A 55,763-nucleotide genomic window follows, 5' to 3' on the forward strand; every position below is an offset into this window, starting at 1 on the left:
AGAGCCGAGATCCTATGTTCGCGGTCAAGCCTGCTGGAAGCAGGTTTGACCCACCTTCAGCATGGCGGGATCGAAATCCTTGCCGCTCTTGAAGACGCCCCAGGCGATCTTGGCCAGCTTTCTGGCCAGGATGTTGAAGCTGGCGGTGCTGCTGTGTCCGCGCTCGCGGATGGCGAGGTAGAGAGGCTTGCCGCCTTTGGATCGGGTCAGGCCCATGGCGGCCATGTAGAGGATCTGGCGCAGGCTGGCATTGCCTCGTTTGGACAATCGGCGTCGGCCGATCCGTGCACCGGACTCGTTGGGTCGCGGATCCAGACCGGTGCAGGCGATCCAAGCGTCGGAGTTGGCCAGCGGCCAGCGGGTGATGTGATGGGTGACGAAGGCAGCCACCGTCGGCCCGATCCCGGGGATGGTCATGATCCGCCGGTACAGGTCGCGCTGTTGGCCGCTGCGACACAGCTGCTGAATCTGCTGGTCCAGCATGGCAATGGCCTCTTTCAGGCTACTGAAAATGCGCCCAAAGAGGGCGGACTCCGATGCCCCCGCGCCCAGAGAGAGATTCAACTTCGCCTTGCTCCGGACCAGACTGTCACGTTGCTGGAGCAGCACGTGCAGCCGCTCCTGCTCGGGCGAGCGAGCGACATGCTCGTGCAGATTGTCGGCCTCTTTGGCGATGTAGCGCGCAATGACCTGGGCATCGCCGGAGTCGGTCTTGCCGCGGCAGGCCACGCCCTTGGCGTAGTGCTTGATATCGCGAGGATTGAGCACGAAGACGGCGTGATCGGCCTTCTGGGCAGCGTGAACCACAAGCTCGTGGTAGCGGTTGGTTGCCTCAACGCCAATACGGGACTTCGCGGGCAGGCTGGACAGCCATTTGTTGATGGCCGAGGCTGAATTGGCGATTCGGATGCTGCCCTTGGTGCCGTGGCACGCCACCACCAGGGTCCTTGAATCGGTATCGATACCGACAGCGTGACGATCTGACATCTGCGCAACTCCCAGCTATTGTTGAAGGGCTGGGGTGGTACCGCACCACGTTGGCTTGCCTACATCGGCGGTCCTCAAAGGCCGCTAGATCCTTTATCGACGTTAAGGTGCGGGATGGGGATCGCTCGGCTCGTCTGTCGGCTGCTACCCGCAGATATCATGTTGACGGTCCCTCCACCCTGGCTCCTACATACCTCGTAGGAGCCGGAAGGAACATACAAGCCATGCTCGGCTTAAGCGCGCAGCGCGGGGTTTCCGCGTACAGGTCGAACAGCAGTCGAGCATGGGCTCGGCTCTACACCTCCGACGGCGCCGCGCGCAGCCCGCTGAACACCGATTCCGCAGCAAACCCCACGCCACCCAGCAGCACGCCGAAATACACCACCGTGGCCACCACGAAGCCATAACCGGCCGCCACCGCCGCGCCATCGCGCTGGATGAAGCCAATCGCAAACGACATCAGCGCCAACGCCGGCAAGGTATTGCTGAAGGGAATCGGCCCGGCCGGCGCCATCAGCAGTAGGGTCGCGAGCACCAGCATCAGGTTGTTCAGGCGCATCATCTTCTTCGAGCGCACCATCACCGCCAGCCGCATCGGCCGCGACAGCCGCTCCATGCGGTACACCCACTTCAGCGCACGGCCCAGGTTGGCCTTCAGCTTGTCGGTGGCGATCTCGCGGCGCGCCAGCTTCTGCGGCACCCACAGCGGGCGGTTGCGTACGCGGCTCAGGCCGATCAGCAGGATCGAGGCACCAAACACCGTACTCAGCCCGGGAATCGACACCGGAATGATGAAGATGGCCGAGAGCAGGATCACGATCAGCAGCAGGCCTTCATCGCCCAACGCGCTGAGCAGGGTGCCGACGCTCACCTGGTCGCCGGGTAGCTCGTCGATCATCTGCTCGATCTGCTCGGCCAGGGGCGCGCTGTCATTGGTTTCGGGGGCACGGTAGGTCATGCGTCGCAAGGTTCTCCAGGGAAGGGCGGTCAATGGGCCGTCCTGCGGTGGGGGGACGCACAGGCTCCCGCAGTATCCCGGCCAACGTGGGCAAAGAGGTGAACCGGGCATGAGGGGTTAAACTGGCGTGCCCCGCACGAGTTGAACGCAATGGACATGGGCCGCAGGCAATCGACCATCGAGCTGGTCGCCATCGACATGGATGGCACCCTGCTGGACCCCACCCACACGCTCACCGCGCGGGCCAAGCAGGCGATCGCGCAGGCGCGCGCGCTGGGCGTGCACATCGTGCTGACCAGCGGTCGTCCGGTTCCGGGCCTGTCACCGTTTCTGCACGAGCTGGGCATCACCGGCAACGATGATTACTGCATCGCCTGCAACGGTGGCCTGGTGCAGCGCATCGGCACGCGCGAGACCGTGGTCGAGTATCCGCTCAGCTTCGACGACTTCCTGTTCTGCGAGCAGGTGGCCCGCGAAGTGGGCGTGCACTTCCAGGCGCTGGACAGCCGGCGCATGTATACGCCCAACCAGGACATCAGCTACTACACCGTGGCCGACTCGCATCTCTCGCGGATGCCCCTGTCCTACCGCCGCGTGGAAGACATGGACCCGTCGATGTCCTTCATCAAACTGATGATGATCGACGCGCCGGACGTACTGGATGCCGCCATCGCGCGCCTGCCCAGCGAACTGACCGAGCGCTTCGCGGTGCTGAAGAGCGCACCGTTCTTCCTGGAAGTGTTCGACCACCGCGCCGGCAAGGGCCCGAGCCTGCAGAAGCTGGCCGAGCATCTGGGCATCGACCGTGCCAACGTGATGGCCATCGGTGACCAGGAGAACGACCTGACCATGCTGCAGTACGCCGGTACCAGCGTGGCGATGGGCAATGCCATCGACGCGGTGAAGGCGGTGGCGCGGTTCGAGACCACCAGCAATGCAGACGAAGGCGTGGCGCGCGCCATTGAGCGTTTCGTCCTGCAGTAACCGCGCGCCCCTATGCCCTGGTAGGTGCCAACCTTGGTTGGCGCACGCACACCGTATGCGCCGACCAAGGCCGGCCTCTACCATGTCCCATCCGCCCTGGTAGGTGCCAACCTTGGTTGGCACACGCAGACGGCAAGCGCCGACCAAGGTCGGCCTCTACCGGGTCCCGTCCGCCTCGGTAGGTGCCAACCTTGGTTGGCACACGCGCACCGTATGCGCCGACCCAGGCTATACCCACGTATAACCCACCCATCCCCATCGCCATCCGCGCTGTACCACCGCGCAATGGCGAATGCGGCACTGCGATGCAAGAATTTCGCACGTCGAAATCACCCCACCGAATCCCGCAGCAGATGATCGCCTTCGTCTGCTGACCGGCGCGCACCGCGCCGCCACTCCCTCAACGCAATCGCATCGCCAGCCAGGGCGCCGACACCGGTGCTGCAACGCGCTGGGCGTGCGCCTGCGCCGCTCTCTCCCTGCACCTGGATCTGCCCATGAACACCCCACCCACGACGCGCCTCGCACTGGCCATCATCACGGCCATCGCCGCACCTGCGTATGCCGCAGAAACGCACGATGCCACACATGACACCCCCACCACCTTGAACGCGCTGCAGGTCATCGCCACGCCACGCGGCGCGGCCGTTGCGCCTACCCAGGTGGTTGGCCCCAACCGCTACATCATCAAGGCTGAAGACCTCGACGCGATGGTCACCGGCAACAATGGCCTGGCCATGCTCAAGCAGGTGCCGGGCGCCAGCTACACCGCCACCGATGGGCTGGGCCTGGATATCTCGGCCACGAGCCTGTTCGTGCGCGGCTTCCGCATGAACGAAATGGGCATCACCTTCGAAGGCGTGCCGCTGAACGACAACGGCTTCCTCTCGCTCACCGGCACCAGCGTGGTGAACGTGGGCGTGTCCGATGGCATCGGCGCGATCACGGTCAGCCCCGGTGGCGCACCGGTCAGCGTGTTCTCCAGCAGCGTCAACGGCGGCAGCCTGGAATACCGCCTGCGCGAGCTGCAGGACACGCCCAGCCTGCGCGTGAAACAGGGCGTGGGCAGCAACAACACGTTGGTCACCACCGTGTCCGGGCAGAGCGGCCAACTCGGTGAGCACGGCCCGAAGGTGCTGGTCGACCTGCAGCGCGTGTCCGCCGACAAGTACCAGGGCGAGGGCACCCAGAACTTCCTGCGCGGCGACCTGAAGCTGCAGCAGGACGTTGCCTGGGGCGACTTCACCGTGTTCCTGTCCGACAGCAAGGCCAAGGTCTGGGGTTACAACAACATTTCGTTCGACATGATCCGCAAGCTGGGCTGGAAGGCCGACATCTTCTATCCCGATTATGCCTGGGCGTGGTACGTGGCCTCGCCGGAGAATGCGGACAAGTCCTGCGGCGCCTATACCTGCGGTGAGCTGTCCGAACTGATCCCGTACGACACCGGCCAGATCACCCGCGACCGCGTGTCCTCGATCAACCATCGCTTCCAGATTACCCCGGCCCTGAGTGGCAACGTGCAGCTGTACAACGCCAACAGCCACACCCAGGCCACGCTGACCGATCCGACCGTGCCGTCGCCCAACGGCGCACCGTTCTCCGAACAGGTGCAGACGCCGCGTGTGAATCGCCTGGGCGGCATGCTCAACCTGCAGTTCGAGACCGGCGCGCACACCTTCACCGCTGGCTTCTGGCAGGAGAAGAGCAAGGCCGCGGCCAAGACCGAGTGGTACCAGCAGCCGCTGCTGGACGAGGGCCCGCCGCTGAAGGCCACCGGCCCGTTCGATGTGTATGGCCCCGCGTTCAAGACCGACAACGCATCGAGCTGGGTGACCCGCTCGCGCCAGTTCTACCTGCAGGACGACATCGTGTTGAACGACACGCTGAAGCTGGGCGTTGGCTTCAAGGCCGTGGACTTCCGCACCAGCGGTGGCGGCCTGGGTGATGCCAAGGACCGGCCGGTGAACGGCACGCTGCGCGCGAAGAGCAACTTCCTGCCGCATGTCTCGCTGTTCTGGAGCCCGACCGAATCCACCGATGCCTTCATCGACCTGGCCAACACCATGAACGGCTACCGCGTGGCCCAGCGCGGCAACATCGGCTACACCGCCTCGGCGTGGACCATCACCGACCAGGAAGAGTTCGACCGCGTGGCCGGCACGCTGCGCCCGGAGAAGAACTGGAACCTGACCGTCGGCGCGTCGCATCGTTTCGACCGGCTGACGATCACCGGCGACGTGTTCTACAACGACATCCGCAACCGCCTGCTGTCGGCCGCCATCGGCACCCAGTTCGCGCAGATCAACACCGTGCGGCTGATGCCGAAGATGCACGTGATCGGCGCCGACCTCGGCATCACCGCCGACCTGACCGACCACCTGCAGTTCTACCAGGGCGTGGCCGTGGCCCGTTCGTACTACGACAGCGATTTCGTGGTGGGCGACACGGTGTACCCGATCAAGGGCAACGCCCAACCGGGCTACCCGCAGATCTCGCTGGTGAGTGATCTTTCCGCGCACTTCGGTGACTGGCGCTTTGGTGCCACCAGCACCTCGTACCTGCGCCAGCCCTTCACCTACGAGAATGACATCCGCGTGCCGACCTTCTGGCAGGTCAACACCTATGCCGCCTACCGCTTCGGTGCGGACAGCGCGGTGCCGGGGCTCGAGCTGCGGCTGGACGTGAGTAATCTGTTCAACCGCCACAACATCGGCACCGCCACCATCGCCGGCTCGTCGTTCTCGGGGGATTACCAGACCCTGCAGCGCAGCGCGCCTCGGCAGCTGATGTTCAGTACCTCGATGGCGTTCTAAGTAGATCCACGCCATGCGTGGATGCACTTGGCGGCCCCCAGGCAGGTGCCCAGATCCGTCCACAAACCCGCCTTGCGCAATCAACAGGGATTTTCTGGCGGCGACGCAAGGTTCCCACAATGTTGCTGGGTCATGCTGTCGGCATGGCTCAGTACAACCCGCGATCACCGTTGTTCGACATCCGGAGCCCGGGACGGCCCCGGCAGGCGCTGTCCGTGGCGCCTGAAATCGACCTGCGGGCCGAGTACCAGTTCTGGCAGGTCTACGAACGCGTGGTCCGCCCGCTGCCCGGCGGAGGGCTGCGTCAGGCCTGGCTGGTCTGCCAGAAGGTGTACCGGGACCGTTGGCAGCATCCGGACGACAGCGACGAGGCGGCGTTGTCGCGGGTGTTGTTCGGCGGGAACATGACGGCTGACCGGGCGTCGGAGCTGGCGGAGCTGCACGCGCTGGTCAGCCGTCGGGTGGCGTTGCTGGCGAAGCGTGGGCGGGTGGATTCCGCCGCCTGATGCGCGGGGGCTGCTCTCGGCGTGCCGAGCTGCCATGACCCGCCCTTGGTGGGGTCGACTGTCAGTCGACCGCTCTTCGTGCCCGGCCGCAGTAAGACACGCGCACTCAGCGCCTATTTGCCTCGGGTGAACATACCAAGGCAATTCCGTCTTTCGGGTACGCCTGCGGGAAGCGGTTGTTCTCACGGCACCAATCCGCGGCCGGAGGCGACAGCCACTCGGTCAGTTCCAGAATCTCATCATGGTGCCTGCGCAAGTTCCAGCCCAGAATCGGCTCGTGGTGAGCAATGCGGTTGCGAAGCACGCGAATGCGAGTCAGTGGTCCAGAGAAGCTCTTCCTCTTCAGTCCTTTTGGTGCACTGGGGTCCGCAATCCGGTGAAGGATCTGCTGCCAAAGGGCCTCGTAGTCCTTGTTGAACATTGTTGTCCAGAAACTGAAGGTGAGACTGGCGACCAAACCGCCTGCTGTTACCGTCTTTCCCGCTCTGACCAATTCGTTGACGGCTTTGGCGACCTGCTCGAGTTGATGAGCAACCTTCAGGGCGCCAGCGCCTCGGCCGTACCACGCCTCGCCCTTGGCCTGGGTCAGAACGGTGTGGATGCGGTTTCGCAGTGCCACTTCCAACGTTTGCAGCGGTGCGTAGAGACTTTCAGACAGGTGCGTATTGCATCCATACAGGGCGATGGCTCGGTCACGATCGCCCCCAGCCCAATCCAGGTAGCGGCCAAAGCGTTCCAGCGAAAGGGCTTCCTCGAATCTGTCATGGCTCATTGCTGCCTGGACGCCTCAACTGATGCCGATTGCAGTGCGCTGCCGTGTGGGGTACGGTGGTGAAGTACACCCCGGTACCGTCTCTGTCCTTCTGGGCATGCGGCCGGGGTATTTTTTTGATTGTTGCTGCTCCCGTGCAGACGAGGGCTCCCGGCAATCAGGCTCATGCATTTCCCCTGTCCAACTGCCGATAGCCAATCGCCTCAGCCAGATGCGCGGTCTGGATCACCTCGCAACCCGCCAGATCAGCAATCGTGCGCGCCACCCGCAGAATCCGGTGCATCGCCCGTGCGGAAAGCTGCAGCCGCTCGATGGCCTGCTCCAACAGATCCTGATCGGCCTCGCTCAGTTTTGTGCAGGCCCGCAGCGCCGCCGGTGGCAGATGGGCATTCAGCCCGCCACGCGCCTGCTGCCGGGCGTGCGCGGCTTCCACCCGCGCACGTACCGCAGCACTGGGCTCACCCAGCGGCGTGCTCTCCCGCAGCTCCACCGCATCCATGCGCGTCACGCTGATATGCAGGTCGATGCGGTCCAGCAACGGACCGGATACCCGCGCACGATAGCGGTTGATCCGTTCATCACTGCACAGGCAGCGATTGCTACGGTCACCGGCCCAGCCACACGGGCAGGGATTCATCGCGGCCACAAGCTGGAAGCGCGCGGGATACTGCACGCTGCGTGCTGCGCGAGCGATGCGGATATGGCCGGATTCCAGTGGTTCGCGCAGCGTCTCCAACGCACTTCGGTTCCACTCTGGAAGCTCATCGAGGAAGAGGACACCGTGATGCGCCAGCGAGATTTCGCCGGGGCACGGCGGATTGCCGCCGCCCACCAGCGCCGCCGCACTCGCGCTGTGATGCGGCGCCCGAAAGGGTCGCTGCCGCCATCGTCTTGGGTCCAACCCTTCGCCACTCACTGACGCAATCGCGGCCAGTTGCAGCGCCTCAGTCTCTTCGGTATCCGGCAACAAGCTGGGTAGGCGCGAGGCCAACAGCGTCTTGCCGCAGCCAGGGCTGCCGATCAACAACAGATGGTGCCCACCGGCGGCAGCCACTTCCAATGCGCGCCGAGCATGCGCCTGCCCGCGCACGTCGGCCAGATCCGGCAGCGGCAAGGGCGTCGTGTCCACGCGCTCCACGGGCGGCAGCAGGCGCGGATTGCCCAGCCCGGCGCAGCACTCCAGCAGCGTGCGCGCCACACGCACATCAGCGTGCTCGGCCAGCGCCGCCTCGGCGGCATTCCCTGGCGGCACCACCAGAATGCGCCCGGCTTCTGCCGCCGCAATCGCCGCCGGCAGCGCTCCGGCTACCGGCCGCAGTTCACCGGTCAGGCCAAGCTCGCCCAGGAATTCGTACTGCAGCAGCGACTGCGGATCGACCTGGCCGCTGGCCGCCAGAATGCCCAAGGCAATCGCCAGGTCGTAGCGACCACCCTCCTTGGGCAAGTCGGCAGGCGCGAGATTCAACGTGATGCGTCGCTGCGGAAAGTCGAAGCGTGCGCAGAGCAGGGCGGCACGGACGCGCTCGCGCGACTCGCGTACGCTGGTCTCGGCCAAGCCCACGATCTGGGTAACGGGCAGGCCACCGGAGAGATGCACTTCCACCCGCACCAACGGGGCATCAACCCCGGCGCGGGCACGGCTGTGGACCAGCGCCAGGCTCATGTTTGGGTTCCTGCAGAGAGACGCTTGATGGTGCGGCAGGCGCGCTGCGCAGGGATATCGGGGATTGCTGGCGACGCAGCTAGGAGGATTCCGACAGGTGCCTGGAGCGAGCTTTCTCCCTTCGGGGCACCCAGTCTCTGCAACGTGAGCGCCGGAACTCGCCCGGTATCAAGTGGATCGACGTTGATCAGCCAGAACCGCTGCCATCAGCCCATCCGCGGCCCCTGCCGGCTCTCTTCATGCTGCCGCTCCTGCGCTTGCGCCAGCTGCTGCGACTGCTCCCGGTCCTGAGCGCCGAGGCTCCGGTTGGCCGCTGCATACTGCTGCTCCGGTGCGATTGCCAAGGCGTCCTGTGTTGGCATCTGCACCCGGTTGGCGGCGGGGTCCGAGGACGCGCCCGGCCCGGAGCGCGTCACGAACAGCGTGGTACCCGCAGCACGGGTTTCGGTGGCTTCACTCAATGCCATGTCTACTGTGTCGCCGGGCTTGAACCCGGCGTCTGCCGCAAGCCGGTAGGCGCTGGCCAGCAGGCGGTCGCTGCTCTGGTCCCACGGCTTGTTGTTCCTTTCATCCAGCATGGCTACCGACGAGCGCAACTGCTCCAGCAGCCCGCTGCCATCCGGGCGCAGGACTGAGCTGTGGTCTCGGTGTACGTCAGCGTCGTGCTGCGTGGCAGGCCTGGAGGTGTGTGGCGAAGGTGCGTTCGGTGCGACACCCGCAGGTTGTTGCTCCTGCTCTGAGGTCGTGCGCTGCACGTGTGCCTGTGCAATCTCCTCTGGCGTGGTGACGGAAACGATCTGCATGCGCTCGTCATCTTTCCCAGCCAGTGTGGCCAGCGAGCCATCCTTCTGCACCTGCAGCGTGAACGTGCCGAAGCTGGGCACGGCGCGCGCGTGATCCTGGGCAACGGCGGCTACAGCGTCATCAATCTCTTCGGCACTACGCACAATGCCAGCGCTACGGTAGGCATCCACCACCTGGTTGCGCAGGCCGTACTCGGTTGGCGTGGGATTGGCCCGGGCGATGTCGGCCATGGATGTCAGCTCCTGCACGCCGACCTGCTGGCTCTGGCGCGTACGATTGAGCTCCTCGATGATCCTGCCCTCGGCCGGGTTGGTGCCATACACCCAACCCGGCGTTTGCCACTGCCCGTTGGCGTCCTGTGTGTACTTCTCGCCGTTGGAGGCGCGCAGGGGCTGCGTCTGGGTCAGCGCGTTGGTGATCACCTCCGGTACCGGCTCAATGGTGGCGAACTCGTGCCAGTTGTACTGGTTGAACGCCACCTGGTAACGGGCGGCGAGCGCCTCCGGCGTGTTCAAGGCGTTCTGGGCAATGATGCGCTGCGATTCTCGTTCCAGTTGGCCGGACTTTTCCGGGCCGACGGGCACGCTGTAGTCAAAGGGGACGCGACCATCAATCATTGAGTGGATGGAGAGGTTCCATTCGCCGTTGTGCGGATTGCGCACGTAGTGGCGGTTGGTTTCAAACGGCTCGCGCGGCGGCGTGCTCTCGCCGCCTGCATCGAGCTTGAAGGGGTTCTGCGGCCTGGGCAGGTTGGCCATGCCCAGTGAATATGAGTCGTTGGCGGCTTTGTAGTTCAGCTCGTCCACCAGCCGGCCACCGGCGACCATCGTGATCTCGCGGTAGCTTCCGTCGGGCTGCGGTGTGCGCACGCTGCGGCTCCAGGTGCCCTCTGAATCCTCCGGGTCGCGGCTCCATTCGTTGCCACTGCGGTCCACCTGGGTGTAAACGGCTTTCTTGTCCTGGTACTGGGCCCAGTACTCACCGGCGAAGCCGCCGGCCACGCCGCCCAGCAGTCCGGTAGCCAGCGCACCTGGCCCGGTCCACGAGCCGGTAACGACTCCGTACCCTGCGCCCAACAGGAAGCCGCCGCCAAAGCCGCCCGCGGTGCGCCCCACGAAGTGGGTGGCCGCAGATTTTGCGCCGGCGTCGTTGCCCTCGCTGCGCAACTCGGCCACGCGGTGGCCGGTGATGGCGAAGTCCACCGCCAGTGCGGCAACACCCGCGGCCCCGAGTACGCGCGCGCCGGTGATCTGTCCGCGCGCGGCGGCAGCTTCGGCGGCGCCTTCCGCAGCGCCAGCGCGCCCAGCAGAGCCGGCCAGTTCCGGAGCCGTGGTTGTCGGGCCAGGGCGCACGATGGTCAGTGGCATCTCCGGGTTGAACGCCGTACGCACGCGGGCCGCGGTGTGCTCGCTCAGCGGCAGGCGGCCGCCCTGGTTGGCCTCCTGGATTGCGGTGCCCAACGATGCGCGGCCCCCCCAGCGCTCGCTCAGGGTGGAGTTGCCGGATTGGTCGATGGCATCCAGCGCCGCCGTCACGTTGGCTTCGGAGTGGATGACGCCGCGCCAGCGCAACTCGGACGGGTTGAGGGTCTTCAGTTCCGCAATCTGCGCGGCGTGGGTGCGCTGGTAGCCGTCCAGATCGGCGAAGAAGGTGCGGATCCTGGCGTTGGCTTCGGCCGGGGTCATGTTCTCCGGCGTGTTGGTGACCAGGTCGCCGTTGAGGATGCCGGCGCGAAGCGTGAACTCCAGGTTCTGGATGCGGGCACCCATACGCTCGGCGGCGGCAGCGCGCACATCCGGCGCAGAATCCTTCGCCAACAGCGCTCGGCCATCGTAGGTTTCTGCGAGGTCGTCGAGAACGAACTTCAGTTGATCCGAGTACGCACTCAACGGGCCGCCCGAGTGCGGCGATATACCCAACCGGGTTGCCAGCGCGGGGTTCGCGGGCAGGTTGAGGATGTTGTCGGAACCGTGGAGCGTGAAATGACCACTCCTGGCAAGCGACTTCAGCAGCTGGCTTTGTTCGAACGCATTCTGTTCGATCAGATGGTGTCCCTGGAAAACCGGTGTGTCGGCCATGCGCACCACCTCATTCAAGAATCCGTTTGAAGGAGCTCGTCCTAGAGATCGGCTACATCGCGCAGCCGTACGCCGGAGAAGTTGGCGGCATTCAATGCATCAAACATCGCGCGGTCGCAGATGGGCGGTGCGCCCATGCGATCCTGGCGGAAGATATGGGCATCGCCCACAACGTCCTTTTTGAACACCAGGCTGGCGCCGCCGACAAGGCTGTAAAGCTTCTCGTCCTTGCCGGTCTGATAATTGTGGTCGAGCTTGATTCTCACGCGGGACGAGGCTTCATCCAGAGCGTCGAGCCTGCGCAGCACATTGCCCAGGTAGTACTGAGGCCCGGGGCTGCCGTCGGCAAGGCTGAAGTCGCAGGCCACAAAGGCAAACGCCTGGGGGTCCATCTGCTCAAATAGCTGCTTCAACGGCTCCGACACAATCCAGATGCCAGCGAGCTCTTCCAGATCGCGTGGCATTGCGCCCTTCTCGGGCACATGAACCAGGTGGGGGCGCTCCGGATACTGGCCTGGCGTTCCATCAGGACGCGAGATGACATTCATCCCCGGATCGATCAGCTTGTCTTCGTTGGCGATCTCTATACCGGGAACCCCGCCGTTGCTCAGCAAGCCTGCGTCGATCAGGAAGAATTCGCCCTTGTGAGATGCGGCTTCGGCTGAAACTTCAGTGGCGGTCAATTCGGTCACGGGGGCTTCCATCATGGATGCGGGGGCAGAACGGGAAAAACCGTTGAGCCGATGCTAGCGGGGCTTCTGCGCAGCCACAAGTTGTGCCGAAGCGGTGCCGGGGGCACGTGATTCACACGGCTCTTTTGGGATTTCGGAACAATGCCGAGGATGATGCTGCCATTCCTTCCACTGCCTGCAATGGTCTGCTGGATAGGCGGAATGACGAGGGAGATTCCAACCGAGGGTGGCCTGGGTCGCTGAACACGCAGCGCTGGTCATCAGGCACCGACCTGTCAAGGCGCCCAAGCCGTGCCTCAACCCACGAAGGCCCCGCACTTTCCACCAGCAACCGCCCCTGGCTCTGGTGCAGAATCCAGCCAACGCTCGAAGCTGGTGCGCAGACGCTCGATGTCCGGCGCCCGCCACCGTGCATCGGCAGGCATGCGGATCAGCACGCGCGAGGGCGCGTTCTCCACGTCCATCACCAGCACACCCTTGCACCGGATCTCGAAGGACGTCGCCCCGGCGTGGCGCGCGTGCAGTTCAAAGCCCTCGTGGGCCTTCGCGGTCACAAAGCCGAGCGCATCACTGTGCAGCAGGCGGTAATCGGCCGGCCGCAGCTTCTGGTAGGCCCACACCTGATCGCCCGCAGGCTCGGGCCACCCCATCCACACCGCCGCCATGATCGAGGCGCACACCGCCGCAGCGGCAAGGCCGTGGTTCTTCATTTGTCACCCCAGACACAGGCAGAAACGTGCGCGCCACAAGCGCGCTCAGTCCTTGGGCCGTACCCGTTCGTGGATGAACGCGGTAAGCGCCAGATCGGCCATCACCAGCCCCTCCATCACCCGGTCGCCGACGTACTGTTCGGGCTCACCGTTCTGGCGCGTGCGCTCGGCCGCCAGCAGGATCTCCTGCACGATGCGCTGGCCGGTGAGCGCGCAGTCGGCGTCGGACAACGCCATCTGCCGGCTGCGCAGGTGATGCCGCTCGGGCCAGGGCTGGCCGTCGGCAGCAGCGCCCGCGCCGATGGCGTGCAGGATGGCGATGAGGCTGTTGGGGTCCAGGGCCGGAGCGGCTGAGGGCGCTTCCTTTATGGGGCGAGGGGGAGGGGAGTGCGGTGTGGTCATGGCGGGCTCCGTGCATGCAGGCGGAAGCCGCCACCGATAAAGGTGGCGGGCAGAGCGTGGCTCGAAAACCGGTGTGTGATGATCGCCGGTGGGCACGAGGCCCCCACGCCCCGCCCGCCATAGCCGGCAGACGGATTGCCAGCCGGCACCACGCAAGGTGATGCCGGCTGGCAAGCGCAAACTTCATCACAACAACGGGTTTTCGAGTCCCGACCACCGATGCACGGTGGCGCAGTAACGATTACCTGCTGTTGTTCGGAATGCCAACGGGTTGGGGTCAATGCCGCCAAAACCCGAGACGCTTTTGGCATTGTCGCATAGCACCGGAAGCGGCGAGAGCCTTGGCGTGCTAGGCGGAACGGAACTTCTGGAACGGAGTCGTCAGATCCTTCCGTCAGAGATGCAGGGCAGGGCAAATGCGACAACATTGGTCCTACGGCCACTGATGGGTGCCGCGTACTTCGCCTCCAGGCGTGAGTGACTTTCTGCCTATTGACCCGACAAGGCGTCACGCAGAATCTGACTACTGCTGTAGTCACTCGGAACTGTCCTGCCCGTAGCAGGAAGGCTCTGCGGCGTTTGAACGGATTCCACCCACTGGCGCAGGCCAAAACAAGGATCACTGCACGTGTTACGCCGCAATCGACTTCTTCTGTCTGCGGGTCTGGTCCCGCTTCCGTGGTTCCTGTTCTGGACCAGCGTTGCCGCCGTGTTCGCGCCGGGCTACAACCCGCTTGCACAGCACGCCAGCGAGCTGCTGCAGGCACCAACGCTTGCAAGCATCTGCGCCAGGATTGCCCCCATCGGCTGCGGCGTGGGCTTCGTGGCGTTTGCCATCGGGGTATGGCGGGAGTCCGGTCGCCGGATTGCCGTAGGCGCGATCTGCTGGATGATCTTTGGCATCTCCATGCTGACCAACGGGCTCTGGCCCATGGGCCATCCGATGCACGGCTTCTACACCATCGGTATCGCAAACATCATTGCACCGGCGATGTCGCACATCGAGATGAGCGCGTGGTCTGCCAACCGAAGGGCGTATGCCGTGACCGCTTTGGTGAGCATCGCGGGCATCGTCTATCTCTGGTTGAACGTGGTGGGCGCGGATCCGGAGGGGTTCAGGGGGCTGACACAGCGCGTGTTTTCATCGATCAACTCGCTGTGGCCGTTCCTGGTTGCGCTATGTCTGCTGCGCAGGGGTTCAAGCATCCTGAAGGCGCAGCCTGAGCACTGATCGGCGGGCATGCAGGAACATGGATGGCCGTTGAGGTTGGGGAGCTTAGAAGGGAAGAGCATCTTTCGCCGCTAGCTGATCCACGTTCAAGTGTACTAGGACCAATCGCCGAGAGAATATCCGATTTCCTGTGTCCGGGCGCTGGCGCCTCTCGAGCACTTCAATCGGTGAAGAGTAATAATTGCCGCAGCATCTGTCGATTCCGAAATTCCATGCCCTCATCTCACAGTTTCAGTTATTCCCGTTCGCCGTGTTCTCCCTGTAATCGCTTCTATGTCTTGAACGCATTGCCGGAAGATGAATCTTTCACCAGTAACCAGACCTTGGAGAACATCCTCGATGAGGTGCTTGCACAAGGTCATGAAAGCTACTGCCAGGCCAGCGATCTAGCACAACAGTTGGCGTGTCCAGACCGCGCTTCGTTCGATGCATCGATCCAGCGGATCAGCGTCGATGTTCGTGATGGTGGGATGCCGATGGTGTTCATTCACGGGCACGGCAACAAGACTGACGGATTGCGGCTAGCGTCGGGAACATATGTACCCTGGTCAGCCTACTTAGATTCCCTAATGTGCATCACGACAGCCACTGGAGGTGAGCTCACAGTGATCGCAGCGTTCTGCCATTCAATGGAGATCGTCCCACTGCTGCCGAACACCGGAAGATTGCCGTTCTCTTTCTACTATGGATACGACGGGACAATCACCGCTGGAGAAGTGCATGACGAGACGGAAATGCTCTATCGCGGGTTCTTCAGGGATGGTGGTAGAGCCGGGACAGATCCGACCGCCCGTCTAAAGCACTACAGCGAGTTCGATCACGTCGAGGAGGTTTTGCGCCAATTCTTAGCACTCTATGGCGCGCACGACGAGAAAAGGGCTGCTTATCCAATGCTGTCGAAGCGAAAAATTCTTAAGAGCACAGAGCAGCATTTCCTAGCCCAAGGAGAACCGCTAGGAGGCGTTCGCAAGAATGTGATTGATGCGATCGGTGGCGCCGCACTAGTGAATGAGGTGCTTGGAAAGTTCATGTATGAAACCGACCGTCGCTCGCGGCTCATTCGCGAAGTCATTCAGTGGCATGGGCAGATTAAGGATGCTTTGAACAAACCTCCAAGCGGCGCCGGCCGCTAGCCGACAACTTGCGTCGTCAGCTGAAGGCGCACGGCGCGTTGGCGAAGATACTTGAAGTGGTGAACGCGAACCTAGCCAATAAATGCGAGAACCCGCACGCGAGCAAGGCCGTGGATGCCACGATCATCCCACGTGCCCAGCCCTACTAAGAACGCCGCCAAGGCGCGTCATCCTGAGGTGCAGCAAGCCCTCAAAGGCAACCAGTGGTGCTTCGGCGAGAGGACGCGTGCAAGTTTACATAGAAAAATTGTCTAGTTCCCCTGCATCACTTGGGTTCGTGACATCACAACAATTACGCCTGCAATGTGGTGCCTTTTACTGAGGTCAATTTCGTCATAGTCGATCCCAGGAACTACCTCGCCGTACTGCTCAAGACTGACCCTTACCACGGATACGTCCGAGCTAATACCTGTCATTCCGGTCACCTCTTCGAGGAAGCTCTCATACTTGCGCTTAAGCGCAGTTTCACGATTCTGAACTTGAGTAAGATTCGTCCGCTTGTACAAATGGAATGCGGCGAACGCCGTAAATTCAAGGACACTGGCGCCTGTTTCTCCCGTTGCATTCAAGAAGCACAGGTTGCGCCTCAGGTCTTCAAGTACCAACTCCTTGGCAGGATTGAAGCCCTTGACTTCGATGGCGCACAACGGCTGATGGCCCCAGCAGCCACTATTGATCTTCTCGGTGTAGACGGTGACGTCGATTCGCCCTTTTCTATCTACATTTGGCTGGCTTCGCCGCAGAATCATCTTTCCGCCAAACCTACCTTGTCCGTTGCGGGCGATAGGCTTTAGGCAGTCCTTGGCAAAGGTCTCGGCGTCTCGTTCAACTCTGATGACATACGGATCGGCGGCCGGGGCGTTAAGCTCCGCAATTGCTTTGGCCACTTCTACGGTAAAAAGATACTCCGCGGCGATTGGCTCAGAAATGGCGTCGGTGAATAGCTCGGTCTGCCTACACGCCGACTTCATTGCCTGCTCGATCTTGTTAAGAATTTTCGTGCGGTGTTCCATTCTTTTCCTGAGTATCACGCTTGGGGGCTACTTGAAGGTCATTCTACGAGTGTTGAACTTGCTACCCAATCGCATGCCGGACGCTGCATTCCCTCCGGCCTAGAGATGCGCGCTCTGGGCAGTGGTCGAGGTTTATCTTGGTTTTAGAGCCTCCGTCAAGATTGACGCCCGGGTACCTTGTCGACCATGAGCAGGGTGTCCAATGGAAACGGGTAGAACGGCTCAATGACGACGATTAGCTTGACGCTGCGGAGAGAGGACTTGGATCTCTGCAGAGGACGGTTGGCGAGACGAATGCTCACAGATCCCTCGATCAATTGATGATCTCCCCACTCCCCGAAGCAACAAACGCCTTCAACTGCCGAACGAACTCCGCGTCGTAGGCTTCCCACTCCGTAACCTCCCCAACCACCCGCAACGGCTGCGCACTTCGATACGACCGCGTTGGGTTCCCGGGAAACTTCTTGTTGGTCACATTCGGGTCGTCTTCAAACGGCCCGGTCGGCTCCACCACATACACGCGCGGACGCCCCCGGCCCTGGGCCATCTCCGCAGCCAACCCGGCGCCCTTGGCAATCGTGGTGAAGTAGATGTGGTTCATCACCACGCTGTCGCGATAGTTGGAGCGGAAGCCTGCGCTCAGCAGCTCGCCCACCGCCAGATCACCGCGGGTGCCGTGATAGAACGGCCCGGCGACCTGGTCGCAGGTGTCATGCGAAACGGGTGTCCATTCGGTGTCCTGTGCCATCGGCACTGCCCCTGCGTGTCCTGCCGGATCGACAGGCCGGCGAGTCTAGGGCGTCCGGTGGGCCTTGCTGCAAGGCCCCATCCGGGAAATACTCTGTAGTGGGAGGCGCGGTGCGCCTCCTCTTTCATTCTGCGGCGCCGCGCCCTTCCAGCTCGCGCACGGCGGTTTCCAGCGCATCCAGCTTTTGGCGGGTCTTCAGCAGCACGGCGCGCTGCACTTCGAACTCCTCGCGGGTGACCAGGTCCAGCTTGGCCAGGCCGGCCTGCAGCGCGCTCTTGAAGGTGGCCTGCAGTTCCTCGCGCGATTCGCGCAGGCCCGGGGGCACCAGGTCGCTGAGGCGACGGGCGAGGTCATCGATTTGATTCAGGTCGATCATGGGGTACTCCGTGGGGGTGGGCCCGTGCATCCGGCGCGGGCAGGCCGATCGGGCACAAGGATACTGCTGGCACCCACTGCCCGGACAGGCCGCAGCGGCTTCGCACGGGCCGCGTTCAGGCGCTATCCTCCACGCCGGAAGACAGGAGATAGACGATGAAGATGGTCATGGCGGTGATCAAGCCGTTCAAGCTCGACGACGTGCGCGAAGCGCTGGCCGAGCGTGGGGTCACCGGGATCACGGTGACGGAAGTGAAGGGCTTTGGTCGCCAGAAGGGCCATACCGAGCTGTACCGTGGCGCGGAGTATGTGGTCGACTTCCTGCCGAAGGTGAAGCTGGAAGTGGCGGTGACCGATGACCAGGTGGAGGCCGTGGTTGAGGCCATCGTGAAAGCGGCCGGCACCGGGAAGATTGGTGACGGCAAGGTGTTTGTGTACGACCTGGGCAGTGTGGTGCGTATTCGTACCGGTGAGCTTGACGCGGACGCGCTGTAGCCCGTTCGGCGGGATGTTGTAGAGCCGAGCCGATGCTCGGCTGCATTTCGCGCGATGCAGGAACAGCAGCCGAGCGTGGGCTCGGCTCTACAATGAGCGTAAAGCGGTCGAGCAAGCTCGACTCTACGACCGGGATCGGGCGGCGCGAACACCCGTGTGCGGCGAAGAGCCCTCCCGGTGTGATCAGCCCGACGGAATGAGGGGGGACGACCGCCACTCCGGCAGACCGAGCGCACGGCGGGTGCGCGTCACGGTGGCGGCGATCTCTGCCTCGAAGCCGCCATCAGGTTGCAGCAGCGGCATGAGTTCGGCACAGCGTTGCTTCAGCACATCGACCCATGGCGCTGGGTGGGTTTCCGTAGCGGCCAGTGCCAAGTGCCTGCGACCCTCGTCGTAAGCGCCCGCCAGCCCGGCAGTGATGCCCGCATGTATGTGTTCGCGGATACCCGGTTTGGGGTGATGACTCATCAATGTACGCACGTGCCCCGGGGTGGGAAAGCGGTCACGCAGGGCCAGTACCTCGGCGGCGGCCTGCTCAGCCAGTGCCTGTGCGGCCGAGGCAAACTCGGCGGTTTCGGTGAAGCGTTCGAATCCGGCAACGCGGCCGCCCACGTCGAAGGACAGGTAGTCCTTTTCTTCCCAGAGCCAGCAGGCGCCGACATTGAGGTAGCTGCCCCTGTCCCATGCCGAAGGCTGGAACTCGACCACTCCGACCCACCAGCCCTGGTCGTCAAGCCAGGTGCGCGAACGGCCCTTTTGCACGCAGCCCAAGGGGCGCAGTATGGATCTTGCGGCTGCAGTCAGCAGGCGGGTGTGTTCAGGTGTCGGCATCCCCAGCGTCCTTGCGAGTGGCGTGCCGACGAGTATCGCAGAGCACATCGGGCGTGTGACCCCGGGCAAATGCAGGGGCAAACGGCAGTCGCGCAAGCAATGCAGGGGCGAACAGCGCTTAACGACGCTTCGCCCACTTATAGAACCGTTTCCAGCCCTGCCGCACAGCCGCTACCCAGCCCGGGTCGGCCACCAGTGCGGCCTGCGCGGCACTCGGCGCCTGGCCGGTCACGCGCTGGCGGATCTTCAGCAGGTTCTTCATGTCGCTGCGGCGCATCTGCCGGCTCAGCGGCCCGCGGCGCAGCCAGCGGGGTACGCGCCAGGCGGAGGTGAAGTCCAGCAGCACCGGCACGCCGGCGCTCACCACCACGTTGGTGCCATGCAGGTCGTTGTGGGTGATGCCGGCGGCATGCAGGCGGCTGAGCGCGTGCTGCAGCTGCTCGAACACGTCATTGCCCACGGCCTGCGCGGTGCTCAGGGTCTGGCCGGGGATGAATTCCATGCCCAGTGCCAGGCCACCGAGGGTGCCGAGCAGAGCGGGGGCATGCTTCCAACCGCCCAGGCGCTGCAGCATGCGGGCTTCACGGCGCACCATCAGTCGGGCGATCAGTGAGACGGGAGTGCCGCGGTAGCGGGAATAGTCCTTGATGACTGCCTCGCGCCCGTCCAGGCAGGTGCGGTAGACGTCGGGGGCCAGGAAGCGTTCGCCGCGCTTGAGCAGCAGCGGGGTGGCGGCGTCTTCGCCGCAGGAGGAGGGGGGCAGGGCAGGAAGATACATGTCGGGGTCTCGGACGACCCGGTGGGTGGCGCAAAGCGTCAAGCGAACCGGTGTTACAGGGAGTTACTAAGTTTTCGTTAATTTTAGTACTCGCCAGTTCGCTATTCCACGATTTGTCGGAGAAATGTCGGGGCCGTGGCTGGAACAGTTCGTCGCGCTCAATCGGACAATTCCGTCTCACTTGTTGGAATGGGCCTTTCAGATCAGGCAGTTGAGCCTTCCTGCCGTCCATTCATTCGCGGCCCGCTGAACGTCACGTACGTCCGGCTTGACCCCGACGCACGGCCTGCCGACCATAAGCTGTTAATTCGCGACATCGGCGGCCGCCCCTTCCTGGCACGTCCCCGTCCCCTGCCGCGGTCCCCACCGGTGCTGGCCGTCCGGCCGTGCATCGCCCTGTTTCCCGTTCCGGCTGCGGCTGGAGGAAAGTGTTTTGATCATCAAAATCGTCATCGCAGCGCTGTTCGTCGCCTGCGTGCTGTACATCCACTTCCGTGGCAAGGTCCGCGCGCGCTGGTCGCGCCAGCTGCTGGACCACTCCAGTTTCATGGCCCCGATCAACGTGGTCATGTACATGTTCTCGAAGGTGCCGACCACGCCGTTCCTGGACCCGGCCAAGGAGTTCCCGCAGCTGGAGCCGCTGCGCCAGAACTGGCAGATGATCCGCGACGAGGCGCTGGCGCTGCGCGATGCACAGAAGATCGCCGCCTCCAGCACGTTCAACGATGCCGGCTTCAATTCGTTCTTCCGCCGTGGCTGGAAGCGCTTCTACCTGAAGTGGTATGGCCCGTCGCACCCGTCGGCGAAGGCGATGTGCCCGAAGACCACCGCGCTGCTGGAGTCGCTGCCGGATGTGCGCGCGGCGATGTTCGCGCAGCTGCCGTCGGGCAGTGAACTGCGCCCGCACCGCGACCCGTTCGCCGGTTCGCTGCGCCTGCACCTGGGCCTGGCCACGCCCAACAATGACGGCTGCTACATCGAAGTGGACGGCATCAAGAAGAGCTGGCGCGACGGCGAGTGGATGATGTTCGATGAGACCTACATCCACCACGCGCACAACGAGACGCCGGATGACCGCGTGATCCTGTTCTGCGACATCGCCCGCCCGCTGCGCTTCGGCCTGCCGGGGCTGTTCAACCGCGCGGTGGCGGCCACGCTGCTGGCCGGTGGTGCCTCGCCGAACCTGCCGGGTGACCCGACCGGTGGCGTCAACAAGGCCTTTGGCAGCGTCTACAAGGTGCGCCTGAAGGCCAAGGCACTGCGCGAGCGCAGCGTGGTGGCCTACCAGCTGATCAAGTGGGGCCTGGTGGTGGCGGTGATCGCCGGTATCTGGGCGCTTTGAGCGTTACATGAGGTTGCCGGCCAGCGGCCGGCACTACCGGAACATGAAAAAACCCGCGCTGTCGCCAGCGCGGGTTTTCTTTTGGGTGGGTGCCGACCGTTGGTCGGCACGCCTTACTTCAGCGCCGCCTGCACGAACGGCGGGGTCACCAGTACGCCGGTGTGCAGCGCGGCGGTGTAGTACAGGGTGTTGAAGGTCTTGGCGGCCGAGTCGGCCTGGCGGAAGTCGAAGCTGCTGTCGCCCTTGCGCGCCATGGTCACGCTCCACCAGCCGGTGGGGTAGCACGGCTGCGGGAACGGCAGGGTCTTGAACGAACCGAAGCCGGCCTTGCCCATCTCGGTGCGCATTTCGTTGATCAGGTCCAACTGCATCAGCGGCGATTCGGACTGCTGCACCAGGATGCCGTCGTCCTTCAGGGCCTTGAAGCAGCTCTCGTAGAAGGCCTTGTTGAACAGGCCCTCACCCGGGCCGACCGGGTCGGTCGAATCGACGATCACCACGTCCACGCTACCGGCCGGGCAGTTGGCCATGTAGGCCACGCCGTCGTCGAACAGCAGCTCGGCGCGGGCGTCGTCGTTGGAGTCGCACAGTTCCGGGAAGTGCTTGCGCGCCATCACGGTGACCTGCTCGTCGATATCGCACTGGGTCACGCTCTCCACGCCGGTGTGCTTGAGCACTTCGCGCAGGGTGCCGCAGTCGCCGCCACCGATGATCACCACGCGCTTGGGCGCGGCGTGGGTGAACAGCACCGGGTGGCTGATCATCTCGTGGTAGAAGAAGTTGTCCATGCTGGTCAGCATGATGGCCCCGTCGATGGTCATCAGGTTGCCCCAGTCGGTGGTCTGGAAGATCTCGATCTTCTGGAACGGCGACTGCACCTCGTCCAGCTTGCCGGTGATGCGGTAGCCGATGGCCGAGCCGGTGCGCTCGAAGTGTTCGATGTACCAGTTGTTGCTGTCAGTCATTGAAAACAGTCCTGTTCGGAGGGGTGAAGCCGGGCTGGCGGGCGGGGCCGCGTGGCACAGATGCCACATCCGGACGGATCGGCCCGTTCAGGTTGAAACCTGTCACGGGCGCGGGCGCGCATGATAACGAACCTGTGGGCATATAGGCGTTATCATGCCCCCCCTTTTATTGCCAACAAGGCCGACTGAAATGACCGATTGGTCCCTCGACCAAGCCCGCAAGACCTACTCGATCCCGCATTGGGCGGACGGTTACTTCGACGTGGATCAGGCCGGGCACATGGTGGTGAGACCGACCGGGGCGGACGGCCCGGTGGTGTCGCTGCCCAAGGTGGTGGACGCGGCCCGTGCGGCCGGCGCCAAGCTGCCGCTGCTGGTGCGCTTCCCGGACATCCTCGGCCAGCGCCTGGGCAAGCTGCAGGCGGCCTTCGGCCAGGCCCAGCAGGACTGGGAGTACAGCGGCGGCTACACCGCCGTGTACCCGATCAAGGTCAACCAGACCCGCGGCGTGGCCGGCACCCTGGCCAGCCACCACGGCGAAGGCTTCGGCCTGGAAGCGGGCAGCAAGCCCGAGCTGATGGCGGTGCTGGCGCTGTCGCGCCCGGGTGGCCTGATCGTCTGCAACGGTTACAAGGACCGCGAGTACATCCGCCTGGCCCTGATCGGCCGCAAGCTGGGCCTGCAGACCTTCATCGTCATCGAGAAGCCGTCCGAGCTGAAGCTGGTGCTGGAAGAGTCCAAGGCGCTGGACGTGAAGCCGGGCCTGGGCGTGCGCATGCGCTTGGCCTCGCTGGGCGCCGGCAAGTGGCAGAACAGCGGTGGCGACAAGGCCAAGTTCGGTCTGTCGCCGCGCCAGCTGCTGGACCTGTGGAAGTCGCTGCGTGACACCGAGTACGCCGACTGCCTGAACCTGCTGCACTTCCACATGGGTTCGCAGATCTCCAACGTGCGCGACATCGCCAACGGCATGCGCGAAGCCACCCGCTACTTCGTGGAGCTGTCGCGCCTGGGCGCGAAGATCACCCACGTCGATGTGGGCGGCGGCCTGGGCGTGGACTATGAAGGCACGCGCTCGCGCAGCTTCTGCTCGATCAACTACGGCCTGCATTCCTATGCCAGCAACATCGTGCAGCCGCTGGCCAATGCCTGCGAAGAATTCGGCCTGACCCCGCCGCGCATCGTTACCGAGTGCGGCCGCGCGATGACCGCGCACCACGCGGTGCTGATCGCCAATGTGTCGGAAGTGGAAGAGGCGCAGGAAGGCCGCGTGCCGGACCAGCACGACGACGAGCCGGCGGCGATCCGCCACCTGCGTGAGATCCACGACGAGCTGGACGTGCGCCCGGCGGTGGAGCTGTTCCAGGAAGCGCAGCATTTCCATGCCGAAGGCCTGGCCAGCTACGCGCTGGGCCAGATCGACCTGCCGCAGCGTGCGCGCATCGACGATCTGTTCTACGCCATCGCCCACGGCGTGCGTGCGCGCCTGAGCTATGACGAGAAGAGCCACCGCCCGGTGCTGGACGAACTGAACGAGCGCCTGGTCGACAAGTACTTCGTCAACTTCAGCGTGTTCGAATCGATCCCGGACGTGTGGGCGATCGACCAGGTGTTCCCGATCGTGCCGATCGAGCGCCTGGACGAAACCCCGGACCGCCGCGGCATCATCGCCGACATGACCTGCGACTCGGACGGCATGGTGGAAACCTATGTCGAGAACGAGAGCCTGGACAGCTCGCTGCCGCTGCACAAGATGAAGCCGGGCGAGAGCTATCGCATCGGTTTCTTCATGGTCGGCGCCTACCAGGAAATCCTGGGCGACATCCACAACCTGTTCGGCGATACCGACGCGGTGGAAGTGCTGGCCGATGCCGATGGCTACGCCATCACCCAGCAGCGCCGTGGTGACACCACCGACGTGATGCTGGATTACGTGGGTTACCGCCTGGACGAACTGCGTGCGACCTATGCGCAGCGCGTGGCCGAGGCCCAGCTGTCGCCGGAACGCGCGCAGGAGTTGTCGGAGGCGCTGGAAGCCGGCCTGACCGGTTACACCTACCTGTCCGACGAACCGCTGGTCTGATGGACGGCGTCGGGTCTGCCTGGCGCCACCGTTACCGATGAGCGCGCGCGCGATCTTCCATCTGTTCCTGCATGCCGCCGTGCCAGCTTTGCTGGCATGGCTGTTCTGGCGCAAGCGCTTCGCCTCGGCGTGGCTGCTGATGCTGCTGGGCTGGATCATCGATCTGGACCACCTGCTGGCCGATCCGATCTACGCGCCCAACCGCTGCAGCATCGGTTTTCATCCGTTGCATACCGCACCGGCGATTGCCGTCTACGCGGGGCTGTGTGTGCCGAAGAAGACGCGGCTGGTGGGCATCGGGTTGATGATCCACATCGCACTGGACGCGATTGATTGCTGGTGGATGCATCACCGTTGATGCTGGGTGCGTGTCGACCAAGGTCGACACCTACCGGGTGCACGATGGCGGACAGAACTGACGGACTGCTTTGGTGGATGCCGACCTTGGTCGGCGCTTTTGATGCGTGTCGACCAAGGTCGACAGCTACCTGGTGCACGGCGACCGGTCGGATTGGCGCTTGGTAGAGCCGGCCGCTGGCCGGCTTCTGCAGGGCGTTTCCGGTGACCACGTGGTTGCCGCTTGGTAGAGCCGGCCGCTGGCCGGCTTCCGCAGGGTGTTCCTGATGACCGCGTGGTTGCCGGCCAGCGGCCGGCACTACCCACCGTCAGGTTGGCCACTTCACCCCACCGGCAACCACAACGTTGCACACAGGCCGGGCTGCGCGTTCTCCAGCGCCACGCGCCCGCCATAGCTGGCGGCGATATCTCCCACGATCGCCAGCCCCAATCCACTGCTGCCCTCGCGCTCATCCAGCCGCACGCCACGCTGTGTGACCTGTGACAGCGCATCCGCCGCCAAGCCCGGGCCGTCGTCACGCACATCGATGCGTAGCTGTCCGTCGCTGGCTTCCGCTTCGACAATCACCTGCTGTTGCGCCCAGCGCCCGGCGTTGTCCAGCAGGTTGCCCAGCATCTCTTCCAGATCCGCACTGGCACCAGCGAACTGCAGCACCGGATCGATGCCTGCCGCCGTGAACGTGATGCCACGTTCGCCATGCACGCGTGCCATCAGCCGGCACATCGCCTGCGCCACTGTAGCCACGTCGGTGCGCTGGCGATGGTCGGCGGCCAGCCCTGCGGCCAGGTAACGGTCGACGCTGGCCTGCATGCGGCCACTCTGCTCGCGTACGGTGGCACGCCAATGCGTGCCGTCGCCGTCAGCTTCGGTGGCCAATACGCTCAGCGGGGTCTTCAATGCATGCGCCAGATCCTGTGCACTGGTGCGCGCACGCGCAACCATGCGTTGCTGGTGCTCCAGCAGCGCGTTGAGTTCTTCGCCCAGTGGCGCGACCTCCGCGCCCAGTCCCTGCGTGTCGATGCGCTGCGCGTCGCCGCGCCGCACCCGTTCCAGCTGTGTACCGAGGCGATGCAATGGGCGCAGGCCGAAGTGCACCTGGCTGGCCAGCACCGCCAGCCACGCCGCAACCAGTACGCCCAGGGCGATGGCGGTGCGTTTGCGGAACGCGGCAACATCCGCATCCAGTGCGCTGCGATCGGTGGCGACCACCGCCACGAACGGTTCGCTGGCGCGTGGCAGGCGCACCTGCTGCACGCGTGCACGCAGGGATTGCTGCAGCGGTCCGGACAGATTGCGCGTGGCCGGCCCGGTAGCCGGCGCCGGCAGGGTTTCATCCCACAGCGAACGCGACTGCAGCAGCACACGGCCATCGGCACCTGCGATCTGCCAGTACGCACCGGAAAACACCCGCTGGAAGCGCGCGTCATTCGGTTCCTGGCGCAGGCGCAGCTGCCCCCCCGGGTCCACTTCGGCCTGTGCCAGCAGGGTCAGCATGTCCTGCTGCAGTTCGTGGTCGAGGCGGTCGCGCGCGCTGCGCTTGAACAGCTCGCCCAGCAGTGCGCTGGCCAGCAGCGAGACCAGCAGCAGACCAACGCCGCCGGCCAGCAGCAGGCGCCGCCGCAGCGACGGTTGCCGGTTCATGACGCGGCCAGCCGCCAGCCCTGGCCGCGTACGGTCTGGATCAGGTCGATGCCGAGCTTGCGGCGCACGCGCCCAAGCAGCACGTCCAGTGCGTTGGAGTCCGGGTCATGGCCGCCGTCGAATACCTGTTCGCCCAGCCGGTCGCGGCCGATCACCTGACCGCTGTGGTGGATGAAGTAGCTGAGCAGGCGGAACTCCTGCGGGCTCAGCGCCAGCGCCTGCCCATCCAGTTCGAAGCGGCCTGCATTGACATCCAGCTGCAGCGGGCCGCAGTGCAGGCGCGGGCTGGCATGGCCATGGCTGCGGCGGATCAGGGCGCGCAGCCGCAGCACCAGTTCGTCGGCCTGGAACGGTTTGGTCAGATAGTCATCGGCGCCGGCATCGAAGCCGGCCAGCTTGTCGTGCCAGCGCCCGCGTGCGGTCAGCACCAGCACCGGAAAGCTGCGGCCGTTGCCGCGCCAGCGCTCGATCACGCTCAATCCGTCCAGCCCGGGCAGGCCCAGGTCGACGATGGCGGCCTGCAGGTCCTCGATCTGACCGATCTCCTCGGCCTGGCGGCCGTCGGCGACCACGTGCATCACGTAGCCGGCCTGTTCCAGCAGGGGTACCAGGCGCTGTGCCAGTGCGGCATCGTCTTCGGCCAACAGGATGCGCATCAGTCGTCCAGCTCCGTCTTCAGCAGCTTTCCGCTGCGCGCATCATAGTCCAGCTCCACCACCACGCCGTCTCCGCGCAGGATCTCCACCTCGTAGACGCCGTCGTCCAGCTCCACTTCCAGCAGCTGGCCCGGGTAGCGCTTGAGGGCATCGCGCACCACGCTTTCCAATGGCACGTAACGGCCCTGCTGCACGGCGCGGCGCGCAACCTGCTGCGCCGGGTCCTGTGCGGGCGCGGCGGAGGTCGGGGCGCTGGCCAGGGCCAGCAGCAGGGGCAGGGTGGAGAGCATCGGGGCGCAGGGCGGGCGGTAGGAACAGGCGTGAGTGTGGCGGGGGTGACTAACAGCTGGCTAACAGTGCCGGCTAAGGCATTGTTAACCACGAGGGGCATTGTGGCGTTGCCGGGATGGTCCGGTCACGAACACGAACAGGAGAACCCCCATGTTGAAGTCGCTCACCCTCGCCACTGTTGCTCTGCTGGCCATCGCACCGGCCGTACAGGCCGCGCCGTTGGGCATGGCCCAGGTCGAACAGACCCTGCGCAAGGCCGGCTACACCCAGATCCACGAGATCGAACGCGATGATGGCCTGTGGGAGGCGGATGTCAGCCGCGCCGATGGCCGCTTCAGCGAGGTCTACGTTGACCCCAAGACCGGCGAGATCTTCGACGAGCACAGCAAGCGCGCGCTGTTGACCACCGAGCAGGTGCTGGCACGGGCACAGGCGCATGGCCTGCGCGAGATCCATTCGCTGGAACGCGATGGTGCGACCTGGTCGCTGGAAGCGCGCAATGCCCGCAACCAGAAGGTGGACGTGCGCCTGAGCGGTTATGACGGCCGCATCCTGCACAGCGAGCGCGATGGCTGGCTGGATTGACCTGCTGGTAGTGCCGGCCGCTGGCCGGCAACCCATGATCGTTTCCAACCCCGCGAGTCGCCGGCCAGCGGCCGGCGCTACCGCGCGACTACCAGCCGAGCATGGGCTCGGCTCTACAGGAGCTGGCTTACCAGCCAAACGGCGGCGGGTAATCCCAATAACCCGGGCCGCGACCGTAGTAGCCGCCATACGGGCCGAAGAAGCCCGGGCCCTTGCCTTCGCTCACGTGGATGTTGACGTTGACCCCGTGGGTCTTGCCCTCATCGGTGGTGTAGTTCTTGCTCAGGTTCAGCGTGGCGGCGTTGTAGTGGCTGTTGCCACCGTTCTTGGAATAACCGATGCCGGTAGTGAAGCTGCCGGACACCTTGACCTTGTCGTCGGTCACGTCGGCGATCTTGGCGTCGTCGTGCACGCGCGGGCCGCTCTTGTCGCCGTAGTAGGTGCCCGGCGGGTCCTGCTGCAGGGTCGGGTCATTCAGATAGCGCATCGGTGCCTGCGGCACCGACAGATCCAGCCCGGTCGCCTGCGGCGCGGTCGCGCCGGCAGCGGACTGGGCCAGCACGGTTCCCGGCAGGGCCAGGCACAGCAGCAGGGTCAGGGGGCGGATCATGACAGCGCTCCAGCGGACAGGTGGCCACGCAACACGCGGCGGTACAGGCCGACGCTAGCAGGGGCTGCTTGAATGATGCCTGTCGGCGCCGGATTGGGGTAGAGCCAGGCCATGCCTGGCTGCAGGTCACAACCGCCCGAACCCGAACAGCCCTTCCAGAGCATGCCTGCGGCGCTCGATCCGGGCCCGCAGCAGCTGGGCGCCGATCATCGAGTAGGTGATGCCGTTGCCGCCGTAGGCCATGGCGAAGTGCACCCGTGGCCCCCATTGATCGTGCGGGCCGAAGAACGGCAGGCCGTCCGCCGTTTCGGCGAAGGTGCCGGCCCAGGAGAACGCCGGCACCGGGTCCAGCCGCGGGAACCAATGCAGCAGCTGCTTCATCAGCTTGTCCGCCTTGCGCTCTACGCGCCGGTCGCGGCGGGCGGGGATGTCGATGGCGTCGTCCAGCCCGCCCACCAGCAGGCGGCGATCGCCGGTGGCGCGCAGGTAGAGGTACGGGCGCGCGCTCTCCCATACCATCGTGTTGCGCAGGCGGCCCAGCACGTCCGCATCGATCGGGTCGGTAATGAAGGCATAGCTGCTGCGGTTACGTGCGACGCGCTGATCGAGCCAGTGCTGGTTGGCATAGCCCATGGCGAGCACGACATGGCGTGCGCGGACCGTGGTACCGGCTTCGGTGCGGGCGGTCACTCTGCGTGCAGTGGCGTCGAGGCTGTGCAGCACGGTGCGGTCATGCACCTGGCCGCCGCGCCGGCGCACGCGCTGCAGCAACCCATAGGTCAGGCGATAGGGGTCGACCCGCGCCGCCTGGCGCGTGAGCAGGGCACCACCGGCGTCCACGTCGAAACGTTCCTGCAGTGTCTCCGGGCCCAGCCAGCGGGCATCCAGGCCGATGCTGCGCCGCGCCTCACCCTCGGCCATCAGGCGTGGCACGTCGCGGTGGCGGCTGGCCAGATACAGGCTGTCCATGCGCTGGAAATCGACGTCCTTCAACCCGCGCGCCACGTCGCCCAGTGCCGGGATTGCCTCCGCGCAGGCCCGGTACGCCAGTGCAGCGGCGTCCTGCCCGTAGCGCTCGGCCAGTTCCAGCAGATGGGTATCGATCTCGTACTGCAGCAGCGCGGTGCTGGCAGCGGTGCTGCCCCAGCCGATGTCGCGCTGCTCGATCACCGCCACGTCGTGGCCATGCCGGGACAGTTCGTCGGCAATCAGCGCGCCGGTGATGCCGCCGCCGACCACCAGCACGTCGCAGTGCAGGTCCTGCTGCAGCGGAGGAAAAGCGTGGATCAGGCCGTTGCGTACCGCCCACCACGGGTAACCACTCTTCAGGTCCATGGCCGTGCGCTGCTCAAGCGGTGGGGCGGCCGGTGTGCGGCGTCTGGATCAGTTCGGACAGATCGAAGCCCTGCAGGCGGGCAGTCGCCAGATAATGGTCCTGCACGGTCGCGTCCAGGCGCGGCTCGCGCGCCAGCAGCCACAGGTACTTGCGGTCCGGGCTGCCGACCAGCGACACGCTGTAGTCCGGAGCGACCTGGATCACCCAGTAGTCGCCCTTGGCGAATGGCAACCAGCGCAGGCCCTTGGGCAGGAAGCTCACCTCCAGGCGCGCACTGTCGTTGTCGACGGCGCAGGCCTCGCCGGTGGCTTCCTCAACCTCGCCGTCCATACGGCAGCGGTTGGTGACGCCGACGTTGCCGTTGTCGAGCAGGGTGTAGTGCGCCGACACGTCGGTGCAGCCTTCCGGTTCATGGCGCATCGGCAGGCGTGCGATCTCGTACCAGGTGCCCAGGTAGCGGGGCAGCTTGAGGTCGGCAACGGTTTTCAGCGGCGGGTGCTCGGTCATCGGTAGTCGTGGCAGGGGTGGGCCTCCACGATGCCGATGGCCTTGCCATGGGCGGGTGAAGCCGGGGCGATGGCCGTGTCCAGAACGTTCCGTCGCCCCGGCGGAGCGCCCGTTGTCACCGGCGTGGCGGTATCCTGCCGCCAGCGCCGTGTTTTCCTGATCCAACCGAGGTGGAGGTGCCGATGTACCAGGTGATCCTGTTGAAGAGTGAATCCGCGTTCGCACGCGAACAGTGGCCGCAGGTCGACGACCTGGTCGACTACGAAGGCGTGGCCTACAGCCTGCGTGCCGGCCCGCGCCAGCCGCTGCCGACCGACCACGACTGGCACCCGGTGGCGGTGTATGCGCCCGATGAGATCACCGAGGAAGAGTTCCAGGACTGGTACGCGCTGCAGCAGCCGGCCGTGGAAGAGCTGCGCCTGAAGTACTGATGCTCGACGCTGCCAGGACCGCACATCCGTCCTTGACCGCCTCTGCCGTATAGTCGCGCGCAGGCGCGGTGGTCCGCGCGAACCGGTGTGGCTGGCGTGTCTTCTTTCCTGCGATCGATCCGTGCACGGGGCCCCTGGCTGGCCCTGCTGCTGTGCAGCGTCTTCCTGCTGTCCGCGCCGGTGCTGGCGCAGGACGAGGACCCCACGCCGAAACAGCAGCTGGCGGATATCGACTCCAGCCTGAAGGAGATCGACCGCAAGCGTAGCGATGCGGAAGCCATCGAGACGCTGGCGATGCTGTCCGAGAATGCCTCGCAGGCACGGCGCGATGCCGAGGCGCTGGAGAAGTCGCTGCAGCCGCAGCTGGACCGCCTCAACGAACAGCTGGCGCAGCTGGGCACGCCTGCCGAGGGCGCCACCGAACCGCCCGAACTGGCGGCGCAACGGCGCACCCTCAACAAGCAGCGCGACGGCTTGGCCGCATCGGTGGCCCAGGCCAAGGCCAGTGCCGTGCGCGCCCAGCAGCTGGCGACCGACATCGACCAGCAACGCGCCGCACAACGCACCGAGGAGCTGGGGAAGAAGGTCGCCTCGCCGCTGTCGCCTGCGCTGTGGAGCAAGGTGGCCGAGCGCCTGCCGGTCGATATCGCACGGGTTGCGCCGTTGGCCGAGCAGGGACGCGATGCGTTCGTCGCCGGTATCCGCGCCAATGGTTGGGGCACGCCGTTGCTGGGCCTGGTGGCCGCGCTGGTGATGATGTTCCCGCTGCGGTTGTGGCTACGCCGCCTGGGGCGGCAGTTTGCCGCGTCCGACCGTGCGCCCGATGGCCGCCTGCGCCGTTCCGGTCTGGCCATGTGGCTGTTGCTGGTGGGCACGCTGCTGCCCGGCTATGCGGTGGTGGTGTTCATCGCCTCGCTCAACGCCATCGGTGCGATTGCGCCGCGCCTGCAGAACGTGGCCGACGGCGTGCAGCAGGCCACCTTCGCCGCCGCGTTCATCGCTGCGCTCAGTGCCTGCCTGCTGGTGCCGTCGCGGCCCTCGTGGCGGTTGCTGAACCTGGATGACACCGCCGCGCTGAAGCTGCGCAAGTACGCCTGGGGCGCGGCAGCGCTGGCCTGGCTGAGCACGGTGCTGGTGGCCATCGACCAGGCCACGCGCACCAGCGATGTCACCACGGTGGCGCTGGACGGTGTGATCGCGCTGACCTACCTGGGCCTGATCATGGCCATGCTGGTGACGCTGGCACGCCTGCATCGGCGGCAGACCGCCGAGGCCGAAGCCAAACTGGAAGCGCAGGCCGAAGGTGTGGGCGCGAGCACGCCGGTGCGGCGCAGCAGCTGGCTGGTGCTGGCACGCGTGGCAGGCAACATCGCGGTGGTGGCGGCCATCATCGCCACGTTGCTGGGCTACCTGAATTTCGCCAAGTTCGTGAACCAGCAGCTGATCGGCGGCAGCATCGTGGTGCTGGCGGCGACGCTGCTGTTCAAGTTCGTCGATGACCTGAGCACGTGGATGCTCAACGCCGACAGCAAGGTGGGCCAGACCATCCTGCTCAGCACGGGCCTGAGCGTGTCGCGGCTGGAGCAGGCCGGCGTGCTGCTCTCTGCAGCCCTGCGCACCATCGTCGTGCTGATCACATTGCTGGCGCTGGTGGCACCGTTTGGCAACATCGGCGCGGTGGTGGAACGCTTCTCTTCGCTGCTCACCACGGGCATTCCGTTGGGTGGAACCACCCTGAAGCCGATGCAGATCGTGCTGGCGGTTGTGGTGCTGCTGGCCGGCCTGGCGATCACCCAGCTGGTGCAGCGCTGGCTGACCGATACCTACCTGCCCAAGACCGAACTGGACCTGGGGGCGCGCAACTCGGTCAGTACCGTCGCCCGCTACGTCGGCATCATCCTCGCGGTGATCTGGGCGTTGACGGCGATGGGGCTGGAGCTGACCAAGCTGGCGCTGCTCGTCAGTGCGTTGTCAGTGGGTATCGGTTTCGGCCTGCAGGTCATCACGCAGAACTTCGTCTCCGGCCTGATCCTGCTGGCCGAGCGCCCGGTGAAGATCGGTGACTGGGTGAAGCTGGGCGACCAGGAGGGCGACATCCGCCGCATCAGCCTGCGTTCGACCGAGATCCAGGTGGGCGACAAGTCGACGTTGATCGTGCCCAACTCCGAGCTGGTCACCAAGACCGTGCGCAACATGACGATGGGCAACAACCAGGGCCGCATCCAGATCCAGTTCGCGGTGCCGCCCAGCACCGATGTCGGCAATCTGCGGCAGGCGCTGCTGGATGCGTACACTGCGCATACCAACGTGCTGAAGCAGCCGGCGCCGACGGTCTACATCGACAGCATTGCCGGTGGCCAGATCACCATCAACAGTTTCGCCTATGTGGCGAGCCCGCGGCAGGTGTATGCCACCCGCAGCGATCTGTACTTCAGCCTGCTGCAGATCCTGGCGGAGCGGAACATTCCGCTGTCGACCCCGACCGACATCCACATCACCCGCGATCCGCAGGAGTAGGGGTTTCTTTGCAGGGCTGCGCCCTGCACCCGCCGAATCAACGTCAACCGCAAGAGCATCAGCAAAAGCAAAAGCATGCATTCCGTGGGATGGCGGGGTGGGTCCGGTTGCGGGGGGCGCTGCAAGTACGTCCATGTAAGCTCGGTCGCCGCATCCATGCGGCTCACGCCCCCGCAACCGGACCCACCCCGCCGTCGACAGTTTCCCGCTGCTGTTGGTGCCAGCTGCTGTTGGTGATCCGTTTTCCTCCGGAAAACGGATCTGAACCAAGATTGATTTCGATATCTGACAGAAGTGTCGACCAAGGTCGACACCTACCGACAGCCACAGGAATCTGTCAAAGGTGGGGCGGTGGCGGAGTGCGGGGTGTCAGCCGCATGGATGCGGCTGCCAAGCCTACAGGGACGTACTTGCGGCGTCCCCGCACTCCGCCACCGCCCCGCCAAACCACGGAATGCACGCTGTTGCTGTTGCTTCGGCTTTTGCTTCGGCAGGTGCAGGGCGCAGCCCTGCAAAGAACCCTATCCTCGCGGTCGGCTGCGCGACGGCACCAGTGCGAACGTGTCCACCGCCAGCTTCTCGGCGTGGTTCAACCACGCGCGGATCTCCAGATCATCCACTTCGTGGTCCAGCCCGAACGACACGTTGATCTTGCCGTTGGCATCGGGCTGCACCCACTGCTGGGCCAGCACCACCTTGCGCTGCGAGGATACCGCCTCGATCCAGAATCCACGATCCGGGCGCGTGCTCGCCACCAGCTGCAGCATGTACTGGCCGGCACGGGTGCGGCGGCCCTTCTGGGTGATCATGTGCGCCTGGCGCACGCTCGGACGCGGGCCCTGGAACGCATCCAGCGGCGCATCCACCGCGATGCCGCCGCGCAGGTCGTTGTCGCGGTACAGCTTGATGCCGTTGTCGCGGTTGACGAGCAGGGCGCACCAGTCGCCGTCGGCCGAGCCATCCTCGAATGCGGTGCAGCGGTCGACGTAGGCCAGGGTGTTGTCCGGATTGGCATCATCGAACTGGCGCGAGGTGTTCTCCAGGTACACCGACTTCAATCCCCAGTCCTTGTCGTACTCCAGCAGTACCGGTGGCTGCACGTGCTGCAGGCCGACCACCACCTGGTCATCGCCGTCGATCTTCAGTTCGCGGGTCGGTTCGCCCAGCCACAGTGAACGGGCGAAGGCGAGGTACTGCGGGTAATCGCGGCCGCCGTCGCGCTGGGTGGCCACGCTGGCGCTGGGCGCGCGCTGGGTATCGATCAGCGAACGGCCAAAGCCCATCGTCTTCAGGTTCGGGTCCAGCAGGCTGAGCAGGGTCGCACCCGAATCCAGGGTGGTGCCGGCGTCGGCGCTGAGCTGCTGCGGGGCAATGCCATCGCCCAGGAACAGCAGCAGGTTCTCGCGCTTCTGCCGGGTCAGAATGTGGGTCAGATCGTTGGGCATCGCCAGGTGGTCGGAGGCGATCACGATCAGCGTGTCCTTGCCGTACGGGCTGGCCTGGATGCGCTGCACCAGCTGCGAGATCAGGCGGTCGCTGCACTTGAGCGCGTTGAGCATGTTGATGTTGCCGTACTGGCTCTGGTAGCGCTCGCCCTTGCACGACACCGGCAGATGACCCGCCGGGTGGTGGGTGTCCATGGTGAGCGTGGTGAGCATGAACGGTGAGCCGGCGCGCGAGAGCTGTTCGAAGCGCTGGTAGGCGGTATCCAGCAGCACGTCATCGTGCACGCCCCAGGCCGAGTAGTGGATGCGGCCGATCTTCTTCTGCTGCTTGAACCACGCCAGGTCATGCACTTCGTCGAAGCCGTGGCTGGCCAGGAACTGGCCCTTGCCGGCGAACTGACCGTTGGCGCCGCCCAGGTAATGGTTGGTATAGCCCTGCTGCTTCAGGTAGTCACCCAGGCAGACCGCCTTGGGCAGGAAGCTGCCCATCCGGTCCATGCTGTTCTCATCGCCCTGCGAGGTGGTCAGCGGCACACCGCACATCGACGAGACCAGGCCGGCGATGGTCCAGCCGCTGCCCTCGGCCGAGGCCAGGTTGCGCACGTCCAGCGACTCGGACGCCAGGCGGTTGAGGTTGGGCATCAGGCCGGGAAACACGGCCTCGTCCAGATAGGTGCGTTCCAGGCTCTCGCCGTAGATCCAGACGATGTTGCGCGGGCGCTGCAGCGGCTGCGTTGGCACCTGGTACTCGGGGGCGATGCGGGCGAAGTCGACCGGACGCAGCTGCTGGTAGAGGCGCTGGCCGTCGCGGGCCAGCGGGCTGATCATGATCGTGGCCACCCACACGGCCGCGAAACCGGCGAACAACGCGCCACCGTGGCCGGGCCGGCGCCAGCGTTTGACCCGCGTGGCGAACAGCGGCAGCAGCGAGACCAGCGCCAGCACGATGAAGCCGGCGATGTAGCCCTTGAAGTCGGAGACACCGGCGCCTTCCATGTCGGCGCCCAGGTGGTACAGGGTGGCGGCATTGAGCCCATCACCGGACAACTTGTCGATCAGCCACCACGCGCTGAGCATCAGCAGCAGCAGCGAGAATGCGCCAGCCTTCCACCACACCCACTTGTCGGACGCGAGGAACAACCAGCACAGCAGCAACAACGACAGCAGCAGTATCCAGAGCATAGGCAGCTTCGGCAGTGACGGGGTGGTGGTGATGGACGTCGTACCGACGCGTGTCCATCCGACCGACGCTGCCACAAGCACATACACATGACAGGCCGATGACCCGATAGTGCATGCACGAACCTGACTGAAATGTTTGTTGAAAGAACACGCGCGCAAACGCGTTCAGAAGGTAAAGCGAGCGTGAATAGCTTCGTTGTATTGCATTAAAAACCGCATGAATACGGCGGTTTTTCCGATGCGCTAGCGATGTCCCCGCTCTTCGCGTGCCCGTGCACGACGGTCGAATAGCAATGCACTGGTCACGATGCCAAGGCCGAGCCCCACGCCGATGAACAACAGAATCAGGGCGATGAGCGGGTAGCCAAACAGATGCCAGCCGGTGTCGATCTTCATCATCATTGCCGCAGCCATGATCAAGGCCGCGCTGATGATGCCGGCCGCCACGCGGTTGGCGATCTTCTGCAGGTTCTCCATCAACCGCGATTCTTCCAGGCCGGTCACTTTCATCTGCAGGCGGTTCTCTGCCAGCAGCGCCATGATGTCCGACAGCTTGCGCGGCCCATCGCGCAGCAGCTGCTGCAGCTCCATCGCCTCGCTGGCGAGGTTGGCGGCAGACAGCGATTTCTTCAGGCGTGCGCGCATCACGTGCTGCAGCTGGCGCTCGACGATGCGGCGGGTATCCAGCTCCGGCGCCAACAACCGGCACACGGTTTCCAGATTGAGCAGCGCCTTGCCGAGCAGGCTCAGCTCCGGCGGCGTGCGCAGGCCGCAGGCGGTGGCGATGCGCACCATGTCCAGCACCACGCGGCCTTCGGAAAAACTGCCACTGGCCGCATAGCGTGCGATCAGCTGGCCGGTCTCGCGCAGGTAGCGTTCTTCGTCAAACGCCTCCAGCCGCGTGCTGATGCTGATCAGGTCATCGGCCACTTCCTCGCCACGGCCATCGACCGCGGCGAACAGGATCTTCAGCAAGCGCTCGCGCAGGCGCGGCGGCATGTGCGCGACCATGCCCAGGTCGAAGATCGCCAGCCGTCCATCGGGCATCACCCGCAGGTTGCCCGGGTGCGGGTCGGCATGGATCTCGCCATGCACGAAGATCTGGTCCAGGTAGCCGCGGATCAGCGCCGCCGCCAGCGGGTCCATCGACTGCTCGGTGCGGCGCACATCGGGAATCGCATCCACGCGCACGCCGGTGGCCAGTTCCATGGTCAGCACGCGCTGGCTGCTGTAATCCCACAGCGGCTGCGGTATCCACAGGCGGCGGAACGGCTTCAGGTGTCGGCCGAAACGGGCCAGGTTCTCGGCCTCGGCGTGGTAGTCCAGCTCCTGCATCAGGGTCTTGGCGAACTCGTTGAGCCAATCGCGCAGGCGCACCCGACGGCCGACCTGGGTCAGATGGTCCGCGGCCAGCGCGAAGCTGCGCAGTGCCTCCAGGTCCGAGCGCAGCTGTGCGGCCACCTCGGGCTTCTGCACCTTCACCGCCACCTGGCGCCCATCGTGCAGCACCGCGCGATGCACCTGCGCGATCGACGCACAGCCCAGTGGCTCGGGATCGAACGCAGCGAACAGCTTGTTCACCGGCGCGCCCAGCTCCTGCTCGACGATGGCATGGATGCGCTCGACCGGGATTTCGGCCACCTTTTCCTGCATGCGCTCCAGCGCCGTGGCGAACTCCACCGGCACCATGTCCGGGCGGGTGGACAGCATCTGGCCCAGCTTGACGAAGGTCGGTCCCAGCGCTTCCAGGTCGCTGACGAACTGTTCCGGGTTGCCATCGGCGGGCACGTCGGCCTGGTTGCTGGCCGCGTCCAGGTTCATGCCCGAGAACACGCCCGAATGGCGATAGCGCATCAGCAGGCGCAGGATCTGGCTGCGCCGGTTCATGCCTTTGACCAGCGGAGGGTTGCCATTGACGGTGGGCGGATTGCTCAAGCGACACTCCCATGCGACGAATACAGGTAGTGCCGGCCGCTGGCCGGCAATGTCCGGATTCCGCAGTGTCGCCGGGGGGCGGTAGGCACGCGGTGAATCCGACCGCTTCCGCAGCTGCCCCGGTATCGGTCAGAATCCGCTCATTCCCTCTCTTGGACGCCCCATGGCCGGTGCCAGCCTGTTCGCCCTGCTCGACGATATCGCCTCCCTGCTGGACGACGTCTCGGTCCTGACCAAGGTCGCGGCGAAGAAGACCGCCGGCGTGCTGGGCGACGATCTGGCGCTGAACGCGCAGCAGGTGACCGGGGTCAACGCCAACCGCGAACTGCCGGTGGTGTGGGCGGTGGCCAAGGGGTCGCTGGTCAACAAGGTGATCCTGGTGCCGGCTGCACTGGCAATCAGTGCGCTGGAGGCGTGGCTGCACAGCCGCGGCTGGAACGTGCCGCTGATCGTGCCGTTGATGATGATCGGTGGCGCATTCCTGTGCTTCGAGGGCGTGGAGAAGCTGGCGCACCGCTTCCTGCATTCGGCTGACGACGATGCCGAGCGCCAGGCCGAGCGCCGGAAGGCGCTGGCCGACGGGCAGGTGGACATGGTCGCGTGGGAGAAGGACAAGGTGAAGGGCGCGATCCGCACCGACTTCATCCTCTCGGCCGAGATCATCGTGCTGACCCTGGGCGTGGTCGCGACCGCGCCGTTCACCAACCAGGTGATCACCCTGGCGGTGGTGGCGCTGGCGATGACGGTCTTCGTTTACGGACTGGTGGCGGGCATCGTCAAGCTGGACGACGTCGGCCTGTACCTGTCGCGCAAGGGCGGTGCCATCGCTGCCTTCGGTCGCGGCCTGGTCGCCTCGGCGCCGTGGCTGATGAAGTTCCTGTCGGTGGCCGGCACCATCGCCATGTTCCTGGTCGGCGGCGGCATCCTGGTGCACAACGTGCCGGCGCTGCACCACGCGGTGCAGGCGCTGGGCGGCGAGGGGCAGTGGGGTTGGCTGATCAGCGCCGTGGCCAACATGGTGGTGGGCATCATCGCCGGTGCCATCGTGCTGGCGGCGGTGACCGGATTCCAGAAGCTGCGCGGGAAGTAGGCGGCGTTTCTGTAGAGCCGAGCCCATGCTCGGCTGCTCTACGGCGCTGCGCGCCGCCGCCCGAGCGCGGGCTCGGGCGCTACAGAGCCAGCACTTCGGACGATCACCCCGCCTGCACCCGGTTCTTGCCCTGCCGCTTGGCCGCATACAACGCGTCATCGGCGCGGCGCAGCAGGGTTTCGGTATCATCGCCGGGCTGCCATTGCGCCAGCCCGGCGCTGAAATGCACCGGCACGCGCTGGTCCTGCACGGTCAGCACGCGGTGCGCCAGTGAACGCTGCAGGCGTTGCACGGTGGCCATGCTGTCGGCACCCTGGGTCTCCGGCAGCACCAGCACGAACTCGTCGCCACCCAGCCGCGCGATGCCATCGGTGGCGCGCAGCAGCAGCTTGCACACGGACACCAGGTGCTGCAGCAGCGCATCGCCACCGGCATGGCCATGTGCATCGTTGGTCTGGTGGAAATCATCCAGGTCGATCACCGCCACGCCCAGCGGCGAGTTGTTGCGCGCGGCGCGGGCCAGTTCACGTTGCAGCAGTTCGTCCAGGCCGCGGCGGTTCAGCGCCTGGGTCAGCGGATCGATACGCGCCAGGTCACCAGCGGCACGCAGTTCCTGCTCCAGCTCGGCAATGCGTTGCTCGGCGCGTTCCACTTCCTGCCGTGCGTTGGCCAGGTGATCGCGCGCCTGCGCGGCCTGCTGCTGCACCTTGCCGGTATCGCGCATCACGTCCTGCAGCAGCTGGTTGAGGTCGGCGATGCTGCGTGCCTCGCGCAGCTGCAGCGCGTAGCTGCCGATGCGGTCGTGGTATTCGCCGGTGCTGGTGGCCATGCCGTCCATGCGCTCGATGAACTCGCCCATCAACCCGCGCATCGCCGCCTTCGAATCGTCGATGCCCTGGCGCAGCAGCCCCTGCTTGTAGATCACTTCGCGCAGTTCGGCGCGGGTGCGCTCGACTGCCTCAGCTTCCAACGGCCCGTCCAGCAGCTGGCGTACTGCGGCGATCTGGCCCTGCAGCCAGCTGCGGTCATCCAGCAGCTCGCTCACGTTCTCCAGCAGCAGCGCGAACAGCTCAAGCAGCAGCGCCTGCTGCTCCTGCCAGCTCTCGGCACGCACGCCGACCTGGTGGCCGAGTTCGCGCACGCCCTGTTCGATCGGCTCCAGTGCGGTACCCGGCTGCCACTGGCGCAGGCGCGTGGCCAGCGCTTGTGCCTGCTCACGCAGATCCGGGTCGTGCTGCAGCAGGGCCACCACCGCGCCACCCAGCAGCAGTCGCAGCTGCTCGGACAGGCGCAGGCTTTCCGGCTGCCCGTCCGGTGAATGCTGCTCGATGGTGCGGATGTACTTGTCGATCAGCTGCCGCATCGCGCGCCCGTAGCGCGGCCAATCGGCACTGGCCTGCGCCGACTGCAGGCGGTCGCCCATGTCGCCCAGTTCGCCGGGCAGGGTGGCCATGCCATTGGCGAACGCGGCCAGTAGCGGCTCCGGTGCGTCGGCCCCGGCGAACAGCTGCTGCAGGGCCACGCCACCGCCACCCTGCAGCACCACGCGATCGCCCAGCCCATCATCCACCACCGCGCGCACGCGTGCCGGCGGCCCAAGGGCGGTACCGGGGGCAGGGCGGTGGTCGGGCTGGTCCGTCATGGAGCGAATCCTGGGGCTGGCAGGGACTGGTTCCAGCATATCGGCGCGGCTGCCGACGGCTTGAACGGCTAGGATGGGCGACAGGATGCCGCAGTGGAGGTGGTGATGCGCGTGATGTTGCTGGGGGCGACCGGGCTGGTCGGCGGGCTGGCCCTGCCGATGCTGCTGGACGACCCGCGCTGCAGCGCCGTGATCGCGCCGACCCGCCGCCCGTTGGCTGTGGCCCACGCCAAGCTGGAGAATCCGGTGCTGGCCTTCGATGCGTTGCCCGCCGCAGCCGAGTGGGCGCGTGTGGACGCAGTCATCTGCGCGCTCGGCAGCACCATTGCCCAGGCCGGCAGCCGCGAGGCCTTCCATCGCATCGATCATGACTACCCGCTGGCGTTCGCCCGGCTGGCGCAGGCGCAGGGTGCGCAGACCTATGTGCTGAATTCCGCAGCCGGTGCCAACCCGCAATCGTCGATCTTCTACAGCCGGGTGAAGGGAGAATTGGAGCGTGATCTGCGCGCGCTGGGCTTCAACTCGTTGACCCTGGTCCGCCCCGGGCTGATCGGGGGCGAGCGCACCGAGGTGCGACGTGGCGAGCGCTTGGCTCTGACGGTGTTGGGGGCATTGGGGCCGCTGCTGCCACGGGCGTGGCGGATCAATCCGGCCAGCGAGATCGCCAAAGCACTGGTCGAGGCCGCGCTGGCCCCGCAACCAGGCGAGCACGTGGTGACTTCCAGCGCGCTGGTCGGCTGATGTCGCGTGCGCTGCGCCTGGCCCAGCTGCTGCAGCTGCTGCGCCGCCATCGACGGCCGGTGGCCGGGCAGGTGCTGGCCGAAGCGCTCGGCATCAGCCTGCGCACGCTGTATCGCGATATCGAGACCCTGCGCGAGCAAGGCGCCGACCTGCGTGGTGAGGCTGGCGTCGGCTACCAGCTGGCGCCGAGCGATACCCTGCCGCCGATGACCCTGCCACCCGCCGAGATCGATGCACTGGTGCTGGGCCTACGTTGGGTTGCGGCACGCACCGAGCCTGCGCTGGCCGAGGCCGCGCGTGATGCTTTGGCGCGCATCGCGCATGTATTGCCTGCCGCGCGACGCGAAGCGCTGCGTGACAGTGGCCTGCGCGTGGGTCCCTCGCGTGCGGCAGCCAAGGTACCCGCTGCGCGACTGCAGGCTGTGCGTGAAGCGGTGAGCGCGCAACAACGACTGCAGTTCGGCTACCAGGATGCGCAGGGCCAACGTACCGAGCGCATTGTCTGGCCGTTCGCACTGGGCTACTTCGATGAGGTGCCGATGCTGGCGGCGTGGTGTGAGAGCCGCGAGGATTTCCGTCATTTCCGGCTGGACCGCATCCGCCAGGTGCGCGTGATGGAGGATCGCTACCTCGTGCCGCGCGCCACCCTGCTGCGGCGCTGGCAGAAGGCGCAGGGCATCGCACCAGACTGGCTCGACCGTTCGTAGCGCCGAGCGTGCTCGACGGCTTCTGCGCTTTGTTCTTCGCTTCTGGTAGAGGTCGAGCTTGCTCGACCGCCTTTGATCTTCGCGAACAGCCGTCGAGCAAGCTCGACATCTACCAGAGCAACGGCAACAGCAGTCGAGTACGCTCGACGCTACTGACAGAATCTGTCAGCAGGCCGGTACCACCATGAAGCCTCCCAACAACGGAGCTTCCCCATGTTCACGCCCAGCACCCTGCTGCAGTACGTGCGCGACGTCGCCACCAGCGCCACCTTCTACAGCGGCATCCTCGGCAAGCCGCCGGTCGAGCAGTCGCCCGGCTTTGCCCTGTTCCTGCTCGGCGATGGCGCAGCACTCGGCCTGTGGCAGCGCGATAACGTGCAGCCACCGGTGTCCGCGCAGGCCGGCGCCGCCGAACTGGCGATGGTTGTTGCCAATCCCGACGCCGTGCAGCAGATGCACGATGCATGGCGCGCGCTCGGTGTGCAGATCCTGCAGGCGCCGGTGACATTGGAATTCGGCCACACCTTCGTCGGTGCCGACCCTGATGGTCACCGCCTGCGTGTCTACAGTCGCGCCGAGGGTCTGGTCGCGCGCGATTGATCGCCCGAATTCTGTAGAGCCGAGCCCATGCTCGGCCGCTTTTCAGTAGATCCACGCCATGCGTGGATGAAAGCATGAAGCAAGCCGAGCATGGGCTCGGCTCTACAGTGGAGCGGGCACAAAAAAAAGCCGGGCAGTGCCCGGCGTTTCTCCAATTCATGTGCCAACCCAAGGTTGGCATCCACCGATAAGGTGGTTGATCAGCTGGCCAGCGCCAGGTCGTCCATCATCGCGCGCAGGAAGCGGGCCGCTTCACCACCGGTGGCCGCGCGGTGGTCGAAGGTGACCGACAGCGGGATCACCTTGTGCGCTTCCACGCCGCCCATCACCGGGGTCATCTGGTGGCGGGCACGGCCGGCACCGACGATGGCCACGCACGGCGGCACCACGACCGGGGTCGCGTAGCGGCCGGCGAACATGCCGAAGTTGGACAGCGAGATGGTGTAGCCGCTCAGTTCCGAGGCGGCGATCGAACGCGATTCCACCTGCTCGCGCAGGCGGTTGACGCCTTCGCGGATGCCGCGTGCATCGAGCATGTCGGCATTGCGCAGGGCCGGCACGAACAGGCCGTCGTCGGTGTCCACGGCGATGCCGATGTCCACCTGCGCGTGCAGGGTGCGGGTCAGCGCTTCACCGTCAAACCAGGCGTTCATCGCCGGCACCTTCTGCGCGGCGACCACGATCGAACGCACCAGGCGCGCGGTGACGTCGTTGCCCGGCAGCCAGGCGTGGATGTCGGCATCGTCGTTCAGCGTGGTCGGCACGACCTTGCTGTGCGCATCGGCCATCACGCGCGCCATGTTGCGGCGCACGCCCTTCAGCGGTTCCGGCTGGCCCTTGGCGACCACGCCCGGCGGCTGGGTGCGCATCGGCTTGCCGGCAGCAGACAGCGGGGTGCGCGCTTCGCTCTGCACCGGGGCAGACACCTGCGCCGGGGCCGGCGCGGCATACGCAGCCGCGGCAACCGGTGCCGGAGCAGCGCCGAGCTTGGCGGTGCCGTTGGCGGCGGCCTGCTTGACGTCGGCCATGGTCACCGCGCCATCGGTGCCGGTAGCGGCCACGCGGCTCAGGTCCACGCCCAGCTTGCGCGCCATCGCACGCACGGCCGGCACGGCCTTGACGCCACCGACGGCCAGCGCCTGTTCGGCGTGCACGGCATTGGAGCTCTGCATCGCGCCGACCACGGTACCGGCGTCATCACGCTCGGCGGCGGCGGGCTTGGCTTCTTCTGCGGCCACCGGTGCGGCAGCAGCGGGAAGCGGCGGCGGCGTCGGTGCAGCGGCAGGCGCTGCGTGACCATGGCTGTGGCCGGTGTCCTGGCCATCGGCGCGCTGCGGCAGATTCGGGTCCAGCTCGAAGCTGGCCAGCACCGAGCCGGTCGGGATGATGTCGCCTGCGGCGCCGGACAGCTTCAGCACCTTGCCGGAGAACGGCGAGGGCACTTCGACGACGGCCTTGGCGGTCTCCATCGAGACCAGCGGCTCGTCCAGCTTGATCACATCGCCTTCCTTGACGAACCACTCGACGATGGTCGCGTCCGGCAGGCCTTCGCCCAGGTCGGGCAGGTTGAAGTTCTTGGTCTGGCTCATTTGCAGTTCTCTTCCAGCAGTTCCAGTTCGCGGGCCGGCAGCCAACCCGTCGCGCCATTGGCGCGCTCGGACCACCACCACCCGCCGTGTTCGTGATGAAGCTTCACCATCTCGCCGCTTTCCACATCCAGCTCGCGGGCGTCGTAGTCGCACAGGGCTTCGGCGCGACCCTCGTCCAGCAGCTGCAACCAGGCGATGGGCGCCCATCCAGCGCGCCCATCGTTGGTGCGTACCCAGGCAAACGCCGGCCATTCCTCGTCACGGACACCTACTTCGACGATCTGGCCGGTGTGGAACCGGAGCGGGTTGGGATACTGGCTGCGGTAAGCCCCCAGAAGGCGGGCCCGCATGTCAGCCGGCCGCCACCGCGCGCTTGGCCGCAGCCACGATCCGCTCAACGCTCGGCAGGTACTTCATTTCCAGGCGGAACAGCGGAATGTGGGTGTCGTAGCCAGTGACGCGCTCGACCGGGGCCAGCAGGTCGTAGATCGACTCCTCGGCCAGGCGCGCAGCGATTTCGGCGCCGAAGCCCGCAGTCTTCGGGGCCTCCTGCACGATCACGCAGCGGCCGGTCTTGGCCACCGATTCGGCGATGGTGGCGAAGTCCAGCGGACGCAGCGTGGCCACGTCGATGACTTCGGCACTGATGCCTTCGCCGGCCAGCTTGTCGGCCGCTTCCAGCGCTTCCTTCACCTGCGCGCCCCAGGTCACCAGGGTCACGTCGGTGCCGTCGCGCAGCACGAAGCAGACGTCCAGCGGCAAGGCCTCGCCGTCGTTGACGACCACTTCCTTGTACTGGCGGTAGATGCGCTTGGGCTCCATGTAGATCACCGGATCCGGCTCGCGGATCGCGGCCAGCAGCAGGCCGTAGGCGCGCTGCGGCGACGACGGCAACACCACGCGCAGGCCCGGCACGTTGGTGAAGATCGCCTCATTGGCTTCGCTGTGGTGTTCCGGCGCGCGGATGCCACCACCCCACGGCACGCGCAGCACCATTGGGCAGTGCAGGCGGCCACGCGTGCGGTAACGCAGGCGGGCGGCGTGGCAGACGATATGGTCGACCATCGGGTACATGAAACCGTCGAACTGGGCCTCGGCCACCGGCTTCATGCCCTGTGCCGCCAGACCGATGGTCAGGCCGGCGATGGTGGTTTCGTCCAGCGGGGTGTCGAGGATGCGTTCGGAGCCGAAGCGCTGCTGCAGGCCGGCGGTGGCGCGGAACACGCCACCGTTGACGCCCACGTCCTCGCCCAGCACCAGCACCGACGGGTCGTGCTCCAGCTCCCAGGCCAGTGCCTGGGTGATGGCTTCGATCAGGGTGATGGGGGTGGTGGTCATGCTCTCTTCTCCGCGCGCGACGGCGGCGCTGTCGGCGGCGTTGGTGTGCGCGCCGGGCGCGCCGTTCTTGATCTCATCCATGGCGCTTCTCCAGGGCGATCGCCTGGGCACGCTGGGCCAGCAGGTCCGGCGGCGGATCGGCATAGAGGAAATCGAACATAGCTTCGACCGGCTGCACCGGCGTATTGAGGTACAGGTTCACTTCCTCGTCCACGCGCGTGCCGCACTCGGCGACCCAAGCAGTTTCTTCTTCCTCGCTCCAGACACCGGCGTTGATCAGGTACTTGCGCAGGCGCAGCATCGGCTCGCGCTGCCAGGCATCCTTCACTTCGGCGTCGTCGCGGTAGCGGCGCGCGTCATCGGCGGTGGTGTGGTCGGACAGGCGGTAGGTCATCAGTTCCAGCACAGTGCCACCGTCGCCGGCCAGCGCACGTTCGCGCGCCTGCTCCATGGCGGCCAGCACTGCGATCAGGTCGTTGCCGTCCACCTGCAGGCAGTGCAGGCCGCCGGCCAGGCCCTTCTGTGCCAGCGTTTCGGCACCGGTCTGGGCCGAACGCGGAACCGAGATGGCCCAGCCGTTGTTGACGATGCACAGGATCAGCGGCAGCTTGTAGGCGCCGGCCGAATTCAGGGCCGCGTAGAAGTCGGTCTTGGAGCTGCCACCGTCGCCACACACGGCCACCGCGATCTGCGGTTCCTTGTTGAGCTTGAACTTCAGCGCGGCGCCTGCGGCGTGCAGGCACTGGGTGGAGATCGGCACGCAGAACGGGAAGTCCTTGGCCGCGTTGCCGCCGTAATCGTTGCCGCGTTCGTCGCCGCCCCAGTACATCAGCACGTCGTGCGGGCGCACGCCACGCATGAACATCGCGCCATACTCGCGGTACGAAGGCGCGAACACGTCGTCCTTCTGCATCGCCGCGCCGATGCCCACGTGCGCGGCTTCATGGCCCAGGCAGGCGGCATAGGTGCCGAGCTTGCCGGTGCGCTGCAGCGCGATGGATTTGCTGTCGAACGTACGTACGAACAGCATCTGCTTGAACAGCGGTACCAGGACCTTGGGGTCGCGCAGCGACGCGGGCAGGTCATCGCGGACGAGCTTGCCGTCCGCGTCCAGGTACTGCAGGTATTCGATCTTGAATTCAGCGGCAACCGTCATTGCGTACTGCACCTTCGACAGAGAAGTTACAAATGATATGAATCGCCATGTTAAGGAACGCGTACGGAATAGCCTTCCTGCGCCGCAACACGGCGATTCCCCGTTTTACCCCTGCCGGCGGGTGGGGGGCCAATAACAACAACGTATTCAGTCGTTGCTGCAAAGCATCAGAATACGCCTCTGGCTGACCGCCAGTACAACGGCCTGGACGGTTCCACGCGCAGGCCCGGCACCGGCCGATGCTCCACGGCCAACCGCACGCCCCGGTATGGACCCGGCGGCTGCCAGCGCGGCGGCAACGCGCTACCCTTGCCGCCCCCGATCTGGTCCCGCCCATGTCCGTCGACAACAACCAACGCGATCTCGAAGCCGGCATCCACACCGACCTGCAGGGACGCCTGACCTATGGCGGCTACCTGCGGCTGGACCAGCTGCTCAGCGCGCAGCAGCCGCTGTCCAACCCGCCGCACCACGACGAGATGCTCTTCATCATCCAGCACCAGACCTCGGAGCTGTGGCTGAAGCTGCTGGGCCACGAACTGCGTGCCGCGATCGGCTTCCTGCAGCGCGATGAAGTCTGGCAATGCCGCAAGGTGCTGGCGCGCAGCAAGCAGGTGCTGCGCCAGCTCACCGAGCAGTGGTCGGTGCTGGAAACGCTGACCCCGTCCGAGTACATGGGCTTCCGTGACGTGCTGGGCCCGTCGTCCGGCTTCCAGTCGCTGCAGTACCGCTACATCGAGTTCCTGCTGGGCAACAAGAACGCGCAGATGCTGCAGGTGTTCGAGCACGATGCGGCCGGGCAGGCGCAGCTGCGCACCGTGCTGGAGGCGCCCAGCCTGTACGAGGAGTTCCTGAAGTACCTGGCCCGCTTCGGCCATGCCGTGCCGGCGGTGTACGAATCCCACGACTGGACCCAGCCACATGTGGCCGACGACGCACTGCAGCCGGTCTTCGAGCGCATCTACCAGGACACCGACCGCTACTGGCGCGAGTATTCGCTGTGCGAGGACCTGGTGGACCTGGAGACCGCCTTCCAGCTGTGGCGATTCCGACACATGCGCACCGTGATGCGGGTGATCGGCTTCAAGCGCGGCACCGGCGGCTCGTCCGGCGTGGGCTTCCTGGCCAAGGCGCTGGAACTGACCTTCTTCCCCGAACTGTTCCAGGTGCGCACCAGCCTGCAGGCCGCGCCCCCGGTAGAACAGGGCTGATCCGCATTCAGCTTGGATCCCGGCCGGTGGCTGGATCGTTTCAGATGCAAGTTCAGGGAGCAGGCTGCCACCTGCCTCAAACGGCGTGTATTTGACGTGAACGCCAGAAGTCGGTGATCCTCGCGCGTTGCTCCAACTGCACACCGGACGTGCTCGTCATCCACCGAACCAGGAAATCCGCATGAGCCTAAACGCCACTGCGAACACCCCAGAGCCGGCGCTGCCGGACTTCAAGACCACGATGGGCCACCCGCGCCCGTTGTGGATGCTGTTCATGACCGAGTTCTGGGAGCGCTTTGCGTTCTATGGCATCCGCTGGGCCTTGGTGCTGTACATCGTTGCCCAGTTCTACAACGGCAGCGCTGCCGGTGAAGGCGACGCCAGCCGTATCTACGGCGCCTATCTGGCCCTGGTGTACGCCGCGGCGATCTTCGGTGGCTACGTGGCCGACCGGGTGCTGGGCTATCAGCGATCGATCCTGACCGGCGCGATCATCATGGCCGCCGGCCTGTTCATGATCTCGCTGCCGCAGGAGCACATCTTCAAGCTCGGCCTGGCCACGATCATCGTCGGCAACGGCCTGTTCAAGCCGAACATCTCGACCATGGTCGGCAAGCTGTACGGCCTGAAGGACGAGCGCCGCGACTCGGGCTTCACCATCTTCTACATGGGCATCAACATCGGCGCGATGATCGCCCCGGTGCTGACCGAGTACCTGGCCCGCAAGGTCTTCGGTACCGACGCGATGCCGTCCTACAAGGTCGTGTTCATCGCTTCGGGCGTGGGCATGCTGATCTCGCTGGTGTGGTTCTACATCGGTCGCGCCGGCCTGAAGGGCATCGGTGCACCGCCGGCCGGCGCTGAAGGTTTCGGCCGCATCATCATGGTGCTGGTCGGTGCCGTGGTCGCCATCCCCGTTGCGTACTTCCTGCTGGCCACCGGCGCCACCGCGCTGGCCTGGATCCTGGGTGCGATGTTCACCGCGCTGGCCATCCTGCTGCTGGTCGAGGGCATCCGCGAGGGCAAGGTGCAGCGCGACCGCGTGATCGCGATGCTGATCATCTTCGCCTTCAACGTGATGTTCTGGATGTTCTTCGAACAGGCCGGCAGCTCGTTCACCTTCCTGGCCGAGAACATCGTCAACCGTCAGATGGGTGACTGGACGTTCCCGACCGCGTGGTTCCAGTCGGTCAACTCGGTGGCGATCATCACCCTGGCCCCGATCATCGCCTGGATCTGGGTGGCCCTGGGCCGCGCCAATCCGTCCATTCCGCGCAAGTTCGGCCTGGGCCTGCTGTTCAACGGCGCCGCCTTCGCCCTGCTGATGTTCGCCCTGTCGCAGATGGTCGTGGACGGCAAGATCCCGTTCTGGACCCTGTTCATGGTCTACGTCATCCAGTCGGTGGGTGAGCTGTGCCTGTCGCCGATCGGCCTGTCGATGGTCACCAAGCTGGCCCCGGTGCGTCTGGTCGGCTTCGGCATGGGTGGCTGGTTCCTGTCCACCGGCATCGGCAACAACCTGTCGGGCATCTTCGCTGGCGTGGTCAGTGGTGAAGGTGGCATGACGGTCGAGTCGGCCCTGAAGGGGTATACCTTCGGGTTCTGGGCCCTGATCGGCTCCGGCGTGGTGCTGTTCCTGGTTGCCCCGCTGATCAACAAGCTGATGCACGGCGTCAAGTAATGATGAGAGGGTAGAAGGCATGCGTAGCAAGCTCGGTACTGCGGTAGTGGTGGTCTGTGCGGCGCTGATCGGCGCCTGTTCCCAACCGCAACCGCCTGCCGCCGCCGAGCCTACGCAGCCCTTGGATACCCGACCCACCGAGCCACCGGTCGCTGACCCCAGCGAACCGGTGGCCTCGGGCAACACCCCGGTGGCGGCGGATATCGCCGCCATCGCCGGGCTCGGCGCGCAGTTCGACCCGGCCCGCGACCCCGCCGACGATCTGGCCACCGCCAAGGTGGAAGCCCAGCGCGGCAAGAAGCGCATCCTGCTCGAGGTCGGCAACGCCGCCTGCGATCGCTGCCGGGCGCTGGACGAAGTGGTGGAAGGCAACGGCGACCTGCGCCGCTTCCGCGACGCCCACTACGTGTGGGTGAAGGTCAACGCCAGCGACGAACAACCCAACACCGCCTTCTTCGCCCAGTTCCCGATGATGGAGCGCGACTACCCGTACCTGCTGGTGCTCGATGCCGACGGCGGACTGCTGGTATCGCAGGCCACCGGAGAGCTGCGCAAGGGCGAAGCCTTCCAGCCCACGCGCGTGACCGCGTTCCTCAAGCAGTGGGCGCCTGACCGGTAGTGCCGGCCGCTGGCCGGCAACTTCGATGGGTGCCGCCTGCTGGTCAGCATGCTCTGGTGGGTGCCGACCGCTGGCCGGCAACCTCGGTGGGTGCCGACCGTTGGTCGGTACTGATGTCGGGTCGCATCCACGCATGGCGTGGATCTACTGTGGTTGCGGTCACATTCCCGGAATCGGCATCTCAATATCGCAACGCGCTCGCCGTTACCGGCAAGGACCTCAGTCGACATCCCGTCGATGCAACCTTCCGGAACGCCCATGCACAGCGACCACGCCGAACGACTGCCCGAACCTGCCAGCGACCTGGCCGAGGCTGGGGCAGGCGAGGGCGTGACCCTGCCGCCGCAGGAGGCGCTGCTGGATGATGCCGGTACCGGCGAGGACACCGTTGAACTGGCGCCGCCGCGCCACCGCCTGCCGCAGATCGCGCTGCCCGACAACGTGGTGTTGAAGGGTGCGGTGCAGAAACTGGTCGAGCAGAAATCGCGGCTCGATGCACTGGCCGCCGACGGCCAGCTGGCCGGGTTGCTGCCGCCGGAATGGCAGGGCCATGGCGTGCGCGCGATCGAACTGTCCACCTTCATCCAGGGCGTGCTGCCGTTCCTGCAGCCAGGCGAGCGCGGTGAGACCGCACCGGCGCGGCTGCCAGTGCGCCACGTGCTCGGTGACGACAGCCGCTGGGGCCTGGACGATGTGGCCGAACCGAAATCGCTGGCCTGGTACCTGGCCAGCGACGAACGCGCCACCGCCGGCAGCAAGGACGTGGCCGAGGCCTATCTGGTGGGTGCACTGGGGCTGGCGTGGATGCAGGAAGGGCGCAGCCGCCCTGGTTTCCTGCGCGCGATGGGCCAGGACAGTCTGGCGGCGCGAGTGACCATGCTCGGCTATCCGCCGGCCAACGAACTGGCGCTGTACAGCGTCACTGCGCACGGCCAGCCGCAGATCTGGTGCGTGCATGGTCGCCGCCGCATGCGCCCGCTGGTGGCTCCGTGGCTGAGCGTGCCGGTGCTGACCGCCTACGGCGTGCCGGCTCCCGTCGCGTGGCCGTCCAGTTTCCCGCCGGTGGAGGCCGTGGCCGAGCTGCTGGCGACCGCACGGCAGGGGCGCGCGGTGCCGGAAGTAGATCTGGGCAAGGCCGTGGCGAAGATCGCCGAAGATGCCGCATCCGAAGCCTGGCAGCCGGTCAGCCTGCTGCAGCTCAACACCTGGTCGCCGCGTTGGCACTTCTTCCTGGGCACCTTCGTCGGCCTGCCGTCGCTGCTGCTCGTAGCTGCCGCACTGGCGTTGCCGGGTGCTGTCGAAGCGGCCACGGTTGCCGCCTCGCTCGGCTTCGCCGGCGGTGCCATCGCCGCGCTGGCCGTGCCGTGGATCCATGCGCGCCGCAAGCATCTGAGCTGAGGCCTGGGCGCCATCCACGCAGGACGTGAATCTACAGGGGGCTGGGTGCCGCGGTCTGCTGTTGTTGCCGGGCCCGCTCCATGGCGGTCTGCAATCTCTGCTTGAGGACCTCACGAGAGGGCAGGGTGGTCAGGTATTCCGCAACATGGATGCCTGAGCGGTCCAGCTCCAGCAATTCGATCTGGCCCGCCTTCTTCCCTGTGCAGAGGATGATGCCCAACGGCGCCTGCTCGCCGTCCTCACGTTCGTAGCGGTCCAGCCATCGCAGATAGAGTTCCATCTGTCCTTTATAGGCGGGCTTGAACTCGCCGATCTTCAGCTCGATGGCGATCAGCCTGCGCAGGCGCCGGTTGTAGAACAGCAGGTCCAGGTGGAAGTCATCACCGTCGATCTGGATGCGCTTCTGGCGAGCGACGAAACTGAAGCCCGTGCCAAGTTCGAGCAGGAAGCCCTGCATCTCGCGAAGGATCGCGCCTTCCAGGTCCTGCTCGTCCCAGCTGTCCTTCAGGCCAAGAAAATCCAACACATACGGATCACGCAGTACCAGTTCCGGAGACAGTGGTTGGTTGCCGCGGAGTGCCGCCAACTCATCGGCGATGGTCTGCTCGGGCTGACTGGAAAGCGCGGTGCGCTCATACAGCATCGAATCGATGCGCTGGCGTAGCGTGCGCACGCTCCAGCCCTCGGTGCCGGCCATCTGTGCATAGAAATCGCGCCTGAGCGGATCCGCAAGCGGGATCAGCGCGATGAAGTGGGTCCAGCTCAATTGTCGTATCAGCGATACGACAATCCGCTCGTCCGCAAATGCGATGGAGAACTGCACCATCCGGCGCAGGCTCTTCTCACCGAAGGACGTGCCGAACTCGGCAGACAGTGCCTTTGCAATCCGGGTGAAGAGAAGCTCTCCGTAGCGGGCCCGTTGCCCAGCCATCTGATCCACATGGATGCGGCGGCCTATTCGCCAGTACAGCAGGGTCAGCTCGGCGTTGATGGTCCTGTGCATCCTGTTGCGCGCCGTGCAGATCAGCTCCCTGAGATCGGCCAGCAATTCCTGGCCATGCGGCAGCGTTGAGGGCGTGTCATCCATGAGGGAGTCCGTCCGATGTGGATCCATGGCCGGGCTGATACCCGTTGAACGCTTACCGTCAGGCCGCTCACACGGACAGTCCAATAGGAGAACTCACTGGATCAGCCCGTTTCGATACACCAGCCTCGCGGAAACGGGCGGAATCGGGCCAATGCGGAAATGTCGGCGGGCGAGGGCGACACCTGAGGACGGGATCTGCGGGAAGTGAATGCGTTCGATGGCCTCGCTTGCGTCCCGCCCACGGCCCGCCAAAGAGCGGGTCGCGTCAGAACAAAGGGGGCGGACGACAATCGCCCAGCCACTGTTCCGCTACCGACCAGGGTCGACATCCGCGACCTGGGGCTCAAAACGACTTAATCCCCTCCGTCCCCTTTTTCTTTCAGACCCCTTCGCCCATCCGCTCCAGGCCTTCGCCGGCCAGGCGCAGGATCAGCTTTTCCAGTACCTGCTCTTCCTCGTCGCTCAGCACCGACATCAGCTTGCGGGTGATCTCGATCACCATCGGCGCGATGGTCTCGTACACCTCGAAACCGGCTGCCGACAGCGCCAGCACCGAGCGGCGGCGGTCGTCGCCGTGGGTCTCGCGCTTGATGAAACCGCGTTCCAGCAGGCGGGCCACGGCGCGGCTGACCGCCACCTTGTCCATCGCCGTGCGGTCGGAGACCTCGCTGGCCGAGGAGCCCGGGTACAGCGCCAGGATGGTGATCACCCGCCACTCGGGGATCGCCAGACCGTAACGATCGCCGTATAGCTTGGCGATGTTGCCGCTGACCCGGTTGGACAGCACGCTCAGCCGGTACGGCAGGAACTGTTCCAGGTCGAGCAGGACGTGCGAGGCACGCAGGCGGGTCGAAACGGGATCGGCGGGGCTCATGTTGCGGTGCACCTTGCTGGTGGTTTCAAGTGTAACTATAAGGGGTAGGTCCAGACCCTGCATTCTCGCCGGGTCCACCCTAGCCCGCACCTGGTTTGTACCGATGCGGTACCGATTCGGAGCCACGCCATGAATACCGCAGTCCCGACCGCCTCGCATCCCAACCCCGGCATGCAGGTCACCACCTTCGAGAACCCGATGGGCATCGACGGCTTCGAGTTCGTCGAATTCGCGGCCCCGGCCGGCCGTGGCCAGGAGCTGCACGAGTACTTCCGGAAGATGGGCTTCAGCGCGGTGCTCAAGCACAAGCAGCGTCCGATTACCGTCTATCGCCAGGGCGACGTCAACTTCCTGGTCAATGAAGACCCGGATTCGTTCGCCTCGGACTTCGCCGAAAAGCACGGCCCGTGCGCCTGCGGCTTCGCCATCCGCTTCAAGAAGCCGGGCCAGGAGGTCTACCAGACCGCGTTGGGCAACGGCGCCGAAGCCATCGCCTTCAAGCCGGACAGCAAGGCGGTCAGCGCGCCGGTCATCAAGGGCATCGGCGACTGCATGCTGTACCTGGTCGATCGCTATGGCAGCGCCGGCAGCATCTTCGATGGCGATTACGAGCCGATCACCGGTGCCGACCTGCACCCGGTGGGCTTCGGCCTGACCTTCATCGACCACCTGACCCACAACCTGTACTTCGGCAACATGCAGCAGTGGTCGGACTACTACGAGCGTCTGTTCAACTTCCGCGAGATCCGCTACTTCGACATCAAGGGCCTGAAGACCGGCCTGGTGTCCAAGGCGATGACCGCACCGGACGGCATCGTGCGCATCCCGCTGAACGAATCGTCCGACCCGAAGAGCCAGATCAACGAGTACCTGGACGCGTACAAGGGCGAGGGCATCCAGCACATCGCCTGCTTCACCGAGAACATCTACGAGACCGTCGAAGCGATGCGCGCGCAGGGCGTGGACTTCCTCGACACGCCGGAGACCTACTTCGACGTGATCGACCAGCGCGTGCCGAACCACGGTGAAGACGTGGCGCGCCTGGCCAAGAACAAGATCCTGATCGACGCCGATCCGGAAACCCACCAGCGCAAGCTGCTGCAGATCTTCACCCAGAACTGCATCGGCCCGATCTTCTTCGAGATCATCCAGCGCAAGGGCAACGAAGGCTTCGGCGAAGGCAACTTCACCGCGCTGTTCGAGAGCATCGAGCGCGACCAGATCCGCCGCGGCGTGCTGTAACGTTCAACGGTAGCGCCGGGCCAGGTCCCGGCGCTTGCTCATCTGTAGAGCCGAGCCATGCTCGGCTGCTTTCCGTTCCGGTCTCGCCGTACCCAGGAGCCCCCATGTCCACCGCCATCACCGCCCGCGGCTACCAGTCCGGCTTCGGCAACGAATTCGCCACCGAGGCCGTTGCCGGCGCGCTGCCGGTCGGGCAGAACTCACCGCAGAAGGTGGCCCACGGCCTATACGCCGAACAATTGACCGGCACCGCCTTCACCGCGCCGCGTGGCAGCAATCGCCGCAGCTGGCTGTACCGGATCCGCCCGGCGGTGACCCATGGCGAGTTCACCCCGTTCGCGCAGTCGCAGCTGCAGTGTGATTTCGGCGCACAGCCGGCCTCGCCGAACCAGCTGCGCTGGAGCCCGCTGCCGCTGCCGGAGCTGCCTACCGACTTTGTCGAAGGCCTGTACACGATGGGCGGCAACGGCTCGCCCGACGCGCACGCCGGCGTGGGCATCCACCTTTACGCTGCCAACCGCGACATGGTCGGCCGCTACTTCTACGACGCCGACGGTGAACTGCTGATCGTGCCGCAGCTGGGCGCGCTGCGCCTGCTGACCGAGCTGGGCGTGATCGAGATCGAGCCGCAGCAGATCGCGGTGATCCCGCGTGGCGTGCGCTTCCGCGTCGAACTGCCCGATGGCCCGAGCCGCGGCTACATCTGCGAAAACTACGGTGCGCTGTTGAAGCTGCCCGATCTCGGCCCGATCGGTTCCAACGGCCTGGCCAACCCGCGCGACTTCGAGACCCCGCATGCGGCGTTCGAGGATGTCGACGGTGATTTCGAACTGATCGCCAAGTTCGAGGGCCGCCTGTGGCGTGCGCCGATCGACCATTCGCCGCTGGACGTGGTGGCCTGGCACGGCAATTACGCGCCGTACCGCTACGA

Annotated in this window: 51 protein-coding genes (1 of these 51 running past the window's edge); 22 read left to right on the plus strand and 29 right to left on the minus strand. The window is 65.5% G+C overall.

Annotated features, from left to right (window positions below; genetic code table 11):
• Positions 1 to 24: 24 nt before the first annotated feature.
• Both ACJ7C5_RS07575 and ACJ7C5_RS07580 read right to left on the minus strand, forming a co-directional pair.
• Positions 25 to 987: an IS110 family transposase gene (locus ACJ7C5_RS07575; protein WP_088026673.1), complete on the minus strand. Its 963-nt coding sequence runs from the start codon at positions 985 to 987 to the stop codon at positions 25 to 27.
• A gap of 295 nt (positions 988 to 1,282) precedes the next feature.
• Entirely contained in the window at positions 1,283 to 1,945 is a 663-nt protein-coding gene (locus ACJ7C5_RS07580) for an exopolysaccharide biosynthesis protein (protein WP_412703543.1), read from the minus strand.
• 156 nt (positions 1,946 to 2,101) lie between these two features.
• On the opposite strand from ACJ7C5_RS07580, the gene yidA reads away from it, so the two are divergent.
• The 3 genes from yidA (at position 2,102) to ACJ7C5_RS07595 (ending at position 6,251) form a co-directional block, all read left to right on the plus strand.
• Complete coding sequence (gene yidA / locus ACJ7C5_RS07585; RefSeq protein WP_412703544.1) at positions 2,102 to 2,929, plus strand: sugar-phosphatase; 828 nt, start codon at positions 2,102 to 2,104, stop codon at positions 2,927 to 2,929.
• A 497-nt stretch (positions 2,930 to 3,426) separates the two neighbouring features.
• Entirely contained in the window at positions 3,427 to 5,745 is a 2,319-nt protein-coding gene (locus tag ACJ7C5_RS07590; protein WP_412703545.1) for a TonB-dependent receptor, read from the plus strand.
• 119 nt (positions 5,746 to 5,864) lie between these two features.
• Positions 5,865 to 6,251 carry a hypothetical protein gene (locus ACJ7C5_RS07595; protein ID WP_412703546.1) on the plus strand — a complete coding sequence of 129 codons (387 nt, stop codon included), beginning with the start codon at positions 5,865 to 5,867 and terminating at the stop codon, positions 6,249 to 6,251.
• Between the two features lie 106 nt (positions 6,252 to 6,357).
• On the opposite strand, the gene ACJ7C5_RS07600 is transcribed toward ACJ7C5_RS07595, so the two are convergent.
• The 6 genes from ACJ7C5_RS07600 to ACJ7C5_RS07625 form a co-directional block, all read right to left on the minus strand.
• The gene (locus tag ACJ7C5_RS07600) at positions 6,358 to 7,023 is read right to left on the minus strand and encodes an Abi family protein (RefSeq protein ID WP_412703547.1); all 666 of its coding nucleotides are present in this window, start codon (positions 7,021 to 7,023) and stop codon (positions 6,358 to 6,360) included.
• 163 nt (positions 7,024 to 7,186) lie between these two features.
• Entirely contained in the window at positions 7,187 to 8,686 is a 1,500-nt protein-coding gene (locus ACJ7C5_RS07605; RefSeq protein WP_412703548.1) for a YifB family Mg chelatase-like AAA ATPase, read from the minus strand.
• A 206-nt stretch (positions 8,687 to 8,892) separates the two neighbouring features.
• Entirely contained in the window at positions 8,893 to 11,568 is a 2,676-nt protein-coding gene (locus ACJ7C5_RS07610) for an XVIPCD domain-containing protein (protein WP_412703549.1), read from the minus strand.
• Between the two features lie 41 nt (positions 11,569 to 11,609).
• Positions 11,610 to 12,260 (minus strand): imm11 family protein, encoded by a 651-nt coding sequence (locus ACJ7C5_RS07615; protein WP_412703550.1) that lies wholly within the window; start codon positions 12,258 to 12,260, stop codon positions 11,610 to 11,612.
• Positions 12,261 to 12,556: 296 nt separating this feature from the next.
• Positions 12,557 to 12,970, minus strand: coding sequence for a hypothetical protein (locus ACJ7C5_RS07620; RefSeq protein ID WP_412703551.1), 414 nt, complete (start codon positions 12,968 to 12,970; stop codon positions 12,557 to 12,559).
• Positions 12,971 to 13,015: 45 nt separating this feature from the next.
• Positions 13,016 to 13,372: a hypothetical protein gene (locus tag ACJ7C5_RS07625; protein WP_412703552.1), complete on the minus strand. Its 357-nt coding sequence runs from the start codon at positions 13,370 to 13,372 to the stop codon at positions 13,016 to 13,018.
• Positions 13,373 to 14,000: 628 nt separating this feature from the next.
• Here ACJ7C5_RS07625 and ACJ7C5_RS07630 point away from each other — a divergent pair.
• Positions 14,001 to 14,603 (plus strand): DUF998 domain-containing protein, encoded by a 603-nt coding sequence (locus ACJ7C5_RS07630; RefSeq protein ID WP_412703553.1) that lies wholly within the window; start codon positions 14,001 to 14,003, stop codon positions 14,601 to 14,603.
• Between the two features lie 278 nt (positions 14,604 to 14,881).
• Positions 14,882 to 15,736 carry a hypothetical protein gene (locus ACJ7C5_RS07635; RefSeq protein ID WP_412703554.1) on the plus strand — a complete coding sequence of 285 codons (855 nt, stop codon included), beginning with the start codon at positions 14,882 to 14,884 and terminating at the stop codon, positions 15,734 to 15,736.
• Positions 15,737 to 15,987: 251 nt separating this feature from the next.
• Here ACJ7C5_RS07635 and ACJ7C5_RS07640 read toward each other — a convergent pair whose 3' ends face one another.
• The 3 genes from ACJ7C5_RS07640 to ubiK all read right to left on the minus strand — a co-directional run bounded on the left by ACJ7C5_RS07640 (position 15,988) and on the right by ubiK (position 17,873).
• Positions 15,988 to 16,749, minus strand: a complete 762-nt coding sequence (locus ACJ7C5_RS07640) for a hypothetical protein (protein WP_412703555.1) — start codon at positions 16,747 to 16,749, stop codon at positions 15,988 to 15,990.
• A gap of 313 nt (positions 16,750 to 17,062) precedes the next feature.
• Positions 17,063 to 17,497, minus strand: coding sequence for an NAD(+)--rifampin ADP-ribosyltransferase (gene arr, locus ACJ7C5_RS07645; RefSeq protein ID WP_412703556.1), 435 nt, complete (start codon positions 17,495 to 17,497; stop codon positions 17,063 to 17,065).
• Between the two features lie 124 nt (positions 17,498 to 17,621).
• A complete protein-coding gene (gene ubiK / locus ACJ7C5_RS07650) occupies positions 17,622 to 17,873 on the minus strand; it encodes a ubiquinone biosynthesis accessory factor UbiK (RefSeq protein WP_005419983.1) in 252 nt (83 codons plus the stop codon).
• A 155-nt stretch (positions 17,874 to 18,028) separates the two neighbouring features.
• Here ubiK and ACJ7C5_RS07655 point away from each other — a divergent pair, with 155 nt between their 5' ends.
• Positions 18,029 to 18,367 (plus strand): P-II family nitrogen regulator, encoded by a 339-nt coding sequence (locus ACJ7C5_RS07655; protein WP_005411374.1) that lies wholly within the window; start codon positions 18,029 to 18,031, stop codon positions 18,365 to 18,367.
• Between the two features lie 183 nt (positions 18,368 to 18,550).
• Here the strand turns inward: ACJ7C5_RS07655 and ACJ7C5_RS07660 are convergent, their stop codons facing one another.
• Together ACJ7C5_RS07660 and ACJ7C5_RS07665 are read right to left on the minus strand one after the other, a co-directional pair.
• Positions 18,551 to 19,198: a hypothetical protein gene (locus ACJ7C5_RS07660; RefSeq protein WP_412703557.1), complete on the minus strand. Its 648-nt coding sequence runs from the start codon at positions 19,196 to 19,198 to the stop codon at positions 18,551 to 18,553.
• 118 nt (positions 19,199 to 19,316) lie between these two features.
• Positions 19,317 to 19,976 carry an RIO1 family regulatory kinase/ATPase domain-containing protein gene (locus ACJ7C5_RS07665; protein ID WP_097048547.1) on the minus strand — a complete coding sequence of 220 codons (660 nt, stop codon included), beginning with the start codon at positions 19,974 to 19,976 and terminating at the stop codon, positions 19,317 to 19,319.
• 433 nt (positions 19,977 to 20,409) lie between these two features.
• Between ACJ7C5_RS07665 and ACJ7C5_RS07670 the strand changes: the two genes are divergently transcribed.
• Complete coding sequence (locus ACJ7C5_RS07670; protein WP_005411372.1) at positions 20,410 to 21,318, plus strand: aspartyl/asparaginyl beta-hydroxylase domain-containing protein; 909 nt, start codon at positions 20,410 to 20,412, stop codon at positions 21,316 to 21,318.
• A 113-nt stretch (positions 21,319 to 21,431) separates the two neighbouring features.
• On the opposite strand, the gene speE is transcribed toward ACJ7C5_RS07670, so the two are convergent.
• The gene (gene speE / locus ACJ7C5_RS07675) at positions 21,432 to 22,283 is read right to left on the minus strand and encodes a polyamine aminopropyltransferase (RefSeq protein WP_412703558.1); all 852 of its coding nucleotides are present in this window, start codon (positions 22,281 to 22,283) and stop codon (positions 21,432 to 21,434) included.
• 190 nt (positions 22,284 to 22,473) lie between these two features.
• Between speE and speA the strand changes: the two genes are divergently transcribed.
• Positions 22,474 to 24,363 (plus strand): arginine decarboxylase, encoded by a 1,890-nt coding sequence (gene speA / locus ACJ7C5_RS07680; protein WP_012512349.1) that lies wholly within the window; start codon positions 22,474 to 22,476, stop codon positions 24,361 to 24,363.
• Positions 24,364 to 24,400: 37 nt separating this feature from the next.
• A complete protein-coding gene (locus tag ACJ7C5_RS07685) occupies positions 24,401 to 24,721 on the plus strand; it encodes a DUF6122 family protein (protein WP_094001223.1) in 321 nt (106 codons plus the stop codon).
• A 321-nt stretch (positions 24,722 to 25,042) separates the two neighbouring features.
• Here ACJ7C5_RS07685 and ACJ7C5_RS07690 read toward each other — a convergent pair whose 3' ends face one another.
• From ACJ7C5_RS07690 to ACJ7C5_RS07700, 3 genes are read right to left on the minus strand one after another with little or no spacing between them, the layout of a single operon-like run.
• Complete coding sequence (locus ACJ7C5_RS07690) at positions 25,043 to 26,362, minus strand: sensor histidine kinase (RefSeq protein ID WP_412703559.1); 1,320 nt, start codon at positions 26,360 to 26,362, stop codon at positions 25,043 to 25,045.
• On the minus strand, positions 26,359 to 27,018 hold the full coding sequence (locus ACJ7C5_RS07695) for a response regulator transcription factor (protein WP_412703560.1): 660 nt from the start codon (positions 27,016 to 27,018) through the stop codon (positions 26,359 to 26,361). The genes ACJ7C5_RS07690 and ACJ7C5_RS07695 overlap by 4 nt, the downstream gene beginning before the upstream one ends.
• Positions 27,018 to 27,308 (minus strand): PepSY domain-containing protein, encoded by a 291-nt coding sequence (locus ACJ7C5_RS07700; protein ID WP_097048549.1) that lies wholly within the window; start codon positions 27,306 to 27,308, stop codon positions 27,018 to 27,020. Before ACJ7C5_RS07700 ends, ACJ7C5_RS07695 begins: the two co-directional genes overlap by 1 nt.
• 151 nt (positions 27,309 to 27,459) lie before the next feature.
• Between ACJ7C5_RS07700 and ACJ7C5_RS07705 the strand changes: the two genes are divergently transcribed.
• Positions 27,460 to 27,894, plus strand: coding sequence for a PepSY domain-containing protein (locus tag ACJ7C5_RS07705; protein WP_094001220.1), 435 nt, complete (start codon positions 27,460 to 27,462; stop codon positions 27,892 to 27,894).
• Positions 27,895 to 28,021: 127 nt separating this feature from the next.
• Here the strand turns inward: ACJ7C5_RS07705 and ACJ7C5_RS07710 are convergent, their stop codons facing one another.
• The 3 genes from ACJ7C5_RS07710 to ACJ7C5_RS07720 all read right to left on the minus strand — a co-directional run bounded on the left by ACJ7C5_RS07710 (position 28,022) and on the right by ACJ7C5_RS07720 (position 30,347).
• Complete coding sequence (locus tag ACJ7C5_RS07710) at positions 28,022 to 28,504, minus strand: hypothetical protein (RefSeq protein ID WP_412703561.1); 483 nt, start codon at positions 28,502 to 28,504, stop codon at positions 28,022 to 28,024.
• 126 nt (positions 28,505 to 28,630) lie between these two features.
• Positions 28,631 to 29,839: an NAD(P)/FAD-dependent oxidoreductase gene (locus ACJ7C5_RS07715; protein WP_412703562.1), complete on the minus strand. Its 1,209-nt coding sequence runs from the start codon at positions 29,837 to 29,839 to the stop codon at positions 28,631 to 28,633.
• Between the two features lie 13 nt (positions 29,840 to 29,852).
• On the minus strand, positions 29,853 to 30,347 hold the full coding sequence (locus ACJ7C5_RS07720) for a lipocalin family protein (RefSeq protein ID WP_088027673.1): 495 nt from the start codon (positions 30,345 to 30,347) through the stop codon (positions 29,853 to 29,855).
• A 182-nt stretch (positions 30,348 to 30,529) separates the two neighbouring features.
• Between ACJ7C5_RS07720 and ACJ7C5_RS07725 the strand changes: the two genes are divergently transcribed.
• Positions 30,530 to 30,778: a hypothetical protein gene (locus ACJ7C5_RS07725; RefSeq protein WP_049422925.1), complete on the plus strand. Its 249-nt coding sequence runs from the start codon at positions 30,530 to 30,532 to the stop codon at positions 30,776 to 30,778.
• A 96-nt stretch (positions 30,779 to 30,874) separates the two neighbouring features.
• Positions 30,875 to 33,295: a DUF3772 domain-containing protein gene (locus ACJ7C5_RS07730; RefSeq protein WP_412703563.1), complete on the plus strand. Its 2,421-nt coding sequence runs from the start codon at positions 30,875 to 30,877 to the stop codon at positions 33,293 to 33,295.
• 521 nt (positions 33,296 to 33,816) lie between these two features.
• Here ACJ7C5_RS07730 and ACJ7C5_RS07735 read toward each other — a convergent pair.
• The gene (locus ACJ7C5_RS07735; protein WP_412703564.1) at positions 33,817 to 35,922 is read right to left on the minus strand and encodes a phosphoglycerol transferase I; all 2,106 of its coding nucleotides are present in this window, start codon (positions 35,920 to 35,922) and stop codon (positions 33,817 to 33,819) included.
• A 243-nt stretch (positions 35,923 to 36,165) separates the two neighbouring features.
• Complete coding sequence (locus tag ACJ7C5_RS07740) at positions 36,166 to 37,857, minus strand: ABC1 kinase family protein (RefSeq protein ID WP_412703565.1); 1,692 nt, start codon at positions 37,855 to 37,857, stop codon at positions 36,166 to 36,168.
• A gap of 163 nt (positions 37,858 to 38,020) precedes the next feature.
• Between ACJ7C5_RS07740 and ACJ7C5_RS07745 the strand changes: the two genes are divergently transcribed.
• Entirely contained in the window at positions 38,021 to 38,947 is a 927-nt protein-coding gene (locus tag ACJ7C5_RS07745) for a DUF808 domain-containing protein (RefSeq protein WP_412703566.1), read from the plus strand.
• A gap of 103 nt (positions 38,948 to 39,050) precedes the next feature.
• Here ACJ7C5_RS07745 and ACJ7C5_RS07750 read toward each other — a convergent pair whose 3' ends face one another.
• Positions 39,051 to 40,589: a GGDEF domain-containing protein gene (locus tag ACJ7C5_RS07750; protein WP_106551353.1), complete on the minus strand. Its 1,539-nt coding sequence runs from the start codon at positions 40,587 to 40,589 to the stop codon at positions 39,051 to 39,053.
• 105 nt (positions 40,590 to 40,694) lie between these two features.
• Here ACJ7C5_RS07750 and ACJ7C5_RS07755 point away from each other — a divergent pair, with 105 nt between their 5' ends.
• From ACJ7C5_RS07755 to ACJ7C5_RS07765, 3 genes are all read left to right on the plus strand, one after another.
• Entirely contained in the window at positions 40,695 to 41,330 is a 636-nt protein-coding gene (locus ACJ7C5_RS07755) for a Rossmann-fold NAD(P)-binding domain-containing protein (RefSeq protein ID WP_412703567.1), read from the plus strand.
• Entirely contained in the window at positions 41,330 to 42,037 is a 708-nt protein-coding gene (locus ACJ7C5_RS07760) for a helix-turn-helix transcriptional regulator (RefSeq protein ID WP_412703568.1), read from the plus strand. The genes ACJ7C5_RS07755 and ACJ7C5_RS07760 overlap by 1 nt, the downstream gene beginning before the upstream one ends.
• Before the next feature lie 213 nt (positions 42,038 to 42,250).
• Positions 42,251 to 42,637 (plus strand): VOC family protein, encoded by a 387-nt coding sequence (locus ACJ7C5_RS07765; RefSeq protein WP_412703569.1) that lies wholly within the window; start codon positions 42,251 to 42,253, stop codon positions 42,635 to 42,637.
• A gap of 200 nt (positions 42,638 to 42,837) precedes the next feature.
• On the opposite strand, the gene ACJ7C5_RS07770 is transcribed toward ACJ7C5_RS07765, so the two are convergent.
• From ACJ7C5_RS07770 to pdhA, 4 genes are read right to left on the minus strand one after another with little or no spacing between them, the layout of a single operon-like run.
• The gene (locus ACJ7C5_RS07770; RefSeq protein ID WP_094001209.1) at positions 42,838 to 44,226 is read right to left on the minus strand and encodes a dihydrolipoamide acetyltransferase family protein; all 1,389 of its coding nucleotides are present in this window, start codon (positions 44,224 to 44,226) and stop codon (positions 42,838 to 42,840) included.
• Complete coding sequence (locus tag ACJ7C5_RS07775; protein WP_005411349.1) at positions 44,223 to 44,576, minus strand: SH3 domain-containing protein; 354 nt, start codon at positions 44,574 to 44,576, stop codon at positions 44,223 to 44,225. The genes ACJ7C5_RS07770 and ACJ7C5_RS07775 overlap by 4 nt, the downstream gene beginning before the upstream one ends.
• Before the next feature lies 1 nt (position 44,577).
• Positions 44,578 to 45,645 carry an alpha-ketoacid dehydrogenase subunit beta gene (locus tag ACJ7C5_RS07780; protein ID WP_019338598.1) on the minus strand — a complete coding sequence of 356 codons (1,068 nt, stop codon included), beginning with the start codon at positions 45,643 to 45,645 and terminating at the stop codon, positions 44,578 to 44,580.
• On the minus strand, positions 45,638 to 46,720 hold the full coding sequence (pdhA, locus tag ACJ7C5_RS07785; RefSeq protein ID WP_019338597.1) for a pyruvate dehydrogenase (acetyl-transferring) E1 component subunit alpha: 1,083 nt from the start codon (positions 46,718 to 46,720) through the stop codon (positions 45,638 to 45,640). The genes ACJ7C5_RS07780 and pdhA overlap by 8 nt, the downstream gene beginning before the upstream one ends.
• A gap of 335 nt (positions 46,721 to 47,055) precedes the next feature.
• On the opposite strand from pdhA, the gene ACJ7C5_RS07790 reads away from it, so the two are divergent.
• The 4 genes from ACJ7C5_RS07790 to ACJ7C5_RS07805 all read left to right on the plus strand — a co-directional run bounded on the left by ACJ7C5_RS07790 (position 47,056) and on the right by ACJ7C5_RS07805 (position 51,629).
• Complete coding sequence (locus tag ACJ7C5_RS07790; RefSeq protein ID WP_097048558.1) at positions 47,056 to 47,931, plus strand: tryptophan 2,3-dioxygenase; 876 nt, start codon at positions 47,056 to 47,058, stop codon at positions 47,929 to 47,931.
• Between the two features lie 181 nt (positions 47,932 to 48,112).
• The gene (locus tag ACJ7C5_RS07795) at positions 48,113 to 49,612 is read left to right on the plus strand and encodes a peptide MFS transporter (RefSeq protein ID WP_317223674.1); all 1,500 of its coding nucleotides are present in this window, start codon (positions 48,113 to 48,115) and stop codon (positions 49,610 to 49,612) included.
• A 19-nt stretch (positions 49,613 to 49,631) separates the two neighbouring features.
• Entirely contained in the window at positions 49,632 to 50,231 is a 600-nt protein-coding gene (locus ACJ7C5_RS07800) for a thioredoxin family protein (protein WP_412703570.1), read from the plus strand.
• A gap of 258 nt (positions 50,232 to 50,489) precedes the next feature.
• Positions 50,490 to 51,629: a hypothetical protein gene (locus ACJ7C5_RS07805; RefSeq protein ID WP_412703571.1), complete on the plus strand. Its 1,140-nt coding sequence runs from the start codon at positions 50,490 to 50,492 to the stop codon at positions 51,627 to 51,629.
• Between the two features lie 31 nt (positions 51,630 to 51,660).
• Here ACJ7C5_RS07805 and ACJ7C5_RS07810 read toward each other — a convergent pair whose 3' ends face one another.
• Positions 51,661 to 52,716, minus strand: coding sequence for a PDDEXK nuclease domain-containing protein (locus ACJ7C5_RS07810; RefSeq protein ID WP_412703572.1), 1,056 nt, complete (start codon positions 52,714 to 52,716; stop codon positions 51,661 to 51,663).
• A 379-nt stretch (positions 52,717 to 53,095) separates the two neighbouring features.
• A complete protein-coding gene (locus ACJ7C5_RS07815) occupies positions 53,096 to 53,590 on the minus strand; it encodes a MarR family winged helix-turn-helix transcriptional regulator (RefSeq protein WP_042359011.1) in 495 nt (164 codons plus the stop codon).
• A gap of 129 nt (positions 53,591 to 53,719) precedes the next feature.
• On the opposite strand from ACJ7C5_RS07815, the gene hppD reads away from it, so the two are divergent.
• Complete coding sequence (hppD, locus tag ACJ7C5_RS07820) at positions 53,720 to 54,832, plus strand: 4-hydroxyphenylpyruvate dioxygenase (protein WP_412703573.1); 1,113 nt, start codon at positions 53,720 to 53,722, stop codon at positions 54,830 to 54,832.
• Between the two features lie 104 nt (positions 54,833 to 54,936).
• Positions 54,937 to 55,763, plus strand: the 5' portion of a protein-coding gene (gene hmgA, locus ACJ7C5_RS07825) for a homogentisate 1,2-dioxygenase (protein ID WP_412703574.1). It continues 481 nt past the right edge of the window; 827 of the gene's 1,308 nt are visible here — the first part of the coding sequence; the start codon lies at positions 54,937 to 54,939; its stop codon lies off the right edge, out of view.

The organism is Nocardiopsis yanglingensis, from assembly GCF_045809185.1.
Lineage (GTDB): Bacteria > Pseudomonadota > Gammaproteobacteria > Xanthomonadales > Xanthomonadaceae > Stenotrophomonas > Stenotrophomonas yanglingensis.

Bases quoted from the DNA above. Each gene is read 5' to 3' on its own strand.
- ACJ7C5_RS07575 (WP_088026673.1), bottom strand. From the start codon at position 987: ATGTCAGATCGTCACGCTGTCGGTATCGATACCGATTCAAGGACCCTG.
- ACJ7C5_RS07580 (WP_412703543.1), bottom strand. From the start codon at position 1,945: ATGACCTACCGTGCCCCCGAAACCAATGACAGCGCGCCCCTGGCCGAG.
- yidA (WP_412703544.1), top strand. From the start codon at position 2,102: ATGGGCCGCAGGCAATCGACCATCGAGCTGGTCGCCATCGACATGGAT.
- ACJ7C5_RS07590 (WP_412703545.1), top strand. From the start codon at position 3,427: ATGAACACCCCACCCACGACGCGCCTCGCACTGGCCATCATCACGGCC.
- ACJ7C5_RS07595 (WP_412703546.1), top strand. From the start codon at position 5,865: ATGTTGCTGGGTCATGCTGTCGGCATGGCTCAGTACAACCCGCGATCA.
- ACJ7C5_RS07600 (WP_412703547.1), bottom strand. From the start codon at position 7,023: ATGAGCCATGACAGATTCGAGGAAGCCCTTTCGCTGGAACGCTTTGGC.
- ACJ7C5_RS07605 (WP_412703548.1), bottom strand. From the start codon at position 8,686: ATGAGCCTGGCGCTGGTCCACAGCCGTGCCCGCGCCGGGGTTGATGCC.
- ACJ7C5_RS07610 (WP_412703549.1), bottom strand. From the start codon at position 11,568: ATGGCCGACACACCGGTTTTCCAGGGACACCATCTGATCGAACAGAAT.
- ACJ7C5_RS07620 (WP_412703551.1), bottom strand. From the start codon at position 12,970: ATGAAGAACCACGGCCTTGCCGCTGCGGCGGTGTGCGCCTCGATCATG.
- ACJ7C5_RS07625 (WP_412703552.1), bottom strand. From the start codon at position 13,372: ATGACCACACCGCACTCCCCTCCCCCTCGCCCCATAAAGGAAGCGCCC.
- ACJ7C5_RS07640 (WP_412703555.1), bottom strand. From the start codon at position 16,749: ATGGAACACCGCACGAAAATTCTTAACAAGATCGAGCAGGCAATGAAG.
- arr (WP_412703556.1), bottom strand. From the start codon at position 17,497: ATGGCACAGGACACCGAATGGACACCCGTTTCGCATGACACCTGCGAC.
- ubiK (WP_005419983.1), bottom strand. From the start codon at position 17,873: ATGATCGACCTGAATCAAATCGATGACCTCGCCCGTCGCCTCAGCGAC.
- ACJ7C5_RS07655 (WP_005411374.1), top strand. From the start codon at position 18,029: ATGAAGATGGTCATGGCGGTGATCAAGCCGTTCAAGCTCGACGACGTG.
- ACJ7C5_RS07660 (WP_412703557.1), bottom strand. From the start codon at position 19,198: ATGCCGACACCTGAACACACCCGCCTGCTGACTGCAGCCGCAAGATCC.
- ACJ7C5_RS07665 (WP_097048547.1), bottom strand. From the start codon at position 19,976: ATGTATCTTCCTGCCCTGCCCCCCTCCTCCTGCGGCGAAGACGCCGCC.
- speE (WP_412703558.1), bottom strand. From the start codon at position 22,283: ATGACTGACAGCAACAACTGGTACATCGAACACTTCGAGCGCACCGGC.
- speA (WP_012512349.1), top strand. From the start codon at position 22,474: ATGACCGATTGGTCCCTCGACCAAGCCCGCAAGACCTACTCGATCCCG.
- ACJ7C5_RS07685 (WP_094001223.1), top strand. From the start codon at position 24,401: ATGAGCGCGCGCGCGATCTTCCATCTGTTCCTGCATGCCGCCGTGCCA.
- ACJ7C5_RS07690 (WP_412703559.1), bottom strand. From the start codon at position 26,362: ATGAACCGGCAACCGTCGCTGCGGCGGCGCCTGCTGCTGGCCGGCGGC.
- ACJ7C5_RS07695 (WP_412703560.1), bottom strand. From the start codon at position 27,018: ATGCGCATCCTGTTGGCCGAAGACGATGCCGCACTGGCACAGCGCCTG.
- ACJ7C5_RS07700 (WP_097048549.1), bottom strand. From the start codon at position 27,308: ATGCTCTCCACCCTGCCCCTGCTGCTGGCCCTGGCCAGCGCCCCGACC.
- ACJ7C5_RS07705 (WP_094001220.1), top strand. From the start codon at position 27,460: ATGTTGAAGTCGCTCACCCTCGCCACTGTTGCTCTGCTGGCCATCGCA.
- ACJ7C5_RS07710 (WP_412703561.1), bottom strand. From the start codon at position 28,504: ATGATCCGCCCCCTGACCCTGCTGCTGTGCCTGGCCCTGCCGGGAACC.
- ACJ7C5_RS07715 (WP_412703562.1), bottom strand. From the start codon at position 29,839: ATGGACCTGAAGAGTGGTTACCCGTGGTGGGCGGTACGCAACGGCCTG.
- ACJ7C5_RS07720 (WP_088027673.1), bottom strand. From the start codon at position 30,347: ATGACCGAGCACCCGCCGCTGAAAACCGTTGCCGACCTCAAGCTGCCC.
- ACJ7C5_RS07725 (WP_049422925.1), top strand. From the start codon at position 30,530: ATGTACCAGGTGATCCTGTTGAAGAGTGAATCCGCGTTCGCACGCGAA.
- ACJ7C5_RS07735 (WP_412703564.1), bottom strand. From the start codon at position 35,922: ATGCTCTGGATACTGCTGCTGTCGTTGTTGCTGCTGTGCTGGTTGTTC.
- ACJ7C5_RS07745 (WP_412703566.1), top strand. From the start codon at position 38,021: ATGGCCGGTGCCAGCCTGTTCGCCCTGCTCGACGATATCGCCTCCCTG.
- ACJ7C5_RS07750 (WP_106551353.1), bottom strand. From the start codon at position 40,589: ATGACGGACCAGCCCGACCACCGCCCTGCCCCCGGTACCGCCCTTGGG.
- ACJ7C5_RS07755 (WP_412703567.1), top strand. From the start codon at position 40,695: ATGCGCGTGATGTTGCTGGGGGCGACCGGGCTGGTCGGCGGGCTGGCC.
- ACJ7C5_RS07760 (WP_412703568.1), top strand. From the start codon at position 41,330: ATGTCGCGTGCGCTGCGCCTGGCCCAGCTGCTGCAGCTGCTGCGCCGC.
- ACJ7C5_RS07765 (WP_412703569.1), top strand. From the start codon at position 42,251: ATGTTCACGCCCAGCACCCTGCTGCAGTACGTGCGCGACGTCGCCACC.
- ACJ7C5_RS07770 (WP_094001209.1), bottom strand. From the start codon at position 44,226: ATGAGCCAGACCAAGAACTTCAACCTGCCCGACCTGGGCGAAGGCCTG.
- ACJ7C5_RS07775 (WP_005411349.1), bottom strand. From the start codon at position 44,576: ATGCGGGCCCGCCTTCTGGGGGCTTACCGCAGCCAGTATCCCAACCCG.
- ACJ7C5_RS07780 (WP_019338598.1), bottom strand. From the start codon at position 45,645: ATGGATGAGATCAAGAACGGCGCGCCCGGCGCGCACACCAACGCCGCC.
- pdhA (WP_019338597.1), bottom strand. From the start codon at position 46,720: ATGACGGTTGCCGCTGAATTCAAGATCGAATACCTGCAGTACCTGGAC.
- ACJ7C5_RS07790 (WP_097048558.1), top strand. From the start codon at position 47,056: ATGTCCGTCGACAACAACCAACGCGATCTCGAAGCCGGCATCCACACC.
- ACJ7C5_RS07795 (WP_317223674.1), top strand. From the start codon at position 48,113: ATGAGCCTAAACGCCACTGCGAACACCCCAGAGCCGGCGCTGCCGGAC.
- ACJ7C5_RS07800 (WP_412703570.1), top strand. From the start codon at position 49,632: ATGCGTAGCAAGCTCGGTACTGCGGTAGTGGTGGTCTGTGCGGCGCTG.
- ACJ7C5_RS07805 (WP_412703571.1), top strand. From the start codon at position 50,490: ATGCACAGCGACCACGCCGAACGACTGCCCGAACCTGCCAGCGACCTG.
- ACJ7C5_RS07810 (WP_412703572.1), bottom strand. From the start codon at position 52,716: ATGGATGACACGCCCTCAACGCTGCCGCATGGCCAGGAATTGCTGGCC.
- ACJ7C5_RS07815 (WP_042359011.1), bottom strand. From the start codon at position 53,590: ATGAGCCCCGCCGATCCCGTTTCGACCCGCCTGCGTGCCTCGCACGTC.
- hppD (WP_412703573.1), top strand. From the start codon at position 53,720: ATGAATACCGCAGTCCCGACCGCCTCGCATCCCAACCCCGGCATGCAG.